This is a genomic window from Streptomyces sp. RK9 (assembly GCF_045070545.1).
In the GTDB taxonomy this organism is placed as follows: Bacteria; Actinomycetota; Actinomycetes; order Streptomycetales; family Streptomycetaceae; genus Streptomyces; species Streptomyces alboflavus.
In genome coordinates this window covers 3,704,169-3,761,178 of the sequence record NZ_CP173704.1, presented here as the reverse complement: position 1 = coordinate 3,761,178, position 57,010 = coordinate 3,704,169, and the positions used below count along the sequence as shown (strand labels likewise).

At 72.2% G+C, this 57,010-nt stretch carries 50 protein-coding genes; 20 read left to right on the top strand and 30 right to left on the bottom strand.

From position 1 onward, the window contains the following. Positions 1-162 precede the first annotated feature (162 nt). Entirely contained in the window at positions 163-978 is an 816-nt protein-coding gene (locus AB6L24_RS36460; RefSeq protein ID WP_405663585.1) for a chitosanase, read from the top strand. A 56-nt stretch (positions 979-1,034) separates the two neighbouring features. Here AB6L24_RS36460 and AB6L24_RS36455 read toward each other — a convergent pair whose 3' ends face one another. From AB6L24_RS36455 to AB6L24_RS36420, 8 genes are all read right to left on the bottom strand, one after another. Next, positions 1,035-2,402 carry a nucleobase:cation symporter-2 family protein gene (locus AB6L24_RS36455; RefSeq protein ID WP_405663582.1) on the bottom strand — a complete coding sequence of 456 codons (1,368 nt, stop codon included), beginning with the start codon at positions 2,400-2,402 and terminating at the stop codon, positions 1,035-1,037. A 359-nt stretch (positions 2,403-2,761) separates the two neighbouring features. Beyond that, on the bottom strand, positions 2,762-4,162 hold the full coding sequence (locus AB6L24_RS36450) for an 8-oxoguanine deaminase (RefSeq protein WP_405662684.1): 1,401 nt from the start codon (positions 4,160-4,162) through the stop codon (positions 2,762-2,764). A gap of 42 nt (positions 4,163-4,204) precedes the next feature. Next, positions 4,205-5,596 (bottom strand): nucleobase:cation symporter-2 family protein, encoded by a 1,392-nt coding sequence (locus tag AB6L24_RS36445; RefSeq protein ID WP_405662682.1) that lies wholly within the window; start codon positions 5,594-5,596, stop codon positions 4,205-4,207. A 62-nt stretch (positions 5,597-5,658) separates the two neighbouring features. Continuing rightward, on the bottom strand, positions 5,659-6,615 hold the full coding sequence (gene pucL, locus AB6L24_RS36440) for a factor-independent urate hydroxylase (RefSeq protein WP_405662680.1): 957 nt from the start codon (positions 6,613-6,615) through the stop codon (positions 5,659-5,661). Positions 6,616-6,620: 5 nt separating this feature from the next. After that, on the bottom strand, positions 6,621-7,028 hold the full coding sequence (uraH, locus tag AB6L24_RS36435) for a hydroxyisourate hydrolase (protein WP_405662677.1): 408 nt from the start codon (positions 7,026-7,028) through the stop codon (positions 6,621-6,623). Beyond that, entirely contained in the window at positions 7,025-7,537 is a 513-nt protein-coding gene (uraD, locus tag AB6L24_RS36430; protein ID WP_405662674.1) for a 2-oxo-4-hydroxy-4-carboxy-5-ureidoimidazoline decarboxylase, read from the bottom strand. Before uraD ends, uraH begins: the two co-directional genes overlap by 4 nt. Before the next feature lie 181 nt (positions 7,538-7,718). Then, the gene (locus AB6L24_RS36425) at positions 7,719-8,096 is read right to left on the bottom strand and encodes a helix-turn-helix domain-containing protein (RefSeq protein WP_380856272.1); all 378 of its coding nucleotides are present in this window, start codon (positions 8,094-8,096) and stop codon (positions 7,719-7,721) included. Next, positions 8,093-8,371, bottom strand: coding sequence for a hypothetical protein (locus tag AB6L24_RS36420; protein WP_405662672.1), 279 nt, complete (start codon positions 8,369-8,371; stop codon positions 8,093-8,095). Before AB6L24_RS36420 ends, AB6L24_RS36425 begins: the two co-directional genes overlap by 4 nt. A gap of 169 nt (positions 8,372-8,540) precedes the next feature. On the opposite strand from AB6L24_RS36420, the gene AB6L24_RS36415 reads away from it, so the two are divergent. The 3 genes from AB6L24_RS36415 to AB6L24_RS36405 all read left to right on the top strand — a co-directional run bounded on the left by AB6L24_RS36415 (position 8,541) and on the right by AB6L24_RS36405 (position 11,974). Next, positions 8,541-9,374 carry a TIM barrel protein gene (locus AB6L24_RS36415; protein ID WP_405662670.1) on the top strand — a complete coding sequence of 278 codons (834 nt, stop codon included), beginning with the start codon at positions 8,541-8,543 and terminating at the stop codon, positions 9,372-9,374. A gap of 44 nt (positions 9,375-9,418) precedes the next feature. Beyond that, positions 9,419-10,309 carry a 2-hydroxy-3-oxopropionate reductase gene (locus AB6L24_RS36410; RefSeq protein WP_405662668.1) on the top strand — a complete coding sequence of 297 codons (891 nt, stop codon included), beginning with the start codon at positions 9,419-9,421 and terminating at the stop codon, positions 10,307-10,309. Between the two features lie 201 nt (positions 10,310-10,510). Then, a complete protein-coding gene (locus AB6L24_RS36405) occupies positions 10,511-11,974 on the top strand; it encodes a catalase (protein ID WP_405662666.1) in 1,464 nt (487 codons plus the stop codon). Between the two features lie 438 nt (positions 11,975-12,412). Here AB6L24_RS36405 and AB6L24_RS36400 read toward each other — a convergent pair whose 3' ends face one another. Beyond that, positions 12,413-12,991: a YdeI family protein gene (locus tag AB6L24_RS36400; RefSeq protein ID WP_405662663.1), complete on the bottom strand. Its 579-nt coding sequence runs from the start codon at positions 12,989-12,991 to the stop codon at positions 12,413-12,415. A gap of 128 nt (positions 12,992-13,119) precedes the next feature. On the opposite strand from AB6L24_RS36400, the gene AB6L24_RS36395 reads away from it, so the two are divergent. Next, complete coding sequence (locus AB6L24_RS36395) at positions 13,120-13,767, top strand: hypothetical protein (RefSeq protein WP_405662660.1); 648 nt, start codon at positions 13,120-13,122, stop codon at positions 13,765-13,767. Here the strand turns inward: AB6L24_RS36395 and AB6L24_RS36390 are convergent. Then, positions 13,671-14,390, bottom strand: a complete 720-nt coding sequence (locus tag AB6L24_RS36390; protein ID WP_405662658.1) for a TetR/AcrR family transcriptional regulator — start codon at positions 14,388-14,390, stop codon at positions 13,671-13,673. The genes AB6L24_RS36395 and AB6L24_RS36390 overlap by 97 nt on opposite strands. A gap of 116 nt (positions 14,391-14,506) precedes the next feature. On the opposite strand from AB6L24_RS36390, the gene AB6L24_RS36385 reads away from it, so the two are divergent. After that, a complete protein-coding gene (locus tag AB6L24_RS36385; RefSeq protein ID WP_405662656.1) occupies positions 14,507-15,853 on the top strand; it encodes an MFS transporter in 1,347 nt (448 codons plus the stop codon). Positions 15,854-15,898: 45 nt separating this feature from the next. On the opposite strand, the gene gcl is transcribed toward AB6L24_RS36385, so the two are convergent. Beyond that, entirely contained in the window at positions 15,899-17,677 is a 1,779-nt protein-coding gene (gene gcl, locus AB6L24_RS36380; RefSeq protein WP_405663579.1) for a glyoxylate carboligase, read from the bottom strand. Positions 17,678-18,008: 331 nt separating this feature from the next. Here gcl and AB6L24_RS36375 point away from each other — a divergent pair, with 331 nt between their 5' ends. Beyond that, positions 18,009-18,800, top strand: coding sequence for a hypothetical protein (locus AB6L24_RS36375; RefSeq protein WP_405662654.1), 792 nt, complete (start codon positions 18,009-18,011; stop codon positions 18,798-18,800). A gap of 51 nt (positions 18,801-18,851) precedes the next feature. Here the strand turns inward: AB6L24_RS36375 and AB6L24_RS36370 are convergent, their stop codons facing one another. After that, positions 18,852-20,486, bottom strand: coding sequence for an AMP-binding protein (locus AB6L24_RS36370; protein ID WP_405662652.1), 1,635 nt, complete (start codon positions 20,484-20,486; stop codon positions 18,852-18,854). Beyond that, entirely contained in the window at positions 20,483-22,189 is a 1,707-nt protein-coding gene (locus tag AB6L24_RS36365) for an AMP-binding protein (RefSeq protein WP_405662650.1), read from the bottom strand. Before AB6L24_RS36365 ends, AB6L24_RS36370 begins: the two co-directional genes overlap by 4 nt. 181 nt (positions 22,190-22,370) lie before the next feature. On the opposite strand from AB6L24_RS36365, the gene AB6L24_RS36360 reads away from it, so the two are divergent. Together AB6L24_RS36360 and AB6L24_RS36355 are read left to right on the top strand one after the other, a co-directional pair. Beyond that, complete coding sequence (locus AB6L24_RS36360; RefSeq protein WP_405662647.1) at positions 22,371-23,249, top strand: LuxR C-terminal-related transcriptional regulator; 879 nt, start codon at positions 22,371-22,373, stop codon at positions 23,247-23,249. Between the two features lie 239 nt (positions 23,250-23,488). After that, entirely contained in the window at positions 23,489-24,142 is a 654-nt protein-coding gene (locus AB6L24_RS36355) for a LysE family translocator (protein WP_405662645.1), read from the top strand. Between the two features lie 47 nt (positions 24,143-24,189). Here AB6L24_RS36355 and AB6L24_RS36350 read toward each other — a convergent pair whose 3' ends face one another. Next, the gene (locus tag AB6L24_RS36350) at positions 24,190-25,314 is read right to left on the bottom strand and encodes a winged helix DNA-binding domain-containing protein (protein ID WP_405662642.1); all 1,125 of its coding nucleotides are present in this window, start codon (positions 25,312-25,314) and stop codon (positions 24,190-24,192) included. Between the two features lie 174 nt (positions 25,315-25,488). Here AB6L24_RS36350 and AB6L24_RS36345 point away from each other — a divergent pair, with 174 nt between their 5' ends. Further along, positions 25,489-26,661, top strand: a complete 1,173-nt coding sequence (locus tag AB6L24_RS36345; protein ID WP_405662639.1) for a magnesium and cobalt transport protein CorA — start codon at positions 25,489-25,491, stop codon at positions 26,659-26,661. Positions 26,662-26,767: 106 nt separating this feature from the next. Here AB6L24_RS36345 and AB6L24_RS36340 read toward each other — a convergent pair whose 3' ends face one another. Continuing rightward, positions 26,768-28,297 carry a glycosyltransferase family 39 protein gene (locus AB6L24_RS36340; protein ID WP_405662637.1) on the bottom strand — a complete coding sequence of 510 codons (1,530 nt, stop codon included), beginning with the start codon at positions 28,295-28,297 and terminating at the stop codon, positions 26,768-26,770. A 128-nt stretch (positions 28,298-28,425) separates the two neighbouring features. Here AB6L24_RS36340 and AB6L24_RS36335 point away from each other — a divergent pair, with 128 nt between their 5' ends. Further along, positions 28,426-29,106 (top strand): response regulator transcription factor, encoded by a 681-nt coding sequence (locus AB6L24_RS36335; RefSeq protein WP_405662635.1) that lies wholly within the window; start codon positions 28,426-28,428, stop codon positions 29,104-29,106. Further along, complete coding sequence (locus tag AB6L24_RS36330) at positions 29,093-30,553, top strand: sensor histidine kinase (protein WP_405662632.1); 1,461 nt, start codon at positions 29,093-29,095, stop codon at positions 30,551-30,553. Before AB6L24_RS36335 ends, AB6L24_RS36330 begins: the two co-directional genes overlap by 14 nt. A gap of 134 nt (positions 30,554-30,687) precedes the next feature. On the opposite strand, the gene AB6L24_RS36325 is transcribed toward AB6L24_RS36330, so the two are convergent. The 5 genes from AB6L24_RS36325 to AB6L24_RS36305 all read right to left on the bottom strand — a co-directional run bounded on the left by AB6L24_RS36325 (position 30,688) and on the right by AB6L24_RS36305 (position 37,811). Further along, a complete protein-coding gene (locus AB6L24_RS36325; RefSeq protein WP_405662630.1) occupies positions 30,688-31,506 on the bottom strand; it encodes an MBL fold metallo-hydrolase in 819 nt (272 codons plus the stop codon). Further along, the gene (locus AB6L24_RS36320; RefSeq protein WP_405662627.1) at positions 31,499-32,371 is read right to left on the bottom strand and encodes an NAD-dependent epimerase/dehydratase family protein; all 873 of its coding nucleotides are present in this window, start codon (positions 32,369-32,371) and stop codon (positions 31,499-31,501) included. Before AB6L24_RS36320 ends, AB6L24_RS36325 begins: the two co-directional genes overlap by 8 nt. 140 nt (positions 32,372-32,511) lie before the next feature. Beyond that, on the bottom strand, positions 32,512-35,343 hold the full coding sequence (locus AB6L24_RS36315; protein ID WP_405662625.1) for an AAA family ATPase: 2,832 nt from the start codon (positions 35,341-35,343) through the stop codon (positions 32,512-32,514). Positions 35,344-35,723: 380 nt separating this feature from the next. Then, entirely contained in the window at positions 35,724-36,875 is a 1,152-nt protein-coding gene (locus tag AB6L24_RS36310; RefSeq protein ID WP_405662623.1) for a barstar family protein, read from the bottom strand. Between the two features lie 150 nt (positions 36,876-37,025). Further along, the gene (locus tag AB6L24_RS36305; RefSeq protein ID WP_405663576.1) at positions 37,026-37,811 is read right to left on the bottom strand and encodes an alpha/beta fold hydrolase; all 786 of its coding nucleotides are present in this window, start codon (positions 37,809-37,811) and stop codon (positions 37,026-37,028) included. Positions 37,812-37,950: 139 nt separating this feature from the next. Between AB6L24_RS36305 and AB6L24_RS36300 the strand changes: the two genes are divergently transcribed. Then, positions 37,951-38,466 (top strand): MarR family winged helix-turn-helix transcriptional regulator, encoded by a 516-nt coding sequence (locus AB6L24_RS36300; RefSeq protein ID WP_405662620.1) that lies wholly within the window; start codon positions 37,951-37,953, stop codon positions 38,464-38,466. Between the two features lie 33 nt (positions 38,467-38,499). Here AB6L24_RS36300 and AB6L24_RS36295 read toward each other — a convergent pair whose 3' ends face one another. Beyond that, positions 38,500-38,988, bottom strand: a complete 489-nt coding sequence (locus AB6L24_RS36295) for a hypothetical protein (RefSeq protein ID WP_405662618.1) — start codon at positions 38,986-38,988, stop codon at positions 38,500-38,502. A 183-nt stretch (positions 38,989-39,171) separates the two neighbouring features. On the opposite strand from AB6L24_RS36295, the gene AB6L24_RS36290 reads away from it, so the two are divergent. The 3 genes from AB6L24_RS36290 to AB6L24_RS36280 all read left to right on the top strand — a co-directional run bounded on the left by AB6L24_RS36290 (position 39,172) and on the right by AB6L24_RS36280 (position 41,523). Next, the gene (locus tag AB6L24_RS36290) at positions 39,172-39,915 is read left to right on the top strand and encodes a VOC family protein (RefSeq protein ID WP_405662616.1); all 744 of its coding nucleotides are present in this window, start codon (positions 39,172-39,174) and stop codon (positions 39,913-39,915) included. A 21-nt stretch (positions 39,916-39,936) separates the two neighbouring features. Beyond that, the gene (locus AB6L24_RS36285) at positions 39,937-40,806 is read left to right on the top strand and encodes a helix-turn-helix domain-containing protein (RefSeq protein WP_405662614.1); all 870 of its coding nucleotides are present in this window, start codon (positions 39,937-39,939) and stop codon (positions 40,804-40,806) included. Positions 40,807-40,896: 90 nt separating this feature from the next. Next, entirely contained in the window at positions 40,897-41,523 is a 627-nt protein-coding gene (locus tag AB6L24_RS36280) for a hypothetical protein (protein WP_405662612.1), read from the top strand. A 100-nt stretch (positions 41,524-41,623) separates the two neighbouring features. Here AB6L24_RS36280 and AB6L24_RS36275 read toward each other — a convergent pair whose 3' ends face one another. The 7 genes from AB6L24_RS36275 to AB6L24_RS36245 all read right to left on the bottom strand — a co-directional run bounded on the left by AB6L24_RS36275 (position 41,624) and on the right by AB6L24_RS36245 (position 47,179). Then, positions 41,624-41,857, bottom strand: coding sequence for a helix-turn-helix transcriptional regulator (locus AB6L24_RS36275; protein WP_030360097.1), 234 nt, complete (start codon positions 41,855-41,857; stop codon positions 41,624-41,626). Then, positions 41,857-42,444, bottom strand: coding sequence for a DUF2975 domain-containing protein (locus tag AB6L24_RS36270; RefSeq protein ID WP_405662609.1), 588 nt, complete (start codon positions 42,442-42,444; stop codon positions 41,857-41,859). The genes AB6L24_RS36275 and AB6L24_RS36270 overlap by 1 nt, the downstream gene beginning before the upstream one ends. Positions 42,445-42,531: 87 nt before the next feature. Then, positions 42,532-43,536, bottom strand: a complete 1,005-nt coding sequence (locus AB6L24_RS36265) for a hypothetical protein (RefSeq protein WP_405662606.1) — start codon at positions 43,534-43,536, stop codon at positions 42,532-42,534. 88 nt (positions 43,537-43,624) lie between these two features. Next, entirely contained in the window at positions 43,625-45,007 is a 1,383-nt protein-coding gene (locus AB6L24_RS36260) for an NAD(P)/FAD-dependent oxidoreductase (RefSeq protein WP_405662603.1), read from the bottom strand. 188 nt (positions 45,008-45,195) lie between these two features. Then, positions 45,196-45,627, bottom strand: a complete 432-nt coding sequence (locus tag AB6L24_RS36255) for a hypothetical protein (protein WP_405662600.1) — start codon at positions 45,625-45,627, stop codon at positions 45,196-45,198. Positions 45,628-45,737: 110 nt separating this feature from the next. Then, positions 45,738-46,631, bottom strand: a complete 894-nt coding sequence (locus tag AB6L24_RS36250) for a hypothetical protein (protein WP_405662598.1) — start codon at positions 46,629-46,631, stop codon at positions 45,738-45,740. 62 nt (positions 46,632-46,693) lie between these two features. Continuing rightward, on the bottom strand, positions 46,694-47,179 hold the full coding sequence (locus AB6L24_RS36245) for a hypothetical protein (protein WP_405662596.1): 486 nt from the start codon (positions 47,177-47,179) through the stop codon (positions 46,694-46,696). Positions 47,180-47,445: 266 nt separating this feature from the next. Between AB6L24_RS36245 and AB6L24_RS36240 the strand changes: the two genes are divergently transcribed. From AB6L24_RS36240 to AB6L24_RS36230, 3 genes are all read left to right on the top strand, one after another. Further along, complete coding sequence (locus tag AB6L24_RS36240) at positions 47,446-49,089, top strand: helix-turn-helix domain-containing protein (protein WP_405662594.1); 1,644 nt, start codon at positions 47,446-47,448, stop codon at positions 49,087-49,089. A 212-nt stretch (positions 49,090-49,301) separates the two neighbouring features. After that, positions 49,302-49,997 carry a DUF4255 domain-containing protein gene (locus tag AB6L24_RS36235; protein ID WP_405662593.1) on the top strand — a complete coding sequence of 232 codons (696 nt, stop codon included), beginning with the start codon at positions 49,302-49,304 and terminating at the stop codon, positions 49,995-49,997. Further along, positions 49,994-52,078, top strand: a complete 2,085-nt coding sequence (locus tag AB6L24_RS36230; protein ID WP_405662590.1) for an ATP-binding protein — start codon at positions 49,994-49,996, stop codon at positions 52,076-52,078. Before AB6L24_RS36235 ends, AB6L24_RS36230 begins: the two co-directional genes overlap by 4 nt. Positions 52,079-52,216: 138 nt before the next feature. On the opposite strand, the gene AB6L24_RS36225 is transcribed toward AB6L24_RS36230, so the two are convergent. Further along, positions 52,217-53,632, bottom strand: coding sequence for a hydrolase (locus AB6L24_RS36225; RefSeq protein ID WP_405662588.1), 1,416 nt, complete (start codon positions 53,630-53,632; stop codon positions 52,217-52,219). 238 nt (positions 53,633-53,870) lie between these two features. Here AB6L24_RS36225 and AB6L24_RS36220 point away from each other — a divergent pair, with 238 nt between their 5' ends. After that, positions 53,871-56,306, top strand: a complete 2,436-nt coding sequence (locus tag AB6L24_RS36220; RefSeq protein WP_405662586.1) for a hypothetical protein — start codon at positions 53,871-53,873, stop codon at positions 56,304-56,306. A gap of 3 nt (positions 56,307-56,309) precedes the next feature. On the opposite strand, the gene AB6L24_RS36215 is transcribed toward AB6L24_RS36220, so the two are convergent. Next, complete coding sequence (locus tag AB6L24_RS36215) at positions 56,310-56,978, bottom strand: DUF4157 domain-containing protein (protein ID WP_405662584.1); 669 nt, start codon at positions 56,976-56,978, stop codon at positions 56,310-56,312. Positions 56,979-57,010 lie beyond the last annotated feature (32 nt).

Sequence of the window (57,010 nt, the reverse complement as noted above, 5' to 3'; positions counted from 1 at the left end):
AGCAGTACACATCCGACGACTCTTGCTTGACGGGTATACGTCACCTCCAAACTCTGGTAGGAAACCTTCCTAACAGAACAGCGGAACGCTGAACTCCCCCACCTGGAGGACCCGTTGCACGCTCACCGCTCCCCCCACGGGCGCACCCCGCGACGTGCCGTGATCGGCCTGGTCGGCGCCACCCTGGTCGCCGGTTCCCTGGCCCTGACGCAGACCGCGGGCGCCGCCCCGGCCCCCGCGAGCGCCGCCCCCTCCGTCTCCGCCGCCGCCGGGCTCGACGACCCGGCGAAGAAGGAGATCGCGATGAAGCTGGTCTCCAGCGCGGAGAACTCCTCGCTCGACTGGAAGGCGCAGTACAGCTACATCGAGGACATCGACGACGGCCGCGGCTACACGGCGGGCATCATCGGCTTCTGTTCCGGCACCGGCGACATGCTCGACCTCGTCGAGCTGTACACCCAGCGCAAGCCCGGCAACGTCCTCGCGAAGTACCTGCCCGCGCTGCGCGAGGTCGACGGCAGCGACTCGCACGAGGGCCTGGACCCGAACTTCACCAAGGACTGGAAGAAGGCCGCGCGGGACTCGGCGTTCCAGAAGGCCCAGAACGACGAGCGCGACCGCGTCTACTTCAACCCGGCGGTCAAGCAGGGCAAGGCCGACGGCATCGGCACCCTCGGGCAGTTCGCCTACTACGACGCGATCGTCATGCACGGCGACGGCGGCGACAACACCAGCTTCAGCAACATACGCAAGCGCGCCCTCACCAAGGCCAAGCCCCCGGCGCAGGGCGGCGACGAGGTCACGTACCTGCACGCCTTCCTCGACGCCCGCGTCTGGGCGATGAAGCAGGAGGCGGCCCACGAGGACACCAGCCGCGTGGACACCGCGCAGCGCGTGTTCCTCAACAAGAAGAACCTGAACCTGAACCCGCCGCTCGACTGGAAGGTCTACGGCGACTCCTTCCACATCGGCGGGTAGCCGCCACCGGGCGCGGTGGCGGGGCACCGGTGGGGTGCCCGGCCACCGCGGCCGCCTCAGTGCACCCCGGCTGCGGAAGACCCCGCGGGTGAGGAAGGTGTGCGCTGTTCGGCGATCTCTCCGCCGGGCTCCATCGGGGCCGTGACCTCGTCGTCGTCGCCGCCCCTGCCGGTGTGGTTGAACAGCAGGTTCAGGACGACCGCGGCGACGCAGCCGGTGGAGATGCCGGAGTCCAGGATGATCTTCGCGGTCTCCGGGAACGCGTGGTAGAACTCCGGCGCGGAGATGGGGATCAGGCCCACCGCGAGGGAGACGGCGACGATCAGGACGTTGTTGTCCTTCTCCAGGCCCGCCTTCACGAGGGTCTGGATGCCGCTCGCGGCGACCGAGCCGAAGAGCACCACGCCCGCGCCGCCGAGCACGGGCCGCGGCACGACCGCGATGAGCGAGGCGGCCATCGGGCACAGGCCCATCAGGACCAGGAAGCCGCCGCCGGTCGCGACGACGTACCGGCTGCGGATCTTCGTCATCGCGACGAGGCCGATGTTCTGAGCGAAGGCGCTGCACATGAAGCCGTTGAAGAGCGGGCTGACGGCGGAGCCGAGGGTGTCGGCGCGCAGGCCCGCGGCGATGGTCTTCTCGTCGGCGGGGCGGTCCACGATCTCACCGAGGGCGAGCATGTCGGCCGTCGACTCGGTCATGGAGACGACCATGACGACACAGAGGGAGACGATCGCGGCGGCGGCGAACTGCGGGGCGCCGAAGTGGAACGGCGTCGGGAAGCCGACCACGTCCGCGTCGGCGACCGGGCCGAAGTCCGTGACGTCGAAGGGGATCGCGACGAGCGTGCCGATCACGAGGCCGAGCAGCACCGCGATCTGCTTCACGAAGCCGCGCGTGAAGCGGCGCAGGAGCAGCACGATCACGAGCGTGACGCCCGCGAGCGACAGGAACTTGGTCGAACCGTAGTCGTCGGCCGCCGGGTTCGGGCCCTGCATCCAGCCGAAGGCCACCGGCATCAGCGAGATGCCGATGAGGGTGATGACCGTGCCGGTCACCACGGGCGGGAAGAAGCGGACCATCTTGGAGAAGAACGGCGCCGCGACGAATCCGAGCAGGCCCGCGACGATCACCGCCCCGAAGATGATCGGCAGCGCGTCGTCCTTGTCCTTGGTGGAGTCGACGACGGCGAGCATGGGCGCGACACCGGCGAAGGTGACGCCGTTGACGAAGGGCAGCCGGGCACCGATGTTCCAGATGCCGAGCGTCTGCAGGAAGGTCGCGAGACCGGCGGTGAACAGACAGGCGCCGGTGAGGAAGGTGAGTTCCTTCGCCGACAGGCCGACGGCGGCGCCCACGATCAGGGGCGGCGCGACGACGCCCGCGTACATGGCGGCGACGTGCTGAAGGCCGGTGGTGGCCATCTTCAGGGCGGGGAGCTTCTCGTCGACGGGGTGCGGTCGCCCCTCCGTCGATGGTGTGCCGTCGGGGTGTGGGGGCCCTTCGGGCTGTGGGGTGGTGCCTTGCTTGGTGAACCTGGGCTTGGACGCCACTGCGGCTCCTCCGGTTGTTTTCCTGTGCCGGCTGCGGACCGGCACGCGCTTCTGGGAGGTGGTGCGTGATGCAAGGACTTGCTCGATATGCGGTTGTTGAAGCGCCCAGGTAGTGCTGACCGCCCCGGCGACGTGAAGCTTTGGGCCACGTTCCGGGGCGGCACTCGAGCAGCCCGCTCGGCTGCTCGAGTCCGGTCGGGGGCCGTCCCCCCCGACCGGAGATCCAGGGGTCAGCTCCCCGCGGCGATGCGCGCGAGTCGCTGCGCCTCGTCCCGCGCGGTGCGGGCGATGGCGTCCTCGTCGACGTGCAGCAGTCGTCCGTTCTCCACGACCGGCTCGCCGTTGACAAGGGAGAGGGTCACCGGCGCGGCCGCGCCGAAGACGATGGCGGTGACCGGGTCGGCGATCGAGGAGTGCCCGATGCCGTCGATCTTCCAGAGGACCAGGTCGGCGAGCTTGCCCGCCTCCAGGGAGCCGATCTGGCTCGCCCGGCCGAGGACCTGGGCACCGCCGTACGTCCCGAGGCGCAGGGCCTGACGGGCGTTCAGGGCGGCTTCCTTGTGGGCGCCCAGGCGGTTGATGAGGAGCGCGTTGCGCAGCTCGGTGTGCAGCTCGCCGGACTCGTTGGACGCGGTGCCGTCCACGCCGAGGCCGACGGGGACGCCCGCGGCGAGCATGTCGGGTACGCGGGCGATGCCGGCGGCGAGGCGGGCGTTGGAGGACGGGCAGTGGGCGACGCCGGTGCCGGTGCGCGCGAACGCCTCGATGTCGGAGTCGTTCATGTGGACGCAGTGCGCCATCCACACGTCCTCACCGAGCCAGCCGGTGGACGCGAAGTAGTCGGTCGGGCCGAGGCCGAACAGCTCGTGGCAGAACTTCTCCTCCTCGACGGTCTCGCTGCCGTGGGTGTGCAGCCGTACGCCGAGGCGGCGCGCCAACTCCGCGCCCTGCTTCATGAGTTCGGTGGATACGGAGAAGGGCGAGCAGGGGGCGACGGCCACCTGCGTCATGGCGCCGAAGGAGGCGTCGTGGTGCTTCTTGACGGTCTCCTCGGTGGCGGCGAGCGCGCCTTCGAGGGTCTCGACGGCGAAGTCCGGCGGCAGGCCGCCGTCCTTCTCGCTGCGGTCCATGGAGCCGCGCGCCAGGGTGAAGCGCACGCCCATCTCGCGGGCCGCCCCGATGATGGCGCCGGACAGGTCGCCGGAGCCCTTGGGGTAGACGTAGTGGTGGTCCATGGCGGTGGTGACGCCGCCGCGGGCCATCATGCCGAGGGAGCCCTGCGCGGCGGCGCGGACCATGTCCTCGTCGATGCGCGCCCACGTCGGGTACAGCGCCACCAGCCAGTTGAAGAGGTTGTGGTCGGTGGCGAGGCCCCGGGTGATCCACTGGTAGAAGTGGTGGTGCGTGTTCACCAGGCCGGGCGTGGCCAGGTGGCCGGTGCCGTCGACGCGGCGTACGACGTTCTCCAGGCCCTCGGGGGCCTTCCCGGCGCCGATCGACTCGATCGTGTTGCCCGCGACGACCACGTACCCCGAGGCGTACTCGGTGTCGTCGGCGTCCACCGTCGCGATGGCGCAGTTCTCGATGACGATGCGCGCTGCGGCGCCTTCGGGGGTTGCCGATGCTGCCATGGTGCTTCCTTCGGTGAGTGGCGATGTGGGCACGGCATGACCCTAGGAAGATTTGAGTGCCGCGGCGGTGCTGCCACGGGTGCCGAGGTGGTGGAAGAACAGGTTGAGCGAGACCGCGACGAGCGCGCCCGCGCTGATGCCGGAGCCGAGCACGGTCTGCGCCCAGGCGGGGAAGTCGGCGTAGAAGGTGGGCGCGGCGAGCGGGATGATGCCCGCCCCGAGCGACACGGCCACCAGGATGATGTTGGAGCTGTCGTCCAGGCCCGCCTCGGAGAGCGTACGGATGCCGCTGACCGCGATGGAGCCGAAGAGGACGATGCCCGCGCCGCCGAGCACCGGCATCGGTACGAGGCTGACGACCGCGCCGAGCGCGGGGAAGGCACCGAGCACGATGAGCGCTCCGCCCGCGACGGCGACGACGTAGCGGCTGCGGACCCGGGTCAGGGAGACGACGCCGACGTTCTGCGCGAAGGCGGAGGTCGGGAAACCGCCGAAGACGGGTCCCACGAGGGTGGCGATGCCGTCGGTGCGCAGGCCGCGCGTGATGGTCCTGCCGTCCGTCCTGCGTTCGCAGATCTCACCGAGGGCGAGCATGCCCGCGCTGGACTCGGTCATCAGGACGAGCATCACGATGCACAGGGACAGGATCGCGGCGGGCTGGAACTCGGGGGCGCCGAACGCGAACGGCTCGGGCACGGCGGCGACCGGCGCGGACCTCAGGGCGGCGAAGTCGGCCATCCCGAACGGGATCGCGGCGAGCGTGCCGATGAACAGGCCCATGAGCAGGGCGACTTGCTTGAGGAAGCCGCGGGCGAAGCGCTGGAAGAGCAGGATCACCACGAGCGTGAAGGCGGCGAGCGCGAGGAAGCGCATGTCGCCGAAGTCGGCGGCCTCCTTGTCGCCGCCCTGCGCCCAGGTGACGGGCACGGGCATCAGCGTCACGCCGATGAGCGTGATGACGACGCCGGTGACGAGCGGCGGGAAGAAGCGCAGGAGCCGGCCGAAGAAGGGTCCGACGGCCAGGCAGAAGACGCCCGCGACCATCACCGCGCCGTAGATCGCGGGGAGCTGGTGTCCCGTCGCGCTGTTCTCGGCGATGGCGAGGATGGGTGCGATGCCCGCCGAGGACGCGGCGTTCACGAACGGCAGGCGGTTGCCCACGACTCCTTTGACGCCGAGGGTCTGCAGGAGCGTGGCGAGGCCCGCGATGAGCAGGCTCGCCGCGATCAGCCGGGTCTGGGCGGCGGTGTCGAGACCGACGGCCTGGCCGATGATGAGCGGAGGGGTGACGACGCCCGCGTACATGGCGGCGATGTGCTGGAGCGCGGCGGGGACGAGCCGCGAGGGGTGGAGCTTCTCGTCCACGGGGTGGCACTCGTCCACCGTGGGACAGTGGGGAGTTGATTCCCCGTCAGGTATTGCGGGCTGTGCCATGGCTGTCGTTCCCTCCGGTGTGGCGCGCCCCGGCCGTCAGGTGCCGGGGCGCGCGTCCCGCGTCAGAGGTTGGTCATGTCGACCGGGATCCTCGCCTCGGTGCCTTCGCGCAGGATGGTGGCCTCGATGAGGCCGTAGGGGCGGTCGGCGGCGTAGTAGACCGCGCCGTCCTTGGCCTCGTTGTCCAGGCCGCAGAAGGACAGGTCCTGGCGGAAGTGGTGCTTGTTGGGCGCGGAGAAGCGGATCTCGTCGATCTCGCCGCGGTTGTTGAGGACCCGCGTGCCCATTTGGTACAGCGTCTGCTGGAGCGAGAGGGAGTAGGTCTCCACGAAGGCCTGCAGGATGTGCTTCTTGGCCTGCTCGTAGGACTTCTCCCAGTTCGGCATGCGCTGCTCGTCACTGGTCCAGTTGTGCCGCCACCACGTCGAGAGGGAGGTCGCCAGGATGCGGTCGTAGTCCTCCTTGAGCGTCGTGTACTTGTCCTTGATGTAGCCCCAGAACTCGGAGTTCGTGGAGTTCATCACGGTCAGGTCCTTCAGACCGCTCAGGACCTCGAACTCCGTGCCGTCGTAGGTGATCTGGGCGACCCGGATCTCCTGGCCCTTGCGCACGAAGGAGTGCTTGACCTCGTCGGCGCCGATGAACTGCGAGTTGGCGTCGGAGGCGGTGATGCGCTCCCAGGCGTACTCCTCGATGCGGATGCGCGCCCGGTGGATGGAGGGCTGGCTGTCCACGAAGTGCCGCGCGAGGTGGATGCCGTACTGCTCGGCGGACTCGATGCCGTATTCCTTGGCGAACGCGAAGCAGGTGTTCTTCGTCGTGTCCGTCGGCAGGCAGTTGGCGTTCGAGCCGCTGTAGTGCACGTCGTCCAGGTCGCCGGAGAGGGCGACGGAGACGTTGAGGTCCTTGATGTGGTGCGTGTCGCCGTCACGCGTGATCTTGACGACGCGGTTCTCGGCCTTGCCGTACTGGTTCTGCCCCAGGATCACCGGACGTGCCCGGCGGGAATCGTTGTTCATGTCTGCTAGCTCCCTCGGTAAACGGAGTAGCCGAACGGGTTGAGCAGCAGCGGTACGTGGTAGTGCTCGCCCGGCACGACGGCGAACGTGATCGCCACCTCGGGGAAGAACACACCGCTCGCACCGCTGTCCCGATTCGCGGGGGCGTCCTGCTGCGCCTCGGCCTTCTTGTCCTGCTTGCTCAGGAAGTACGGCTCGACGGCGAAGTCGAGACGTACGTGGGTGGTGCCCTCCGGCAGCGCCGGCAGGTCCTTGCAGCGCCCGTCCGCGTCGGTCGCCGAGCCGCCGAGCGCAGTCCAGTCGGTGCCGTCGCCGCCGCGGGCGGCGAGGGTGATGGCGACGCCCTCGGCGGGGCGGCCGACGCTGGTGTCCAGGATGTGCGTGGACACGGATGCGGTGGTGTCGGTGCTCATGCGCTCTCTTCTTCCAGGATGCGGGCCAGGCGGATGCGGTTGATCTTGCCGAGTTCGGTGCGGACGATCTCCCGCTCCTGCTCGGGCGAGTTGCCGATCCGGTCCCTGACCGCGTCCCGCATCTGCTCGCCGGTCCTGCCGGTGGCGCAGATGAGGAAGACGTGGCCGAACTTGTCCTGGTAGGCCAGGTTGAGGTCGAGCATCTCGGCCTTGAGCTCCGCGGACGCCCCGGCCATGCCCGCCTGCTCGCGGGACGAGGTCGGGTCTCCCGGCTTGGGGCGCCCGATGGGCGGGTGCCCCGCCATCGCCTCGGCCAGGTCGTCGGCGGTCAGCTCGGCCATGACGGCGTCGCTGGCCGCGTAGAGGGCGTCGGCGGTGGTGAAGGGGCGCTGGGCGAGCAGCTTGCTCCCCCAGGCCGAGGAGGCGCAGGCCTCGTGGAGCTCGGCGGTGGCCGCCGGCTCCGGCAGGGCGTTGAACCGGGCCAGGCCCGGTGTCGTACGGGAAGTCACGGGGTGCCTCCGTGGCCATGTGCTGGACGGGCTGCGGAACAGCTAAGACCTTCAACAACATCCCGTCAACAGTTTGTTGAAATCATTTGAACAAAGAAGCCGTCACCCCGCGATACGGGTGACGGCTCAGCTGCGCAGCGTGACGCCGCTCACACCCCGGCCGGGGGCGTGGCGCGCGGGGCTACTTGTCCTTCGCGGCGTTTTCCCTGTTCAGATAGTTGTAGACGGTGAAGCGGCTGACCCCGAGGGCGCCCGCCACGGTCTCCACGCCATGGCGCACGGAGAACGCGCCACGGGCCTCGAGTATCCGTACGACCTCCTGCTTGGCCTTGCGGTCGAGCTCCGCGAGGGGCTTGCCGCGCTTGCGCTCCAGGGCGAGCAGGATGTGGTCGAGGGAGTCGGCGAGCTGCGGCAGGCGCACCGCGAGCACGTCCTCGCCCTCCCAGGACAGGACCACGTCGTCCGGGCCCGCCTCGCCGGGCGGCAGCAGCACGCCGCCCATCGCGTCCACCAGCGGCTTGACGGCGGTCGCGAAGGGGTCGTCCCCGAAGGCGGTCACCGGGCGACCTCTCCCGGACGGGTCCGCTCGCCCGGCTCCGCGATCACATTGACCTGGAGCGAGACGCGGGTGGCGCCGGCGCCCAGAGACCGGCGCAGCATCGCGTCGACGGCTGTCAGGACCGCGTCGACGTCGCCCTCGGCGGTGTTGCCGAAGGGGCCGACGTCCACGGCGTCGAGGTCGGCGCCCTGGATGACGTCGCGGGCGGCCAGGGCATGGGGCGGCGCCTCGTCGAGGTCGAAGGGCTCGGTCGTGAACTCCACTCTCAATCGCACGGCGCCAACTTAACGCGGCGCCCCACCCGTCAGGCGGCTCCGTCCGACTTCTCGCGGGCGTCGAGCCCGGATTTACGGCGGAGCCTCTTGACAGCTTCCGCGAATCAGATGCAGTCTTCCATCAAGCAGAAATGAACTTCCGCAATACGGAAGGAGCGCGGAAAGCCCCATGGGATACTCCGACCAGCGCTTCAATGTGAACCTGTCGATCCTCTTCACCGAGCTCCCGCTCCTGGAGCGGCCCGCGGCGGCCGCGAAGGCCGGTTTCGGCGCGGTCGAGCTGTGGTGGCCCTGGGTCGACGCCCCCACCCCCGAGCGGTCCGAGCTCGACGCCCTGAAGAAGGCGATCGAGGACGCGGGCGTGCGCCTTGTGGGCCTGAACTTCTACGCCGGACAGCTGCCGGGCCCCGACCGCGGCGCCCTGTCGATCCCGGGCGAGGAGAGCGAGAAGTTCCGCGCGAACCTCGCGGTGGCGGCGGACTTCGCGCAGTCGCTCGGCTGCACGGCGCTGAACGCCCTGTACGGCAACCGCGTGGACGGCGTCGACCCGGCGGTCCAGGACGAACTCGCCCTGGAGAACCTGGTGTCGGCGGCCCGCGAGGCCGACCGCGTGGGCGCGATCCTGCTGATCGAGGCGCTCAACGCCCCCGAGTCGCCCAAGTGCCCCCTCGTGAGCGCGCCCAAGGCGATCGAGATCGTCGACAAGGTGAACGCCGCGACCGGCCTCGGCAACGCGAAGTTCCTCATGGACCTCTACCACCTGTCCATGAACGGCGAGGACCTGCCGTCGGTCATCGAGCAGTACGCCGACAGGACCGGGCACGTGCAGATCGCGGACAACCCCGGCCGCGGCGCCCCCGGCACCGGCTCGCTCCCGCTCGAAGGCCTCCTGGACCAGCTCAAGAAGGCCGGTTACGAGGGCTGGGTCGGCCTGGAGTACAAGGCCGCCGACGCCGCCGCTTCCTTCGAGTGGCTCCCCCGCGAGGCCCGCGCCGCGCGCTGAGCGCCACCTCACCGACGTAGAAAAGCTTTCAGAGAGGCACCCTCATGAGCACGCTTCCCAAGGTCGCCTGGATCGGTCTCGGCATCATGGGCTCCCCCATGTCCGAGAACCTGATCAAGGCGGGTTACTCCGTCACCGGCTTCACCCTGGAGCAGGACAAGCTGGACCGCCTCGCCGCGGCCGGCGGCACCGCCGCCGAGTCGATCGCCGAGGCCGTCGCGGACGCCGACGTCATCGTGACGATGGTGCCCGCGTCGCCGCAGGTCGAGGCCATCGCGTACGGCCCGGACGGCATCCTGGAGAACGCCAGGTCCGGCGCGCTGCTCGTCGACATGTCGTCGATCACGCCGCAGACCTCCGTCGACCTGGCCAAGGCCGCCAAGGACAAGGGCATCCGCGTCCTGGACGCCCCGGTGTCCGGTGGCGAGGCCGGTGCCATCGAGGCCGTGCTCTCCATCATGGTCGGCGGCGAGCAGGCCGACTTCGACGCCGCCAAGCCGCTCCTCGACGCGCTCGGCAAGACCATCGTGCTGTGCGGCCCGCACGGCTCCGGCCAGACGGTGAAGGCCGCGAACCAGCTGATCGTCGCCGTCAACATCCAGGCGTGCGCCGAGGCCGTGGTCTTCCTGGAGAAGTCGGGCGTGGACCTGTCCGCGGCCCTGGACGTGCTCAACGGCGGCCTCGCCGGTTCGACCGTCCTGACCCGCAAGAAGGACAACTTCCTGAACCGCGACTTCAAGCCGGGCTTCCGCATCGACCTGCACCACAAGGACATGGGCATCGTCACCGACGCCGCCCGCAACGTCGGCGCGGCCCTGCCCGTCGGCGCCGTGGTCGCCCAGCTCGTCGCCAGTCTGCGCGCGCAGGGCGACGGCGGCCTCGACCACTCCGCGCTGCTCCGCTCCGTCGAGCGCCTCTCCGGCGCCCGGCTCTGACCACGGGCCGAAGGCCGTAGAGCACCCCAGACTTCCGGGCCGCGGTGGCGTTGACACCTGTCCTGTCGCGCCCAGACGCCGCCGCGGCCCGGAACCCTCACCCTTCTCATCAACTTCAACAAACTGTTGACGCAGCAGCTCAGGGGTCCTTACGCTCCCCATCACGTCAGCAGCCACAGCACGGAAGGCCGACCCACCACCATGTCGCAGCGTGTGCTCACGACCGAGTCCGGCGCTCCTGTCGCCGACAACCAGAACTCCGCCTCCGCCGGTGTCGGCGGCCCGCTGCTCCTCCAGGACCAGCACCTGTTGGAGAAGCTCGCCCGCTTCAACCGCGAGCGGATCCCGGAGCGCGTCGTGCACGCCCGCGGCTCGGGCGCCTACGGCTACTTCGAGGTGACCGACGACGTCACCGCGTACACCTCCGCCGACTTCCTCGGCGCGGTGGGCAAGCGCACGGAGACCTTCCTGCGGTTCTCCACCGTGGCCGACAGCCTCGGCGGCGCGGACGCCGTCCGCGACCCGCGCGGCTTCGCGGTGAAGTTCTACACCGAGGAGGGCAACTACGACCTCGTCGGCAACAACACCCCGGTGTTCTTCATCAAGGACCCGATCAAGTTCCCCGACTTCATCCACTCGCAGAAGCGCGACCCGTTCACGGGCAAGCAGGAGCCGGACAACGTCTGGGACTTCTGGGCGCACGCCCCCGAGGCCACGCACCAGGTCACCTGGCTGATGGGCGACCGCGGCATCCCGGCGTCGTACCGCCACATGAACGGCTACGGCTCGCACACCTACCAGTGGACGAACGCCCAGGGCGAGGCCTTCTTCGTCAAGTACCACTTCAAGACGAACCAGGGCATCCGCTGCCTCTCCGCCGAGCAGGGCGCCGAGCTCGCCGGCAAGGACGCCAACTCCCACCAGACGGACCTGCTCCAGGCCATCGAGCGGGGCGTGAACCCGTCCTGGACCCTGCACGTGCAGATCATGCCCGCGGCCGACGCGGCGAACTACCGCTTCAACCCCTTCGACCTCACCAAGGTGTGGCCGCACAGCGACTACCCGCTGCAGCGCGTGGGCCGCCTGGTCCTCGACCGCAACCCCGACAACGTCTTCGCCGAGGTCGAGCAGTCCGCGTTCTCGCCGAACAACTTCGTGCCCGGCATCGGCCCCTCGCCCGACAAGATGCTCCAGGGCCGCCTGTTCGCGTACGCCGACGCGCACCGCTACCGCCTGGGCGTCAACCACACCCAGCTCGCCGTGAACGCCCCGAAGGCCGTCCCCGGGGGCGCCGACAACTACGGCCGCGACGGCCTCATGGCCACCAACGCCTACGGCCGCGACCGCAGGAACTACGAGCCGAACTCCTACGACGGCCCCACCGAGACCGGCAAGCCCCTGTCGGCCCCGCTCGCGGTCAACGGCCACACCGGCACGCACGAGGCCCCGGCCCACACCAAGGACGACGACTTCTACCAGGCGGGCGAGCTGTACCGGCTCATGTCGGCCGACGAGAAGTCCCGGCTCGTGGCGAACATCGCGGGCGGACTCTCGCAGGTCTCCCGCGACGACGTCGTCGAGAAGAACCTCGCCCACTTCCACGCCGCCGACGCCGACTACGGCAAGCGCGTCGAGGAGGCGGTCCGCGCCCTGCGCGACAGCTGAGGTTCGCGAACCCCAAGGCTGCGCGGGGGACTTGACGGGAGGTCGGTCCCCTGGCGCGGAGACCCGCACCGCCGTGGACCCGGATGAGGGGTGGTCCCACGGCGGGCGGGACGACGAGGACCGTGGCGGCTCGGTGCGAGCCAGTGCGGTGGTGAAGGTCTTCCGGCACGTCTTCGACCTGAGAAGGCGCCGCCCGGAGGCTGTCGCCCGCGCCGCCGCGGTCCCGGCACCTCACCCTTCTGCCTTGGCTTCCCCCCTGATTCCGCCCGGCGGCGCGTATGCATGTTCCGCCAGTCGCACGCCGTCGGGCGGCAGCAACTCCCGGAGCCCCGGGGCGCAGACGCGCTCCGGGGCTCCGGCGTGCGGAGCCGCCGGGGGCGGGGTCTGGGGTCGGTGGCCGGCCCGAGCCCTGAGCCCTCAGCCCTCAGCCCTCAGCCCTCAGCGCACCTTCTCCCCCGCCGCCAGCTTCGCGACCATCCGTTCCAGGCGCGCGGCCCGTCCGCGCTCCGTCCGCGCCGTCTGCAGTCGCAGGATCACCAGGAACCGGTCCGTCCTGCCGAGCCCTTCGTACGTCCGGGCGGCCCGGGGCTCGGCGGCCAGCGCGGCCGCGAGGTCGTCGGGCACGCTCGCCTCCGCCTGCGGGTCGTACGCGGCGTCCCAGCGGCCGTCCGCCTTCGCCGCCGCGATCTCGGCGAGGCCGCGCTCGCGCACCCGGCCCGCGGCGAGCAGCGCCTCCACGCGGTCGATGTTCCGCTTCGACCAGGTGCCGCGCGGGCGGCGCGGGGTGATCTTCTGCAGGAAGTACGTGTCGTCGTGGCGGCGGCGCTGGCCGTCGATCCACCCGAAGCACAGCTCCAGGTCGATCACCTCGTCCGTCGTCACGGAGGGCACGCCCGACGCCTTCTTGGCCAGCTTCAGCCAGATGCCGGGGCTGTCCTCGTGATGCGCCTCCAGCCACTCCTCCAGCGCGCCCGGGTCGGCGAACGTGCGCACCGGGAGCCCGTCGAACGTCTCCATGGCAGGACTCCCTCGATCCGTACGTATGTACCTCCCGCCACGGTATACGGCGCCCTCCCCCGTGCGGCGGAGACGGTCCGGCGTCCGGGCTGACGATCTCCTTGGGCGGGGGCGGAAGAGTAACTGTCATGACGACGACAGCAGTTCACGAGGCCGACATCCGCACCGGCGCGGGCAGCGACACGGGATGGGGCGTCGCCTCGGACACGGGCACCGAGCGTCCCGTCCCCCGGTGGGCCGAGCGCGTCGCCCACGCCATCCCGCTCGTGCTGCTCGCCCAGTGCGTGTGGCGGCTTCCCTTCGCCTTCGGGTTCGACATGGGTACCGGCACCGGGTCCATCGGCAGCCTGTGGATCTCGGTGCCGTACATCCTCACGCTGAGTCTGCTCACGGAGGCCCTCGCGCTGCTGAGCTTCGGGCTCGTGCGGGGCTGGGGCGAGGTCGTGCCCGCCTGGGTCCCGCGGCTCGGCGGGCGGCGGCTCAACCGCTGGGTCGCGGTGGTGCCCGCGACGCTCGGCGGCCTCGGCGCGACGGCCCTGTTCGGGCCCTTCACGCTGGGCGCACTCGGCCTCGGCGTCTCCTTCGGTGAGTACGACAGCGGCTTCTGGGAGTTCCTGTTCCGCGCCTGCGTCCTGCCGGTCGGCCTGTGGGGCCCGCTGGTCCTCGCCCTGACCGTCCACTACTTCGTACGACGCGGCCCGTCCGCCGCGCGGGCCGCGATCCCCGCCGTGAACACGTCCACGGAGAACGCGAACCGCGTGTCGGCGTCGTCCTGAGCCAGCTCCGCGAGCCGCGCGAGGTGCGGCAGCCCGTCGGCGTCGGCCGTACGCAGCCACGGCGGCGGGTGGGCCTGGAGGTCGGCCGGGTCGAGAGTGGCGTGCGGGCGGTCCCGGGGCCCGTCGTCGAACTCCACGAAGCCCACGACCAGGCGGATCGTCTCCATGCAGGCGCGGTAGGCGTCTGCCAGGGTGAGGCCGACCGCTTCGAAGAAGCCGATCAGGGCGTCCACGTTGCGGAGCATCACCGGGTGGGTCGCCAGGGTGATGTTCTCGCTCAGGGCCAGGGTGGCCATGCCGGGGTGGCGGCGGTAGTGGGCGCGCAGGTCGGCGCAGAAGGAGCGCAGGTCGGCCCGCCAGGCCTCCGAGGACGGGTCCAGGGCCGGTGGCCGCCAGGCCGCCTGGAACACCTCGGCGGCGACCGTGATCAGGTCGCGGCGGTCGTCGACGTAGTTGTACAAAGCGCGCGAGGAGACGCCCAGTTCGGCGGCGAGCGACCGCATCGTGAGGGCGGCGGGGCCGTGCCGCCCCAGGAACGCGAGAGCCGCCTCGCCGACGCCCTGCCGGGTCAGGGTCGCCCGGCCCTTGCGATGGGTGGGCCGCTGCCGTGTGGTGCCGCTCATCCCCCGAGGCTAACCGTCCACCCCCGCACCCTTGAACTTCACACACGTTGACTTTAAGGATCGGGCAGGCCAAGGTGGCCCGGGTAAGGCTTGCCTCACTCGACTTGGAGCCGTCGATGCCCCGTCTCTCCGGGCTCGCCATGGACCTCGGCCCGCTGCGCGAAAGCCGCGACTTCCGGCTGCTGTACGCGGGCTTCCTCGGCGCCCTGATCGGCACCCTGATGACCGGGGTCGCGGTGGCGGTGCAGGTGTACGACCTCACCGGCTCGTCCCTGCACATCGGGCTCGTCAGCCTCGCCCGCGCGCTGCCCATGGTCGTGGGCGTCCTCGTCGGGGGCGTCCTGGCCGACCGGATGGACCGCCGCGCCCTGATGATCGTCACACGCCTTCCGCTGGCCCTCGTCGCGGGCGCGCTCGCCGCCAACGCCCTCGCCCCGGAGCCCCAGTTGTGGCTGATCTACACGGCCACCGCCACGACGGGCCTGCTGGCGGGCCTCGGTGGGCCCGCCATGCTGGCCGCGATCCCGGCCCTCGCGGGCACCGGCCGACTCGCCGCCGCGGGCGCGCTGCTCTCCGGCTCCACCCAACTCGCCGCGCTCATCGGCCCCGCGGTGGGCGGCGCCCTGATCGCGGGCCCCGGACTCGCCGCGTGCTACGCCGTCGACGCGGCGGGCTTCCTGGTGTTCACGGCGGCGCTGTTCTTCGTCCGGCCGCTGCCGGCGCCCGCGGGCGGCGGCGCCTCCGGCAAGGGGATGCGGCAGGCGTTCGGCTCGCTCGCGGACGGGTTCCGCTTCGTCCGGCGGCACCGGCTCGTCCTCGGGCTGCTCCTGATCGACGCGGCGGCGATGGTCTTCACGATGCCGCAGGCGCTCTACCCGGCCCTGGCCGACGAGCGGTTCGGGGGCGGCGCGGCCGTCGTCGGCCTGCTCTACGCGGCGCCCGCGTGCGGAGCCCTGGTGGGCGCGGCGACCAGCGGCTGGACGGCCCGCGCGGGCGGGCACGCGCTGGTCGGCGCGGTCCTGCTGTGGGGCGCCGCCCTCGCCGGCTTCGGCGCCGGCTCCTGGCTGCCGCTCGCGCTGCTGCTCCTGGCCCTCGCGGGCTTCGGCGACCTGATCTCCGAGACGCTGCGCTCGGCCCTGCTCCAGCACGGCACCCCGGACGAACTGCGGGGCCGTGTCAGCGGGTTGTGGATGGCCCAGGCGACGGTGTCGCCCGCGCTCGGCAACGCGGCGGTCGGCTTCCTGGCCGAACTGACCAGCGCGGGCACGGCGGTGACGATCGGCGGCCTCGTCTGCGTCGGTGCCACGGTGACGGTGGCGGTGGCGTTCCCGTCGCTGCGGCGGGCGCGGCTCGGCTGCGACCCGGCGGACGGCGACGTACACGAGGACACCCGGGCGGACGGCGGGGGACGCGAGAAGGCCCCCGCGCCGGAGCCGAACTCCGGTGCGGGGGCCTCCTCTTGAGCGACCGGCACACCTCCGACCAGGTGACCGGTGCGCCGCGCCGTACTACGCCTTGAGCGTCTTGATGGAACTCGGCGCATGCCACGGCTCCGTGGCGATCTCCTCGAACTCGGTGACATCACTGATGTCCGCCGTCCGGCTCATGGAGATGTTGGTGATCCGCTCAAGGATCGCCTCGACGACGACCGGCACCCGGAACTCCTGCGCCAGCTTCTTGGCCTGCTCGAAGGCGGCACCGAGCTCAGCCGGATCGGTGACACGGATGGCCTTGCAGCCAAGCCCCTCGGCGACCTTGACGTGGTCGACGCCGTACACGCCGAGCTCCGGGGAGTTGAGGTTCTCGAACTCCAGGTTGACCTGGAAGTTGATGTCCAGGCCGATCTGGGCCTGCCGGATCAGGCCGAGGTAGGAGTTGTTGACGAGGACGTGGACGTAGGGGATGCGGTGCTGGGCGCCGACGGCCAGTTCCTCGATCATGAACTGGAAGTCGTAGTCGCCGGAGAGGGCGACGACCTGCGCGTCCGGGTCGGCCGTGGCGACACCGAGCGCGGCCGGAATGGTCCACCCGAGCGGCCCTGCCTGGCCGCAGTTGATCCAGTGCCGCGGCTTGTAGACGTGCAGCATCTGGGCGCCGGCGATCTGGGAGAGCCCGATGGTGGAGACGTACCGCGTCTCCGGACCGAAGGCCTTGTTCATCTCCTCGTACACGCGCTGCGGCTTGATCGGGATGTCGTCGAAGTGCGTGCGGCGCAGGAGCGTGGACTTGTGCTCCTGGCCCCGTGCGATCCAGGCGCCCCGGTCGGGCAGCTCACCCTCGGCCTTCAGCTCGCGCGCGACCTCGACGAAGAGCTCCAGGGCGGCCTTGGCGTCGGACGCGATGCCGTAGTCCGGCGCGAAGATCTTGCCGATCTGGGTCGGCTCGATGTCGACGTGCACGAACGTGCGGCCCTCGCGGTACACGTCCAGCTTGTAGCCGGTGTGCCGGTTGGCCCAGCGGTTGCCGATGCCGAGGACGAAGTCGGACTCCAGGAAGGTCGCGTTGCCGTAGCGGTGCGAGGTCTGCAGGCCGACCATGCCGGCGTTCAGCTCGTGGTCGTCGGGGATGGTGCCCCAGCCCATCAGGGTGGGGATGACCGGAGTGCCCGTCAGTTCGGCGAACTCCACCAGGAGTTCGGAGGCGTCGGCGTTGATGATGCCGCCGCCCGCGACGATCAGCGGCCGCTCGGAGTTCACGAGCATGCCGATGGCCTTCTCGATCTGGGCGCGGCTCGCGACCGGCTTGTAGACCGGCAGCGGCTGGTACGTCTCCGGGTCGAACTCGATCTCGGTGAGCTGGACGTCGATGGGCAGGTCGATGAGGACCGGTCCTGGACGGCCGGAGCGCATCAGGTGGAAGGCCTGCTGGAAGACGCCGGGGACCTGCGCGGCCTCCAGGACGGTGACAGCCATCTTCGTCACCGGCTTGGCGATGGAGGCGATGTCGACGGCCTGGAAGTCCTCTTTGTGGATCACGCTCGTGGGCGCCTGGCCCGTGATGCACAGGATCGGGATCGAGTCACCGATCGCGGAGTAGAGACCGGTGATCATGTCGGTGCCCGCGGGACCCGACGTACCGATGCAGACACCGATGTTGCCCGGGTGGGTGCGGGTGTACCCCTCGGCCATGTGCGAGGCGCCCTCGACGTGGCGGGCGAGCGTGTGATCGACGCCGCCGCCTTCCTTCAGCGCCTTGTAGAAGGGGTTGATCGCGGCCCCCGGCACACCGAACGCGTGGGTGACGCCCTCGCGCTTGAGGATCTCGACTGCCGCGCGGGCAGCGGTCATACGAGCCATTGAGTTCTCCTGCTTCGGCTGACGAAGCCACGGTCACCGTCGCGCCCCGCGATGAACCGTGCCTTCCGGTGCTGCTTCCGCGCCGTGGCCCGCCTCGCGACGTTTTCCACATTGCGGAAATTATGTTCTGCTATATGGAAGCAATGTAAGGGGGTGCGCCAGGGCCGTCAAGGGATTCCGGGGCAAGCGAGGCCCACGAGGGTGCGCCTGAAGCTCAAAATGGCGTATCGGCGCGGTCACCTTCCGTACGACGATGAGCTCCGTACGATGGGGAGCTTCGGCAGCGGACGGGCGGCGGAGCCAACGGGCGGCGGTGAGGGCCATGGCCAAGGACGATGTTCTGGTGCGGTGTCCGGTGTGCCGCCACGAACAGGCCTACGCTCCCCCGGCCTTCCCCTGTGTCTGCGGCAGGCCCGTCGTGCCCCCCGTCCGGCACGGCCCGGCCGTCCCGCTCACGCATCGCACCGGCGCGACCGCCTGGGTGACGGTGCGGTGCGCGGCCTGCGGGCGCACGGCGGACTGGCCCCGGCCGGAGCTGGGGTGCGCGTGCGGGACGGTGCTGCGGGTGGCGGTGGAGCCACACGAGTCACACGAGGCGCACGAGGCGCACGAGGCGCACGAGGGCGCCGCCGTGACCGAGGACCACAAGAGCGCCGACGACGACGCGGGCCACCCCTCCCTCACCCCGTCCCACATCCCGCTGCCCCGGACCGCGCCCACACCCCGGCCCGCCTTCCGCCCCCTGCCCGTCCGCAGCGCCGGGGACGCGGTGACCACGGCGGCCCTGTATCTGCGCTGGCTCGGCTACGAGGACGTGCGCGAGACGGGCCCCGACGAGGAGCGCCCGCCCTCGGGCACGCGGCTCGCGGCGCTCGGCGTGCTCGCACAGGTCGAGCCCGCCGTGCGGGAGACGTCGCTGAGGGACGTCGAGTGCGCCTGGCTGACCGCCATGGCGCACTCGGCGACATGTGTGTGCTTCGCGCTGTGCGACTTCACGCCCGCCGCCCGCGACCGCGCGGACGAGCTGGACGTGGCCCTGTTCCGCATCGACCTGTCGGGCACGCCGGAGCCCCTGAACGGCGCGGCGGACGAACTGGCGGCGACCGGCGCCTGACGCCTCGTACCGGAACGTGTCCGGCACGGACGCCCACGCGCCCCGGCGGACTCAGCCGAACCGCTCCCGCAGCTCGACCTTGCGCACCTTCCCCGACACCGTCATCGGGAAGCTCTCCAGGATCCGCAGCCCCGCCGGGACCTTGTAGTGGGCGAGCCTGCCCGCGCAGAAGCCCCGCAGCTCCTCCAGCGTCAGTGTCTCCTCGGGGTCGCGCAGGATGACGCAGGCCAGCGGCACCTCTCCGTACCGCTCGTCCGGCACCCCGACCACCTGTACGTCCGCGATCTTCGGGTGGGCGTACAGGAACTCCTCGATCTCGCGCGGGTAGACGTTCTCGCCGCCACGGATGATCATGTCCTTGATGCGGCCGACGATCTGGACGTACCCGTCCTCGCGCATCACCGCGAGGTCGCCCGTGTGCATCCAGCGCCCGGAGTCGATGACCTCGGCGGTGCGCTCCGGCTCCTGCCAGTAGCCGAGCATGACGCTGTACCCGCGCGTGCACAGCTCGCCGGACTCGCCGCGCGGCAGCGTCACCCCGCTCACCGGGTCGACGACCTTCACCTCGATGTGCGGCAGGACGCGGCCCACCGTGCCGGTGCGGCGCTCCAGGTCGTCGTCCATGCGGGTCTGGAGGGAGACGGGCGAGGTCTCGGTCATGCCGTAGCAGATGGACACCTCCGCCATGTGCATCTCGGCGACGACCCGCTTCATGACCTCGACGGGGCACGGCGACCCGGCCATGATGCCGGTGCGCAGCGACGACAGGTCGTACGTGGCGAAGTCGGCGAGGTTGAGTTCGGCGATGAACATCGTCGGCACGCCGTACAGCGAGGTGCAGCGCTCGCGCTCGACGGCGTGCAGGGTGGCCACGGGGTCGAACGCCGGCGCCGGGATCACGACGCAGGCGCCGTGCGAGGTGGCGCCGAGGTTTCCCATGACCATGCCGAAGCAGTGGTAGAAGGGCACGGGCAGGCACACCCGGTCCTGCTCGCCGTAGCCGATGGTGCGCCCCACCCAGTAGCCGTTGTTGAGGATGTTGTGGTGGGAGAGTGTGGCGCCCTTCGGGAAGCCGGTGGTGCCCGAGGTGTACTGGATGTTGACCGGGTCGTCGCAGCTCAACTCGGCCTCGCGGGCGGTGAGTTCGGCCGCATCGACGGACCGGCCCGCGACCAGGAGCGCGTCCCACGACGGGTCGGCGATGTAGTGCGCGGCCCGCAGGTCCGGACACGCGCCCCTGACCTCCTCGACCATCGCCCGGTAGTCGCTGGTCTTGTGCTCCTTGCTGGCGACGAGCAGTGAGACGCCCGACTGCTTGAGCACGTAGGCGAGTTCGTGCGCGCGGTACGCCGGGTTGATGGTCACCATGATCGCGCCTACGCGCGCGGTGGCGTACTGCACGAGCACCCACTCGGCGCAGCTGACCGCCCAGATGCCGACCCGGTCGCCCTTGCCGACGCCGGAGCCGATCAGGCCGAGCGCCAACTCCTCGACGGCGGCGCCGAATTCGGCGTACGTCCAGCGGGCACCTGCCGCGACGTCGACGAGCGCGTCCCGGTCCGGCCAGGCGGCGACGGCGCGGGCGAGGTTCTGCCCGATGGTGTCGCCGAGGAGGGGGGTCTTGCTGGTGCCGTGCGCGTACGAAAGCCCCGTGGCGCCGCCCGCGTCACCCGTCGTCGTGCTCACCGGAAGTCCTCCTCGCGGTACTCGGCGCCGGACCCCTTGGCCGTCGCCTCCCGCAGCTCGATGCGGCGGATCTTGCCCGACACGGTCTTGGGCAGCGCGCCGAACTCAAGGCGCCGCACCCGCTTGTACGGGGCGAGCACCGACCGGGAGTGCTCGAACAGCAACTTGGCTGTGTCCGGCCCCGGTTGATACCCCTCGGCGAGCACCACGTACGCCTTCGGCACGGCCAGGCGCACCGGGTCCGGGGCGGGCACGACCGCCGCCTCGGCCACCGCCTCGTGCTCCAGGAGCGCGCTCTCCAGCTCGAACGGCGAGATCTTGTAGTCGGACGCCTTGAAGACGTCGTCGGACCTGCCGACGTAGGTCAGATAGCCGTCGGCGCCGCGCGCGCCGATGTCGCCGGTGCGGTAGTAGCCGTCCGCCATGGCCTCGGCGGTGCGCTCCGGGTCGCCGTGGTAGCCCGTCATCAGGCCGACCGGACGCGCCGACAGGTCGAGCGCGATCTCGCCCTCGTCGGCGCCCGGCGCCCCGGTGACCGGGTCGAGCAGTTCGACGGCGAAGCCGGGCGTGGGGCGCCCCATCGAGCCGGGGCGCAGCTCCTGGCCGGGCGTGTTGGCGACCTGCACGGCGGTCTCGGTCTGCCCGAAGCCGTCCCGGATGGTGACCCCCCAGTCGCGCCGCACCTGCTCGATGACCTCGGGGTTCAGCGGCTCCCCCGCCGCGACGACCTCGCGCGGCGGCGTCCGCAGCTGGGTGAGGTCGGCCTGGATGAGCATCCGCCACACGGTGGGCGGCGCGCAGAAGCTGGTGACCCCCGCCCGGTCCATCTCCCGCATGAGGCGGCCCGCGTCGAAGCGCGTGTAGTGGTGGATGAAGACGGTCGCCTCCGCGTTCCACGGCGCGAACAGGTTCGACCAGGCGTGCTTGGCCCAGCCGGGCGAGGAGATGTTCAGATGCACGTCGCCGGGCTTGAGTCCGATCCAGTACATCGTCGCCAAGTGGCCCACGGGGTAGGACACATGGGTGTGCTCGACGAGCTTGGGCCGGGCCGTCGTGCCGGAGGTGAAGTACAGCATCAGGGGGTCGTCGGCGCGGGTGACGCCGTCGGGGGTGAAGTCGGCGGAGGCGGTGTCGACGCCGTCGTAGGGGATCCAGCCGTCGGCGGCCTGGCTGCCCTGCGCTTCCCGGGCCCCGACCACGATCCGGGTGTACTCCCCCGGCACGTCCGCGAACTTCGCGACGTCCTCGGCCCGCACCACCACGTGCCGGGCCCGGCCGCGCTCGATGCGGTCGCCGAGGTCGGCGGCGCCGAGCAGCGGCGTCGCCGGGATCACCACGGCCCGCAGCTTCATCGCGGCGAGCGCGACCTCCCACAGCTCGGCCTGGTTGCCCAGCATCACGACGATGCGGTCCCCGGCGCGGACGCCGAGCCCGCGCAGCCAGTTGGCGGCCCGCGCGGAGCGCCGCGCGAGCTCCGCGAACGAAAGCCGCGTCTCGTCACCGTCCTCCTCGACGATGTGCAGCGCCGTGCGGTCGTTGCCGTCGGCGATGACGTCGAACCAGTCGATCGCCCAGTTGAAGTGCGCGGGCCGGGGCCAGACGAAGCCCTCGTACGCGGCCCGGTAGTCCTCCCGGTGACGCAGCAGGAAGTCCCGCGCCGCACGGAACTCCTCCGTGCCGCCACCCGCTCCGGTCGCCGTCATCCGCACCCCTCGCATTCCGCTCGCATTCCACTTACTGCCGCTCGTCCGTACCATCGTGTAATTCGTGATGCAGGTCTCACTACCCCCGAACGGGGGTGGTGTCCCGCGGGGGCGGCGGACATCGCGATGCACATCAGGAGTCATCAGGGGCACGGGGGCCGGAAGCCGAGGGAGCGGGCGCGTGGGTGCTGCGGACGGCGGCGAGGCGGCGGACGTACGGGCCGCGCTGCTGCGACTGCGTCGCGGGACGGGCCTTCCTGTGGCCTTCGGCGGCCTCGTGACCGGCGCGGACGGCACCGCGCGGGTACGGATCGCCGAACTCAGCGGCACCGCCACACACTCCCTGAACGGCCTCGCGATCCATGTGGGCACCGGCCTCGGCGGCAAGGCGGTCGCCCTGGCCCGCCCCTGCGCCGTCTCGGACTACGGCGCGTCCCGGCAGATCAGCCACGAGTACGACACCGCCGTCGCCCTGGAGGGCCTGCGGGCGGTGCTCGCCGTGCCGCTGGTGGTACGCCGCCGGGTCCGCGGCCTGCTGTACGGCGCCCTGCGCACCGCGCAGCCCCTCGGCGACCGGGCGCTCGCGGCGGCCGTGGCGGCGGCCCGGGACCTCGAACAGGCCCTCGTCGTACGGGACGAGGCGGCCGCGATGCTGGCGGCGGCCCGGGAGGCGGCCGCGGAGATGCCCGCGCGGGGGTACGGCGCCGGGGACGCGGCGTGGGAGCGGGTGCGGGAGGCGCACGGGGCGCTGCGCGCACTGGCCGCGCGCATCGGTGATCCCGCGCTGCGGGCGGAACTGCTCGCGGTGTGCGGGACGCTGACGGACGCGGCCGCCGGCTCCCCCGCGCCGGACCCCGGCCCCGGCGTGCGGCTCGCCCCGCGCGAAGTGGACGTGCTGGCCTGCGTGGCCGGAGGCGTCACCAACGCGGCGGCCGCCGAACGTCTGGGCCTGCGCCCGGAGACGGTGAAGGGCTATCTGCGGTCGGCGATGCGCAAGCTCGGCGCGCACACGCGGTGGGAGGCGGTGGTGGCGGCGCGGCGGGCGGGGGTGCTGCCGTAGCGGCCGGGGCGGGTGCCACCGCAGGGCAAGGTGCTGTCGTGGCGGCCCGAGGGGACCCCGCGAGCCTTGGCCGATCGGCGTCCTCTGTGCCGATTCCGCCCCCGAACCCGGGCGACGCGGGGTTCAATGACGCGTACACGACCGTGCAGGACCGGCACGGTCCGCCGCGGGCCGCCCGGCGTGGACGACCACAGGGCACCCGCGTGCCGGAAGGCGCACAGCAGGGGGATGAGGCCCGCATGGTGTCCACCGACAGGTTCCTGGCGTTCACCGCGATGTCGGCGCTGGTGATCGTGATCCCGGGGCCGAGCGTCCTGTTCGTGGTGGGCCGCGCCCTGGCGCACGGCCGCCGCACCGCCGTGGCGACGGTCCTCGGCAACGTCGCGGGCTCGTACCTCATGATCGTGGCGGTCTCCTTCGGCCTCGGCTCGGTCCTGGAGCGCTCGGCCGCGGTGTTCCTGGCGGTGAAGCTCGCGGGCGCGGCGTACCTCGTGTTCCTCGGCGTCCAGGCGTTCCGGCACCGCAAGCAGATGAAGGCGGCGGCGATCGGCGCGGCGGGTGCGGGCGGGCGGCCCGCGCGCGGGGACGTGCGCACCGTCCTCGACGGCGTCCTCGTGGGCCTGACCAACCCGAAGGGCATCGTGTTCGCGGCGGCGGTGCTGCCCCAGTTCGTCGACCACGCGGCGGGCCACGTGCCCGCGCAGATGCTGCTGCTCGGCCTGGTCCCGATCGGCATCGGCCTGGTCACGGACACCCTGTGGGGCCTGACGGCGTCGGCGGCGCGCACCTGGTTCGCCCGGTCGGACCGCAGGCTGGCGATGATCGGTGGGGCGGGCGGCTGCACGATGATCGGCCTCGGGGTGACGGTGGCCCTGACGGGCAGAGCGGACTGAGCCAGCTGCTCCCCTCCCGCCCCTCCCGCCCCTCCCGCCCCTCCCGCTCACTTCGGGGCGACGACCCCGAACCCGATGTCGTACGAAGGCGCGTCCGCCGCGAGGAGCCGTGCCGTCAGCTCCCCCTCCGCCGCGACCTCCCCGCGCTGCGCCTGGGTGAGCTTCCCGAACGGCTCGACGGTGACCGTCACGGCACCGTCCTTGGCCTCCTCCAGACGCCACAGCCCGGCGAGGTACCCGTCCACCAGGAAGGTGCAGTGGGCCTGATTGCCCGTCCAGGTGCGGTCCTTGTGCGCGAGCGCCACGACGCGGGTGCGGTCGGCGTGGGACAGCAGGAGGTTGTCGTACTCGGGCAGGAAACGGGGCGGGGCCGGGGTCTCGGGGTCGGGTCGTGGCGCGTCGGGCAGGTCGAACAGCTCGACGCCGTGCTCGTCGCGGAACGTGCGGAGGCCGGGGCGCAGCCGCTCGAAGGCGTCGCGGAGCCGGGTGAGCCCGGCCCAGGTCTGCATGTCCTTGACGGAGGCGGGCCCGAAGGCGGCGAGGTAGCGCAGGACGGTGTCGTCGGGCGCGGGCGCCTCGGCGAGGGGGCGGCCGAGCCAGTGCTCGGCGGTGGTGAGGGCGACCTGCCCGCTGCGGCGCCACAGGCCGCGCGGGGTGACCTGGACGAGGGGAAGGCGGGCGCGGGCGGCGATGCCGAGGGACTGCGGGTCGGCGTCCGGCCAGTGGCGCAGCAGCTCGGCGCGGATCCGGGCGAGGGTGCGGGGCTCCTCCTCGACGTACGCCCGCGCGAGGGCGGCCAGCCGGTCCAGGTCCACGCCGTCCAGACCGCCCCGGAACATCCGCAGCTCACGGTCGATGGCGGCCTGGGTGAGCGGCCGCAGGGTGAGGAGGTCGTCGGCGGTGAGGGTGTGCACGGTGGACCGCATGGTGACGGCACGGACCGCGGCGCGCTCCGCCATCAGCCCGGAGAGCTCCATCGGGTCGAACTCCGCGAGACGGGCGGCGAGCGCGTAGTACGGCGGCTTCACGTTCTGCGCCTGCAGTCCGACGAGGTGGGCCAGGGCCGCGCCGGCGCCCATCGGGGCCCGCTCCAGGAGGAGCTGCCGGGCGAGGGTGGCGCGGTTGAGGGCCTGGCGGGTGAGGACGGGGGCGGCGGCCGGGGTCTTCGTCATGGTCCGCACGCTAGCGGGGCCCGCGGACAGACACGGTCCGCAAGAGGTGGGCCGCCGCCCCGCCGACATCCGTCGCACCCGCGCCATCTGCCGCATATATCCTGCTCCGGGCATGTCCGGAACAGATTCCACGCGTGCCGGGCCGAAGTCGGACGACCACGGGAAGGGCCGCCGGTGACTCCGGAGCGACGACCACACCGCCCGCAGCAGCCACGCAAGCACGCGTGGCGGCGGGCGTCCTCCCAGTCCGCGCAGGGCACACCGCCGCCCGCCGACACCACGAACCACCACCCGGAACGGGCCCCCGCGCCGGCGGCCCCTGCCGACCCGAGCGTCGTGGAGGCGGCGCTGTACCGCGACGGCGTCCGCGTCTCCTCCCCCGGCTCCCTCGCCGACACCTTCCGCGAGCTGCGCGCACAGCCCGACGGCATGGCGTGGATCGGCCTGGCCCGCCCCACGGAGCAGGAACTCCTCTCCCTGGCGGCCGAGTTCGACCTGCACGAGCTGGCGGTCGAGGACGCGATGGAGGCCCACCAGCGCCCCAAGCTGGAGCGGTACGGCGAGACGCTGTTCGTGGTCCTGCGCGCGGCCCGCTACCTGGACGCCCCCGAGGAGGTCGACTTCGGCGAGCTGCACGTGTTCGTCGGCGCGGACTTCGTCATCACGGTCCGGCACGGCGCGGCCCCCGACCTGTCGGCCGTACGCCGCCGCATGGAGAAGACCCCGGAACTCCTTCGCCTCGGCCCGGAGGCGGTCCTCTACGCCATCCTGGACGCGGTCGTCGACGGCTACGCCCCCGTCGTGTCCGGCGTCCAGAACGACATCGACGAGATCGAGACGGAGGTCTTCGGCGGCGACCCGACGGTCTCCCGCCGCATCTACGAACTCTCCCGCGAAGTGGTCGAGTTCCAGCGTGCGACCCGCCCCCTGGTGAGCATGCTGCACGCCCTCATGGCGGGCTTCGCGAAGTACGGCACGGACGAGGAACTCCAGCGCTACCTCCGCGACGTGGCCGACCACGTCACCCACACCAGCGAACGCGTCGACGGCTTCCGCCAGGCCCTCACCGACATCCTCACTGTCAACACCACGCTGGTCACACAGCAACAGAACGCGGAGATGCGGGCGCTGGCGGAGGCGGGCTTCGAACAGAACGAGGAGATCAAGAAGATCTCGTCGTGGGCGGCCATCCTCTTCGCCCCCACGCTGGTGGGAACGATCTACGGCATGAACTTCGAGACGATGCCGGAACTACGCTGGGCGATCGGCTATCCCTTCGCCATCGCCCTGATGGGCTGCGTATGCACAGGTCTGTACTTCATCTTCAAGCGTCGCGGATGGCTCTGAGAAATCAGTCCGCCGGAGGCAGGGGCGCCCCTGTGGTGGGCTCGCATCCCTTCCCCGCGGAACAACGTGACCGTCGGCGATCTCTTCCGTCCATGACCGACCGCGGTCACCTCATCACCCCACCGCTCGCTCCCTCGCGGTCGGATCCGGGGCTGCCCTTCGAGACGGGGGCGTGGTCTCGGACATAGACGGTGACGCGCGCCCCGTTGACCCGGGTTGTTCCGTGCGCGCGGAAGTGGCGCCGCAGGGTGCTCCTTTTCGCTTCCTCCTGCGGGTTGGCCCACGCGTGCGCACCCGCCGCGCGGACCACGACGATCCGGTCGAACTCCAGCATGCGTGCCGCTATTTCCTGGGCGGGAAGCTCGACACCTGCAAGTGTGTCCGTCGAAACGGGGTCCTGTGCCAGGGCGAGATCTGTCAGGAAACGGGTGTCCTCGGGGTTGGCCGCGGTCAAGATCCGGTGCTGACCGGCGAGATAGAGCAGCCCGTCGCCGGGACGGCCTTCCTTGCGTACGGTGGCGCCGATGGCGGTGGCGTCGTTGCTCCGGCTCTGGGGCGTCCTCAGCGAAAGGCTCGGCGGGACGAGCGCGGCCAGTACGGCAACCGCCGCGATCCACGCGATGCGGGAAGACCGCTGCCGCCGGTGGAACGAGTCCATCCAGGCACCCAGCAGCAACGCACCCCCGATGCTGCTGAAGAGCACGTACCGATCGACGAAGATGGGCTTGACCAGTGAGGCGATCAACAGCAGGAAGGTCGGAAGCACAAGAATCGGCACAGCCAGCGCGGCAAGCCGCACGGGCCCCCTCGCCCCCAGGGACGCTCGGGCACATGCCACGCCCAGGACCACCACGACCAGGACACCACGAAGCCGCACCGGTTCACCGATCCAGGACACCTGCCCCGACTGCCCCGCACTGTGGATCGCCAGCGGCAACAGCCCGGCCACGACGCCCGCGGCAGCCGCACTCCACGCCCTCAGCACCGCTCCTGGAACACGGGAGACGACCAGGGTGACGCCGTGTGCGACCAGGGCGAGGACCGCGAACTCATGGAACAGACAGGCCAGCAGCATGGTGGAGCCATAGACCACCCACCGCCACCGGGCGCGACGCTGGACGCTGACCACGAGCGCATAGGTGGCCCAGGCGACCAGGGCACAGACCATGGCGTACGAGCGGCCTTCCTGCGCGTACTTCTGCACCTGGGGAAGAAGCGCGAACACAAGTCCGGCCAGCAGCCCGGCACGGGGCCCCGCCAGGCGCAGCCCCAGCAGCCCGACTCCGCTCGCCGCCACGGACATGGCCAGCACCGACGGCAGCCGCAACGTCAGCAGCCCGCCGCCGAAGAGACCGAAGATCTCATGCATCACGGCGTAGTAGAGGGCATGGACCAGATCGGCGTGCTGGGCGGTGTGCCAGATCTGCGAAAGGTCGCGGTGCGCGAGCTGATACGTGACGGACTCGTCCCCCCACATGGTGTTCCGCCTGCGGATACCCCAGAGGCCCAGAGCGATGGTCAGCACCAGGGGCGCGACGACGACAACGGCTTTTGCCGGGCTCGCTGATGGTCGACGGGCGGGTACGGGAAGGGAAACCGTCCTGGCCACGGTGGGGACACGTTCATCAAGGGACATCGGCGACAGGGCCTTTCAGCAGCGGAGAAGACACCGCGCCAGCGTGCCGGGACCTCGTTGACCGGTTGCTGATCCAACCTGACCGGCCGATCAGGAAAGCGGCCCCGCGCTGTGCGACGCTGCACCCCATGCGCATCCTGGTGGTCGAAGACGAGGTGGACCTTGCCCATACCCTGCACACCGGTCTGACCGCCGAGGGCTACAGCGTCGACCTCGCCCATGACGGCCGACAGGGACTGTGGATGGCCCGGACCGGCGAATACGCCCTTGTCGTACTGGACTTGATGCTGCCCGGACTCAACGGCTACAAGGTCTGCGCCCAGCTGCGCCAGGAGGGCAACGCGACCCCCATCCTCGTACTCACCGCCAAGGACGGGGACTGGGACCAGGCAGAGGCCCTGGACACGGGGGCCGATGACTACCTGGCCAAACCCTTCTCCTACCTGGTGCTCGTCGCACGGCTGCGGGCCCTGGTCAGACGAGCCGCCACGGTCGCCCCGCCCGTCCTCGCGGTGGGCGACCTCTCGCTGGACGTCGCCGGCCGGGTCTGCCGCCGGGCCGGGGCCCGGGTGGACCTCACACCCCGCGAGTTCGCCGTGCTTGAGCTGCTGGCGCGCCGGGCGGGCCAGGCGGTCTCCAAAGCGGATCTGCTCTATCACGCGTGGCCCGACGAAGCATGGGACCCCAACCTGGTGGAGGCGCGCGTCAGCGCACTGCGCAAGAAGGTGGACGCCGCGTTCCACCGGCAGTCCTTGCAGACCGTACGGGGTACCGGCTACCGCCTTGTGGACGACCGTGAACGCGACTGAGCCGCGACGCCGCTGGTGGCCGCGTTCGGTACGGGCCCGCGCGGCCCTGGCCGCCGCGTCGACCGCCGCCGTCATCCTGGTCGGAATCGCTTGGTGGGTACACCGCGACGTCCAACGCCAGGGCACGCAGATCGCGCAGTTGCAGGCCGTGCAGCAGCTCAACACCGTCGTCGACCAGCTGAACGCGGGTGTGGTCCCCGTACGCAGAAGCATCGTGCCGTACGAGGTCGTCGCGACCGGCCGACGCACCGCTGTCGCCTACGGCGGAGGCATGGAGGACTTCGATCCCGGCACCCGCCATGTGCTGCCCGCCCCGACCGGGCAAGGGTCGCCCAATGTCGTCCGCCTGCCTGCGAACCGCGGCTACAACCCTGGGATCGCGAACAGTATGGCCGGCGGGACGTACCAGGCCATCTCTGCCGATATCAGCGCCGATGAACTGAGCAGCGACAAACTCTCCGCTCTGCGCGTCGCCGCCGACGCCAAGCTGCGGGTCTATGTGGTGGTGCTCCCGCACACAGCCGAGGCGATCACCAAGACCACCGACCGCCTGCTGCTGCGGGCCGGTCTCGTCAGCCTCGTACTGATCGCCGCCGTCACCTACTTCGCCGTCCGCATCGGGCTGCGGCCGGTCGAGACCATCCGCGTCCTCACCGCCTCGGTCACCGCGAGCAACCCCCGCGAACGCGTCACCGTCCCCGCCACGGGACACGAGATCACCGCCCTGGCCACCACCATCAACACCACCCTCCAACGCCTCGACAACGCCGCCGCCCAGCAACGCCGTTTCGTCGCGGACGCCGCGCACGAACTGCGCAGCCCCCTCACCACACTGCTGGCCAGCCTGGAGATCGCGCTCGCCTACCCGGAACGCACCGACTGGCCCGCCGCGGCCGCCACCGCCGCACGACAGACCCGCCGCCTCCAGGCCCTCGCCGAAGACCTGCTGCTCCTGGCCCGCCTCGACACCCGCGCCCCCACAGCCGACCCCGAAACCGTCGACCTGACAGCCCTCACCGCTCGGCTGACCGAGCAATACTCCCTCACCGCACGGCCGTTGACGCTCACCTGCGACAGCACCGCCCCCGCACACGCGCACGGAAACCCCGCCGCATACGAACGGCTGCTGCGCAACCTCATCGACAACGCCGCCCGCCACGCCGCACACCGCATCCAGATCACCGTCCGGAACCAGGACGACTGGGTCGTCCTCACGGTGCACGACGACGGACCGGGCGTGCCCGCCGAGGACGCCGAGCGCATCTTCGAACGCTTCGTCCGGCTCGACGACTCCCGCTCCCGCGACCACGGCGGCACCGGCCTGGGCCTCGCCATCGCACGCGACCTGGCCCACCGTCACCGAGGCACCCTCACCCTCACCCCCCGGACCCTCGGAGCATGCTTCCAGCTGCGCCTTCCCCGGGCCTCCGACCCGGTCGAGGATTGACGCGGCTCCTTGTGGTGAAGAGCCAGGCCTGCCGGTGCACGCGGCACATCCGGTGTCGCCTCGACGAACCAGTCCGCGTAGTGCGTGCCGTTCACGAACCCAGGCGGGAGTCGCAGGGCCTGGTCAGCTTCCCGTCACCGGGAAGTCCCGGCTTCGAAGCGAAGGTAGCGTTCGACGGACCGGGCGAGGACCTCGTTGCCCTGGGACGTGACGACCCGGTGCCACCAGGCGCCGTAGATGCGCTCGAAGCGGTAGCCGGCGAGGAGGTCGGCTGCCGCGCGGACCGCGTGCGGGCGCTCCGGGATGTGGTTGGCGTAGCTGTACATGAGGGTCACCCAGCGGTTGTCCGGGCAGACGTTGACCACGTCGCCCGTGAAGAGGGCCCCGTCGCCCGCGCTCCAGTGCAGGACCGCGCTGCCCGGGAAGTGCACGCCCGGGTTGATCAGGGTCACCTCGTCGGTGAGCTGGAGCGTGCGGCCGCTCCAGAACCGCACCGCCGGGTCCGGGCGGCCCACCCACTGCCGGTCGGCCTCGTGCAGGTGGACCGGGGCGTCGAAGGCGTGGGCCCACTCCACCATCGAGGAGTAGAAGTGGGGGTGGCTGATCGCGATGTGGTCGATGCCGCCGACCTCCTCGACGGCCCGCACCATCGCGTCGTCCAGGTACGGCACGCAGTCCCACAGCACGTTCCCGGCGGCGGTGCGCAGGAGCAGGGCGCGCTGGCCGATGGCGAACTGCGGGGTGACGCCGATGCCGAGGACGTCGGGCCCCTGCTCCTCGAAGAGGCCGCTGTGGCCCTCCTCGCGCAACCCGGCCAGATTCGTCCACTGCTGGCCGCCCCGGCCCACGTACTGCCGTTCGTCCAGGCAGACCGGGCAGTCCGGGCGCGCGGCGGCGTACTGGGTGCCGCAGGTGCGGCAGATGGGGGGTGCGGGGGTGGTGGTGTCAGTCACGGCTGCCTCCGGCGAGTTCGGTCAGGACGTACGGGCGGCTCGGGCGCCAGCCCAGTTCCTCGACGGCGCGCCGCCCCGACACCACCTGGTCGAGCGCGAGCGCCTCGGCGAACGGCTCCCCCAGCGCCTCGGCGGCCTCGGCCTGCGGCCACGGCTCGGCCCGGCCGGTGCCGCCCGCGGCGATGTCGGCGGCCGCCGCGAGCGCGACCGCGGGGACGGACTCCCAGGCCACGCCGTGCAGCAGGGCACCCGCGTGCGCCTTGGTCAGCGCGAGGGCGTACAGCTCGGCGAGGTCGTCGACGTGGACCATCGGCCAGCGGGTCGTGACCGGACCGACGTAGCGGCCCGCGCCGTGCTCCCGGGCCCAGCCGGTCATCAGGGCGGGGATGCCGCCGCCCCGGCCGTACGCGATGCCCGGGCGTATCACCACGGCCCGCACGTCGTCCGCGGCGGTGGCGAGCACCCGCTGCTCGATCCGCGGCCGGTAGCCGACGATCGCGATCGGGTCGGTGGCGGCGTCCTCGGCCAGCGGGGTGTCCCCGGTGGCGCCGAGCACCCACACGCCGCTGGTGTAGACGTACGCGCGGCCCGTGCCGCGCAGCGGCGCGACCAGCGCCTCCAGGGCGGCGGTGTCCACCGCCTCGTCGCCGGTCGGCGTGGCCAGGTTCACCACCGCGTCCACGTCGTCCGTCACCGCCGCGCGCAGCGACGACGGGTCGGCCAGATCGCCGACCCGCACCGGCGTGCCCGGCTGCGGCCCGGCCCCGTTCTTGACCAGGGGCACCACGTCGTGCCCCTCCCGCGTGAGTCGCGCCACCACCGCGGAACCGATGTATCCGGTGGCACCGAGGACCAGAACCTTCATCAAATCTCCCTAGTGGACGTGCTCGAACGGCAAGGCGGCTCGAACGGGAAGACAGTAGGAACCGCGTCCGGACCTGCGGATCCGTCGAATGACCTGGGTGTCGTACCGGCGTTCGTACGGGGCGGGGCAGGGGGTGGGCCTCAGCCCAGGTCGAGCGCTCCCAGTGCGGCCCGCGAGGCCACACCGAGCTTCGGGTAGGCGTTGGACAGGTGGTAGCCGACCGTGCGCGGGCTCAGGAACAGGCGCGCGCCGATGTCCCGGTTGCTCAGGCCCGTCGCCGCGAGCCGGACCACCCGCAGCTCCTGTGCGGTCAGCCGGCCGACGAGGTCCGTGCCCGTCGCCGGCGCGGCGGGGCCGGCTCCGGCGGCGCGCAGCTCCGTGCGGGCCCGGTCCGCCCAGGCGGCCGCCGGCATCCGCTCGAACGACGCGAGCGCCGTGGCCAGTTCCTCCCTGGCGGCGGCCCTGCGCTTCGCCCGGCGCAACCACTCCCCGTACAGGAGCCGGGTGCGTGCCTCCTCGAACGGGCGGCCGTCCCCCTCGTGGGCGGCGAGCGCCCGCTCGTAGAACTCCTCGGCCCCCGCGCCGTCGGCGGCGAGCAGGGCGCGGCAGCGCAGCTCCACCGCGCCCGCCCACGCGGTCCCGGTGGCCCCGGCCCAGTGCGTGAACCGGTCGGCGGCGCGCCGGGCTTCGGCGGTCCGGTCGGTGCGGACGGCGGCCTCCACCTGGTCGGGCAGGCTGTGCACGGAGACCATGAGGTGCCGCTGCGGGCCGCCGGTGAGGCCGGCGAAACGTTGCAGCGCCCGGTCGTAGCGGCCGAGCCCGAGGTCGAGCAGGCCGTGCGCCCTCGCCAGCCAGATCGGGATCGGGGCGACACCGAGGTACGGGTCCCGCCCCCCGGGCCCCCGCCCGCCGCCCGGCCGGTCCCCGCCCTCCGGTCCGTCGGCACCTGCCAGCCCCTCCGGACCACCGGGCTCCTCCCCTTGGAGCGCGGCAAGCACCACCAGGACACCGCTGAGCATCGTGGCGAGATGGCGCTGACCGGTGTCGCAGGCGATCTCCAGACCCTCGACCGCCGTCGTGTACGCGTCGCGGTGCCGCCCCAGGAACAGCCGCAGCCGCGCCAGGCGCAGCAGCACCCGCGGCAGCACCCCGACGGCGCCCTCCGCACGGCACTCCCGCTCCAGGGCGACGGCCTCGTCGTGCACGGTGCGGTACTCGCCGAGCAGCATGTCCCAGCCGTGCAGCCGCACCTGTTCGGCCAGGCTGCGCTCCTTCCGGGTCGCGACGACGTACGCGGCGAACTCCCGTACCGCCGCCGCCCCGCCCGCCGCATCACCCACCAGCGTGTCGAGCACCCCGGCCGCGCCCCGGTGCACGGGGTCCCCGCCGAAGTCCAGACCGGCCGTGCGCGCCCGGGTGTCCCTGGCCGCCGCGGCCGGGTCCGGGGCGTCCCAGGCCATGACGGCCGACTCGAACAGCAGCCACGCCCCCGTTGCCGGACTGCGCGCCGTCACCTCGGACGCCGCGTCGACGAGCAGCAGCCGCGCCGACTCCGCGCGGCCCTGCCCGTGTTCGAGCGCCGCCCGGACGCTGGCGAGCCTTGCGCGGGTCGGCGGGCTGCTCACCTGCCCCACCTCGTCGGCGAGCGCCCCCGCGAGCTCCACCTGTCCGGCCTCGGCCGCGGCGGCCGACGCGGCGGCGAGGCGCAGCGACCGGGCCTCCTGGTCCTCGGTGAGCCGTGCGGCCCGCCGGTAGGCGGCGGCGACCGCCGCCCGGCCGCCCCGTGCGCGGAACTGCTCGGCGCTGCGCTCCAGTTCGGCGGCGACCTCCTCGTCGTAGCCGACGGTCGCCGCCGCCAGGTGCCAGGCCCGGCGGCCCATGTCCCCGGCGGCGGGCGCCGCTTCGGCGAGCGCCCGGTGCGCGGCCGCGCGCTCGACGAGGACCGCTCCCTGGTAGGCGGCGGCCCGCGCCAGCGGATGCCGGAAGGCGATGCGGCGCCCGGACACCCGCACCAGGTCCGCCGCCTCCGCCGGGCCGAGGTCCCCGGCGGCCGCGCCCACCCGCTCTCCCGCCGCCAGCACGAGCGCCACGTCACCGGTGTCGTCCGCGGCGGCGACCGTCAGGAGCAGACGGGTCGGCGCGGGCAGCGCCCGGATCCGCTCGTCGAAGATCCGCCGCACCCGCCACGAGGCCGGAAGCACGGCGATCTCCCGCGCGTCCAGCGGCTCGCTCCCGTCCCGCTGGGCCCCCGTCAGCGCCCCCGCCAGCTCCACCAGGGCGAGCGGATTGCCCTGCGCGAGCCCGAGGATCCGGCTGCTCACGTCGGCGCGCAGGTCGGGCGCCCGGTCGACGAGGAGCGCCGCGCCCTCCGCGTCGGTCAGCGGCCCGAGGTGCAGCACCGGCAGGCCCGGCGCGGCGTCGAACACCACCGCGTCCTCGTGCGCGGCGAACACCATGGCCACCCGCCCCCGGCCGAGCCGACGGGCCGCGAAAAGCAGCGCGTCCACGGTCTCCAGGTCCAGCCACTGCGCGTCGTCGACCAGGACGACGACCGGACGTTCCCCGGACAGCTCGTCGAGCAGGCCGAGCGTCGCGGCCCCGACCAGGAAGCGGTCCCCCGCGGGCACGTCGTCCAGGGCGACCGCCCCGCGCAGTGCCCGCAACTGACGCTCCGGCAGGCTCCCGGCCCGGTCCACGGCGCCCCGCAGGAGCAGGTGCAGACCGGCGTACGGCAGCGCCGCCTCCGACTGGACACCCGTGCACCGCAGCAGCCGGGCTCCGTCCGCCGCCGCGGCGCACCGGTCGAGCAGCGCCGTCTTGCCCGACCCCGCCTCGCCGATGAGCACCACGGCGCCGCCCCTGCTCGCCCGGGCTCCCGCCAAGAGCCCGTCGAGGACCTGCTGTTCGTGGTCCCGGCCGCTGAGGCCGACGGGCACCCGGTCGACGGCGCCTGCCCGGTCCGCGTCGGTCATCGGTGCTCTCCCGTTCTTCGGCAGGCCGCCGGGCCCGACTCGTCCGGAGCCCCTTGTCGTGCGACCGGCTGAACCGGTTCCCGACCGGCGCCGAGCCTTCTGCGCATGCGATGTCCCCCCGTCATGCACCGCCCCCTCCTGACCGGTGCCTGCGGCTCCATGATCTCCCTGCGCGGAGGCATCGCCAACGTCGGGCGGCCCCTCCAGAACAGCCGGAGACCTCGCTGACGTGGGCGTCTTCAAGCGGACGGACCGGCTCCGACGGCCTCGCGCGGGGTGGGACGCAGGCAACTTCCCCTGTACGTCCGGTCAGTTGGGCGCCTGCACGCCGGAAGCGGTCGGGCGTCTGCACGTCCGGGCCGTTGGGCGTGACGCCCACGTCACCGGAGCACGACCGTGACCCCATGGGATTCGAGGAGTCGGACGATCTCCTCGAAGTACGTGAGCCCCTGCTCGGTGTCCCAGATGTCGTCCGCGAGAGCGTGGCGGGCGACGTCGGCGTCGTACCAGGTCAGGGTGAAGGGCGCGGCCACGCCGAAGCCGCCGTGCAGGCAGTCCTTGAAGGCGTTCCACTCCCGGCCGTAGTAGCCGCCGGGCCCCGCAAGGGCCTCGGCCAGGGCGCAGTGCAGGCCGGGGACGTCCGTCGCGTGCCTGCCGTCGAGGTGGTGGACGCCGCCCCTGCGGTCCGGGCCCTGTCCGCTCATGCCGGTGGCGGTCAGGTCGAGCCACGCGGATCGGCCCTCTGCATCGAGCGGTGCCCATTGGTTGCGGGTGGCCGGGGCGCCCTCGTACCAGGTCTCCCAGATCGGGCGGGCCGACCGGGGAGGCCGGTCGTCGCCGCCGTCGGTCAGCTCGATGTCGAGGAGGGTGCCGCCGAGCACCGACGGCCGGGCGGACTCCACGCCCAGGTACACGTGGTGGCGGTGCATCACCCGGCCGGTGCGGTCCAGGGCCCACAGCCCCACCCAGTCCCGCTCCCGCCCGCGCGGGCGGCGCAGGACGGCGAGCAAGGGTTCGGCGGGCTCGCAGCCGACGAGCGTCATCGGCGTGGGCGCGGGGTCGTCCCGCTCCACGAACAGCCCGTCCACGGCCAGGCAGTGACCGGCCGGCCCGAGCGTCCTCGCGGGCCCCGCGAACAACTTGAAGCGCGGTGCCGCAGGGAGGGTGTCCGACCAGGCGTGCTCCTCGTCCACGCCCGCTCCGACCACGACGTCCACCAGGGCCGGATCGTCACGGTTCGGTCGAGAGGTGAGGACGACGCAGTCGAGCAGCGACCACCACTGCCACGGCCGCTCCTCGTCCCACACCTCGACGCACACGTCGCCCAGCGAGGCGGTCGGCTTCCCGCCCGGCGCCAGCGCGTCGCGCAACGGCCCCTCGGGCGCGCATCCCCGCAGCGTCAGGACCTCGCGCGGCGGCGGCACCTCGTCCACGAACATGCCCTCGGCACCCGCGCACCGCCCCCAGAGCTCTTGCCGGTCCCCCTGGCCCTCCGCGGCCCCCTCGCTCTCGTGGACCAGGAGGTACTTCACCGGGAAGCCCCGCCCCCAAGCGGCATGATCCTCGCCCCGCACGCAACCCCCGAACACCTGAACGCCCTTCGGCGCCCACGATACGGCGCCGGTCGCGGGCCGCTTCGCGGCCCCTTCGGCCGGTCGCACCGCCCCCGAGCCCCCGGTACGTCAGTCCGCGTCGAGGAAGTCGCGGGTCAGCTCGACGAGCCCGGTGGGGTCGGCGAACCAGTCCATGTGGCCTTCGCCGCCGAGCTCCACGAGGCGGGCGCCGGGGATCGCGGCGGCCAGTTGCCGTGAACCTTCCATGGGGATCATGTTGTCGCCGCCGAGGCCCACGACCAGGGTGGGCGCCGTGATGCGGGGCAGGAGGTCGCGGATGTCCACGCGCGCGCCGAGGTCGATCTGGCGGCCGATGCCGGGCGGCGGCCACGCGTCCGCCAGCGACTGGGCGAGCCCTTCGTGGCCGAACCGGTCGAGGGCGGCGGCGCTGAAGCCGGTGAGCGCGGAGAACCTCTTGAACAACTCGCGGTCGGTGTCGAGGAGTTGGCGCCAGGTCTCGAAGTAGAAGCCGTCCCGCGGCCCGGTCGAGTGCGCCCAGCCGCCGACCAGCACGAGGCGCCGCACGAGCCCGGGCTCGGTCGCGGCCGCCGCCGCTGCGGCGACCGCCCCCAGGGAGAAGCCGAGCAGGTCGACCGGGCCCGGGACCGCGTCCCGCGTCGCCGCGACGACCTGGTCGGCGATCAGCTCGACGGTCAGGTCCGAGCCGTCGTCGGCGGTCTCTCCGCTGCCGCTGAAGTTGGGGCGCACGACCGTACGGTCCCGGCTGAAGTCCCCCACCACGTTGCCGAAGACCTTCTCGGCGTCGCCGCCGGTGCCGTGGACCAGGACGAGGCCGGGTCCCTGGCCGTCGACTTCGTAGTGGACCTGGGTGCTGCGGGTCGCGACGTAAGGCATGAAGATCACCACTCATATGGTCAGCGCTCGTTGAATGAGCACTAAGATAATGAGCGCTTGCCTGAACGTCAATTAAGTCAGCGCTCAGGTAAAGTGCGGGGAACGTCCCACGGGACGGTCGGTCGGCTCGGAGGTGCCCATGACGGACGCGGTGGACGCGGTGATCGAGCAGTGGGGCAGGGAGCGCCCCGACATCGACTTCTGGCCCGTCGGCATCGTCGGCAGACTCCTGCGCATCTCCCGCATGTGGGACAAGGAGATCAAGGACTTCCTCGCGGGCCACGACCTCGAACCCGGGGAGTTCGACGTGCTGTCCACCCTCCGACGCTCGGGCGCCCCCTACGAGCTGACCGCCGGCGCCTTCCTGAAGACGTCCCTCGTCACCACCGGTGCCATCACGCTGCGCGTCGACCGCATGCAGGGCAAGGGGCTCGTCGTCCGGACCCGCGCCGAGGGCGACCGGCGCTCCGTGAAGATCCGCCTCACCGACCACGGCCTCGACGTCATCGACCGCGTCCTGCCCCTGCACATCGCCAACGAGGCCCGCCTGCTCCAGGCCCTGGACCCCGAAGAGCGTGAGCGGTTCGCGGCCACGATGAGCACCGTCCTGGAGTCGTACGGGGACCTCCCGGCCTCCCCAGGGGCGGGCAAGTAGGACTGCCCCCTGCAGGGGAGCGGCCCGGCCCCCTCAGCGGGAAGCGGCCGGATCCCCCGTCGCCCGCCGCCGCCCGGGCCACATGTCGTCGTACGCCGCGTCCATGAACCGCGCCTGCGGCCCGCGCAGCGCGGCGGAGTCCGTCACCTCGCCCCGAGCCGCCTCGGTCAGACGGGACGCGTAGCGGAAGGCGGCCCCCCGCAAGGGCTCGCTCCCGGCCGCCAGATCGATCTCCGCCTGGGCGAGCCACAGGTCGTCGACGAGGCGGTCGAGCGCCGCGCCGTCGACCGTGCCGCCGCCGTCCGGGCGGGCGAGCGCCGCCTTCTCCAGCCGCGACGCGATCCCGAGGAACTTGAGGACCACGCCCTTCAACTCCGCGCGGTGCGCCGCCGATTCCTGCACTTCCACTTGGCGGTCGCTCGCCCGCGACACCAGGTACTGGCCGACGATCGTGCCGCCCGCGCCGAGCGCGACACCGGCCAGGGACAGCAGCGCCGGCCCCAAGGTTCCCCAAGATCCCATGGCGCGAGTCTCTCAACCCGGCCGCGACGGCCGTTCACGCATGCGGTACGCACGGGGCCGGGCCCGCGCCGCCCGTGCGTCCGCCGACCGGGCCGCCCCGTGGGCGCGCACCCTCACCTGAGCCGCCCGACGACCGTGCCCCTCACGGCCCGGTGCACGGCGCGTCGGCATAGGCTCCTCGGCATGGCACTGCGACCCGTGCAGGTGAACTTCAAGGCGCTCGACGACTCGGCGGTCGGGCGGTTCTGGGCCGAGGCGCTCGGCTGGGGTGTCTCCAGCGAGGCGCCGGGGGTGACCGATGTCGCGCCCGGCGGGGACTTCGTGTGGCCGGACGCGACCGCCGTCCGCGTCGACGTGGTGACCGTGCCGGAGGCGAAGACGGCGACGAAGAACCGGCTGCACATCGATCTGGCCAGCACCTCGGCGGCCCATCAGGAGGAGCTGGTAGCGCGCCTGGAGGCGCTCGGCGCGACGCCCGTCGACGTGGGCCAGGGCGAGGTGCCGTGGACGGTCCTCGCCGACCCGGAGGGCAATGAGTTCTGCGTCCTGGAACCCCGGGAGATCTACCGGGGCACCGGGCCGATCGCCGCGATCGTGGTCGACTGCGCGGACCCGCGGTCCATGGCCCGGTTCTGGGGCGAGGCGATCGACTGGACCGTGCACGAGGTCACCGACGAGCACGCCTCGCTGCGCTCCGCCCAGGGCGTCGGCCCGTATCTGGAGTTCCTGCGCTCCACCGACGGACGCACCGTGCCGGACCGTCTCCGCCTCGACCTGCTGCCGTACTCCGGCGACGACCAGGAGGCGGAGGCGGCCCGGCTGCGAGCCCTCGGCGCGACCGACATCGACCCCGGCCAGGGCGACGTCCCGTGGCGGTGCATGGCCGACCCGGACGGCCACGAGTTCCGCGTCCTCGGGACCCGCTGACCGTCACGGGAGGAGCGCGGCATGCGAGGAAGCGTGATCGCCGGGGGCCGGAACGTCGGCATGACCCGGGTGGGCGGCGGCAGGTGGCGCGTGACCCGGCCCTGGCCGCCCGCGCTGCGCCCCTTCCTGCACAGCTACGCCGGGTACTGGGAGGCGACGGTCTCGCCCTTCCGGGTCCGGCTCGTCCCCACGGGCCGCGCCGTCCTGGTGATCAGCCTGGGGGCGCCCTTCGCCCAGGTCCGCCGCCTGGACCAGGCGGGCCCCGCCGAGCACGTGGTGGGCTCGCTGATAGCGGGGCTGGAGGACGGGCCCCGGGTCCTCGACCACCCCGGCGGCCAGGAGGCGATCCGGATCGAGCTGACGCCGCTCGGCGCCTACCGTCTTTTCGCCATGCCGATGCGGGAGTTGACCAACCAGGTGGTCGAGCTCCCCCACGTCCTCGGCCCTCGGTCCGCAGAGCTGGTGGAGCGCCTCGCGGCGACCGGCGACTGGGGAGCCAGGTTCGACCTCCTCGACGCCGCGTTACTGGCCCGCCTCGATCGCGGCCCGGACCCCGCGCCCGAGGTGAGCCACGCCTGGCGCCTCCTCTCCCGCTCGGGCGGGGCCATGCCGATCGCCCGGATCACCGCCGAAGTGGGCTGGAGCCACAGCTACTTGGTCCGCCGCTTCACCCAGCAGATCGGCCTGACACCGAAGATGTCCGCCCGCGTCCTGCGCTTCCACCGCGCCGCGGGGCTGCTCGCCCGCGCGCAGGGCGACCTCGACGACGTGGCCGCCACCTGCGGTTTCTACGACCAGGCCCATCTGAACCGGGAGTTCCGCGCCCTCGCCGACGTCACCCCCGGCGCGATGGCCGCCGCGCGCCCGGCGGAGGGCGCGGTCCCGCTCTAGCGCCTGCGTCGCGCAGGTCATGGGCGCCTGTGCCGCGCAGGTCATATTTGTCCAAGCCAGCGCGCCCGTACGTCACTAAGGTCCCCGACTGTGATCTTCAGGCCACCGGCCTGGGTCAAGCACCGCGCGTACATCGAGCACGTCGCGTACGCCGACGCACCGCGCCATCACTTCAGGGGGACACCGATGTCGAATCCGAACCAGCCCGCGCGCCGCGGGCGCTGGGAGCGCTACAAGGTCACGGGCCCGTTCTCACCCCAGGACCTGGCAGGCCTGTGGGGAGCGATCGCAGGTGTCGTGCTCCTCGCCGTGCTCCTCGGCTGGGCGCTCGACATGAAGGGCGGTGTGGTGATCGTCGCCGCGATCCCGTTCATCTCCTCCTGGTTCGACTCCAAGCGCATCCTGTTCCAGTTCGACGCCGCCGGAGTGCGGGTCGGTCATGTGCTGCTGCCCTGGAACGACGTCACCCAGTTCGTCGTGGCCACGCCCCCGAACAGCGAGCACGCCCTGATCGGCGCCCGGCTGCGCGAGGGCGCGCGGCTGCCCGCCGGGGCCGAGGTCCCGCCGGCGCACCCGGCCATGCCGGCGCCGATGTACGTGGCCGTCCAGCGGCAGAAGCTCGACCTGGCCAAGATGGTCGCCAAGTCCCGCAAGTACGCCCCGGGCCACATCCAGATCGTGGTCGCCGAGCCGTCGGGGGAACGGGTCGCCTCCTGAAGCCGAGTCGCCTCCTGAAGCCAAGTCGCTTCCTGGAGCCGAGCACCACGGCTTCCCGCACACCATTTCCGGTACGGGGTCCCCGCCCGGACGAGCCGACTTAGGGCGGCTCGTCCGGGTCGTGGGTGATCAGGTCCCCCGGCTGGCACCGCAGGACCTCGCAGATCCGCGACAGGGTCGAGAAGCGGATGGCCTTGGCCCGGCCGTTCTTGAGCACGGACAGGTTGACGACGGTGATGCCGACCTGTGCGGACAACTCGGTCAGGGTCATGCCGCGCTCGGCGAGGATCCGGTCCAGGTGGATGCGGATCGCGTGGAGTTCCTCCTCGGGCATCAGATGGTCCCTTCGAGGTCCTCTCGCATCCGTACACCTTCCCGCATGATCTTGCCCATCACGACCGCGGCGAGACCTGCGAGGACCAGTTCGAGGGTCCCGGACATCTCGAGGCCCGAACCCGCGACCGGCGCCATGCTCCCGACGAGCCAGGAGCGCGACGAGCCGACCACGAGGCTGGCCAGCGGGGCGCCCGCGGTGACGACCCAGCCGAGCGTGGAGAGCCGTCGCGCGACCGTCTCGGTGAACGGCCCCTTGTCCACGACGGCGCCGAGGAGCCGGGAGAAGAGCAGCAGCACGACGGAGCCGAAGAGCAGCCAGGGCAATTCGCCCCCGAGGTCGGCGGCGCGCTGGCCCACGGAGGGGTCGTCCTGGCAGAGCCGGGTGCCGCTGCCGGTCGCCTCGACGCCCTTCTCGATCGGGAGGGAGTCCGGCGCCACCTCGGTGTTCGCCCAGAAGCCCGTCTCCACGCAGACCGCCCCGTCGTCGGCCATGTGTGTGATCCCCTTGCCGATGAAGGCGAGCCCACTCAGCACCGCGAGCAGAAGGGTCACCGAGGCCAGGGTCTTCGTGAGTCGCGTGTTCATCGCATCCCTCCCTATCGATTTTCGATATGGCCACGGTAGCGGGCCATATCGATAATCGACAAGTCGCGGCTGCGCGCCGCCCGCGGTCTAGCTCCCGGACCGGGCTCCGGCGGGGCTGTTCGCCGGGGCGAGGTGGTCGTCCGTGAAGCGCGGCACCTCGTCGTTCTCGTCCCGGTCGCCGTTCTTCTCGTGGATCCACTTGCCTGCGAGGGCCGGTATCCACGCCGAGTACTCGCTCTGGGTGAGGTCCTTGACCACCTGAGCGCCGCGCCGGTTGAGGTCGCCGGCGGGGAGGGGGAGGGTCGGGTCGATGCGCTCGGCCGGGGCGTCGGCCATCGTGGCGTCCCACACCTGGAGGGCGAAGGTCGTGCAGTTGCGGGCGGGGGTGCCGGCCCAGCCGCCGGTCAGGAGGTACTTCCAGCTCGGCAGGAGCGTGTACTTCTCGTCGACCTGCTTGCGCCGCGCGATCTCCCGGTCGAACGCGGCCTGCTGGGTGGCGCTGAGCGTCTTGCAGCGGGCGGCCCGGGGCGCGTACGCGCCGTCGCGGTCCTGCTTGCGGCTGGGCCGGTCCCACTCGACGAGGGGCTTGCCGGGCGCGTTGATGTCGTAGCCGGTGTAGTTGACGGACATGCCGTCCACCGGGCTGCCGTCGCCGTTGCGGCCGTCGGGGTCCTCGGGCTGGAAGGAGTACGTGTCGTAGCGGGCCGTGCCGCCCCCGGCGAGCTGACGCCGGAACGCGCCGTCGGAGTTGAAGTGCACCAGCCAGCTGTGGCCGAAGACGTGCTGGCTCACGTTGAGTTCGTACAGGAGCTTGTTCGTCTGCTCGCCGTAGGAGAGCTGTCCGTATTTGCTCTGGAAGTCGTCGGACTTCCAGAGCGCGTGGGCGCGGGTGCCCACGTCCCAGACGTAGCCGCCGGTGGTCTTGTCGGTGATCTCTGTGCTGTAGACGCAGAGCGTGTTCTCGGCGGGGGCGGCGCCGCGGTCGGCCGCGCGGGGCGCCGACGCCTCCGCGGCGGCGGCCGGGGAGGCGCAGAGCGCCGCGGCGAGAGCGGTCGCGGCGCAGTTCAGGGGAAGGAAATTACGCAAAGTCATGGCAAAGGTATACATCTGACGAGCCGTTCATGATCATCTCATGATCGATTTCGAGCCAGTGCCGAGGCCGCTCCCCCGCGCCGTGGGTTCAGCTCGCGCGGCGGGTGAGCGCGCGGCGCACCACCTTGGTGAGGACGGCCGGGTGGAACAGCAGCGTGGGCGGCGCCGACATGTTCAGTACGCGGACGAACCTGGCCCATACGTCCGGATCGGCCACGGCGAGCGCGAAGACGTGCTCGTTGTACCAGTGGGCGAAGCGGGCGGGAAGTGGCTGGTTGCCGGGGGCCCACATCAGGTCGGAGCTGCTGGCCATGGTCCACGGGACCTTGATGAGGCGCGCCGCGCCGCGCTGGTAGGCGCGGCTGAGTCCGTCGAGGCCGGAGGGGCCGCCCCGGCGGCGGCGCAGCAGGCGGCCGAGCAGTTCGGCTTCGAGCGCGCCGACGGTGAGGCCCTGTCCGTACACGGGGTTGAACACGCAGACCGCGTCGCCGAGCGCGATCAGGCGCTCGGGCCAGCGGGGGTTCTTGTGGTGCAGGCGCCACTCGTTGCCGGGGTTGGTGTAGCGGTGGATCTCGCCGCGCCGGGTGCCGCGCTTGATCTGTTCGGCGAGGCGCGGGTTGTCGAGGCTCTGCGCGAAGTCGAGGTAGCCCTCGTCGTCGGTGGGCGGCACGTGCTGGTCGAAGCCGAACAGGGAGCACATCCAGCGGTGGTGCTCCACGGCGAGGACCACCCCGCCGCGCGGGACGCCGGGCGCGAAGGCCATCTGGTACGCGACGTCGAAGTCCGGGCCTTCCCTGCGGTCCTGCGGCGGGCGTTCGTAGCACGCGGACGTGTAGGTGATCTTCGCCTTGATGACGGTCCTGGCGGACACCGGCAGCTTCGCGTCGGTGAGCCAGCGGTCGACGGAGGTGGCACGGCCCGACGCGTCCACGACCAGGTCGGCGGTGACCTCGACGGAGTCGTCGGTGCCCGCCGTGCGGTAGCGCACCCGGTCCAGGCGGCCGGGGACGCTCCCCGTCACCGTCTCGCAGTGCGTGGCCCCGAGCAGACGCACCGGCGTGAGCGCCGACACCCGCCGGCGCAGGCGCCGTTCGAGCTCGTCGCGGGTGAAGGTCTGGATGGACACCCCGACGGGGTCGCGCGGCGCGAAGCCGGTCGGGAGCAGGAAGCTGATCCGCTCGCCGTAGTCGAAGACGGGTGCGCCGAGGTCCGCGAGTTCGGCCCGCAGCCCGGGGAAGAGGCCCTCGAGGACCTCGCCGCCCTTCGCGAGCATCGCGTGCGCGTGGTAGCCCTGCGGGATGTGCGGGTGCACGCCCGTGTCCGGCCGCACCGGGTCGCGCTCCAGGACGAGCACGTCGGCGAAGTGGTCGGCGAGGACGCGCGCGGCGACGAGCCCGGCGTACCCACCACCGACGACGACGGCCCGCTCCCAGCGGGGTCCTGCCTGAGGGCTGCGCTTGTTCGTGGCCATGACCCGTCCCGTTCCTCTCGGCGCTCGGCTCAGATCTGGTGCCACTCCACCCTGCGCCACGGGGGCGATCAAGACCGACCGGGGAGCGCACGGAAGCACACGACGTCGCTTCGCCGTCCAACTCAGCGAACAGCAGAGGCTGTTCGGTGCGATGGACGGCGACTTCACGCGGCCGCTGGTGCGGTTGCTCAGGTCACGAGCCAGTGGCAGCTGGACACCCACCGGTGGGAGCTGATGGTGTTGTTGATGCGCACGCCGTTGGTGTAGACGTCCGTGGACTGGTCCAGGTCGTCGGCGTACTTCTCGCCGCGGGTGAGGCAGGCGTAGCCGCCGTTGTAGTGGGAGTGCTCGTAGAAGGCGACGATGTCGTAGGTGTCGGGGAAGCCGTTGTTCATGACCGAGCCGGCGCGGTCGTTGGCGTTGTAGACGTCGCCGCCCTCGTCCCAGTTCACGTCGTTGTCGGTGTCTTCCGCGATCATGCCGCCGTAGCAGTCCTTGGCGTCGAAGGCGCGGACGTTGCCGTCCGTCGGGTTGTCCAGGTAGATGCCGTTGCAGTTCGGGCCCGCGTGGGCGGTGGTCGTCGGGATCATGACGGCCAGGGCCGCGACTCCCAGTGTCACGGCGGCTGTTCGGGTTCCGGTTCGGCGCATGGCAGTTCGGCGCATGACGGTTCTGCTCCTTTGTGGTGTGGGTTTCTTGTGGTGTGCGGGTGGCGTCCGGGGGGGTGTGGTCACGTGGTGCCGACGATGTCCCGGGCGCGGGCCAGGGCCGCTCGTTGCAGGCGGCTGTGGGTGTGGATCTCGCGCTGGATCTTCGGTGGGAGCGCGGCGCGCAAGGCGTCCTCGGTCTGTAGGGCGACTTGGCGCAGGCGGGACTCGCGGGCGCAGCGGGCCTCCGTCACCGCGAGTCGGACCTCGGCGGTGAAGCGCGCGTCGGCGGGCAGCTTCGGGATGCGAGTGCGCAGCCGTTCGCGTGCCGCCGCCGGGGAGGCGAGGGTGTAGCCGTGGGTGCGGGCGCAGCGCGACCAAGAGGCGAGCGCGGCTCGGTAGGCGGGGGCCCGGGTGAGCTTCGCCGCGTACAGGGGCGTCAGGTTGGAGGCGGTCTTCTCGGCCGCGAACCACGTCCGGCGATCGCCGTAGAGACGTTTCTCGGCGCGCGCCGAACAGCCCCCCAGCTTGCTGGTGATCGTGGCGCCGGTCGGCAGGGTCACCTTCATCTCGGGCGCGTCCGCACCGCCGGTCAAGGCGTCGAGATAGGCGGTGCGGCGCGCGCCCGTCAGGGACTTGAGGTGAGCGAGGTTGGGATTCTCCCGCTTGGCCTCGGTGGCCTTCGCCTCGATCCTGCTGCCGTAGCCGTGCTCGCGCGCCCAGCGCGGATCGTCGAGCACCGGCCCGACGGGGCGGCTCTCCGCCACCGACAGGGGCAGCCACACCCGGTAGGGCAGGCCGCGCCCGGCCATGCAGTCCGCGATGAGGACCTGCTCCGCGTGGGCCAGGCGGTACCGCTCGGTGTCGCTCAGGCGGCGCGGCGCGTCGTCGCGGCCGCCCGTCGCGGCGGGCCCGTCGGCCCGGGATCCGCACGCGGCGAGCGATACGACGAGGAGTACGGCGGTGGCGAGGCCCACCGGGACACGTGGCGGACGGAACGAGGGCCCCCGGCGGCCCCGCGGCGCCGGGGACCCCGCCGTCAGCCGATCGTGACGAGGCACGCCGGCTTGCTCCCGGTTCCCGAGCAGGAGGCGTCGTCGAAGTCCGTGATCTTGGTCCAGACGCCCTTCTTCTTCGTCCCCTTGGACACGATCACCGGCGGAATCGTGGGCAGCGGAAGCATCATGTGCAGCGAGTACGAGTTCCGCTCGAACGTGAAGCCGTCGACGTCACCGCCGTCACCCGGGCCCCCGGCGTCCTGGCCGGGATCCAGCGGCTGCTGCTTGCACTTGAGGTTCTCGAAGTTCGCGCGGCGCGCGTCGGCCGTGTTGTTCCAGACGTCGCACCGATGCACGCGTCCCCTGCCGCTGAACGACGCGAACTCCATTTGCTTGTTGGTGCGGTTCACGACCTCGCCGTACGTCGCCGCCGGCGAGACCTCGCCCGGCGCCGACGACGCGCTGCCCGGCGTCAGCATCGCCGCGCTCGTCGCGAGCAGCAGCGGCAGTACGACGCCGGTGACCACTCGGCCCCTTGCCCTTGAAGTCTTTGGAGTCTTTGAAGTCCTTGAAGGCACAGCTGTATCCCCCGAATCCGTGAGTGACCGCCACCGGCCTTCCCGGCGACGACGGGACCGACTGTGCCGCCGGCCGGCACCGACCGGCCAGCGAGCGGGCGTCCCCACTCGGCCGGGGACGCCTCCCACCCACTTGACCTGCCGAGTCGGCCTCGTTCGGGGACGGGCGTGGGATGCTGTGCCCGAGCCGGAAGGCCGTCACGGGGGTGGGGGACTTGGCAGAGGTACGGGATGTCCGCGAGCTGGCCGGTGCGCTGACGGGGCTGAAACAGCGCAGCGGGCTCAGCTACCAGGAGTTGGGGCGGCGGGTCTTCACCAGCAGCTCCGCCCTGCACCGGTACTGCAGCGGCAAGGCGGTGCCGCGCGACTACGGACTCCTCGTGCGCATCGCCACCGAATGCGGCGCCGGTCCGGACGAGTTGAACGAACTGCTGCGGTACTGGCGGACCGCGACGGGCGAGGCACCGGCGACCGAGTCCGGCGCGGACCCCGCCCCAGGAACCCGCCCGCCTCCGCACCCGCCCACCCGCGTCCCGGAAGTCCGGCCCCCGCGCCGCCGCCCACCCGCACGGCACCTGGCACTCGCCCTCCTCCTGGCGATCGTCATCCTGGGCACCGCCGTCGCCAGCACCCCGGACGCGGGCGGCCCCCCGGACGTGCCGGTGCCCGCCGGGGCGACGAGCTGGTCCCAGGCGCCGCTCCCCGTCGATCCGGCGCTGTTCGGCGTGACCATGAACAGCTTCAGCGGGGCCATGCCCGCGTTCCGGGTGGGCGCGGTGCGGCTGTGGGACAGCGAGACACGCTGGGCCCAACTGGAGCCCCGGCGCGGCGAGTTCGACTGGTCCACGCTCGACCGGCTGCTCGGCGGCGCCGAACGCGCGGGCCTGCCCGCCCTGTTCGTCTTCGGCGCCACCCCGGCCTGGGCCGCCCCGGACGCCCGCAAGGCCGCGTACGGCGACGGCTCCCGCGCGGCACCGCCCGACGACCTCGACGACTGGGACGCCTTCGTACGGGCGCTGGTGCGGCACGCGGGCGGCCGTATCGACGCGTACGAACTGTGGGTCATGGGCAACCACGAGCACCACTACAACGGCAGCGTCCGGACGCTCGTGGAGATGACCCGCCGCGCGAGCCGCGTCATCCGGGAGCACGACAGGGACGCGACCGTCGTCTGCCCCTCCGTCACCGAGCTGTGGACGGCGTCGGCGCACCGCTTCCTGCTGCGGTTCGCCGAGCTCGGCGGCTATCAGTACTGCGACGCGGCCGGGGTCAAGCTCTACCAGCACCGGGTCACGGATCCGCCGGAGACCATGCTGGAGGCGGTGCGGAGCGTCGAGCGGACCTTCCAACGGGCGGGCTACCACCTGCCGTTGTGGAACACCGGCAGCACCCAGACCCTGCCCCTGAACGATCCGCTGCCCGAGGACCGGGCGGCCGAGCACGCGGTCCGCTTCTATCTGACGGGCCTGTACGCGCGCCAGGTGCGGCGCATGTACTTCTACGCCTGGGGCAACAGCAAGATCCCCGTCGTCCTCCAGGCCGAGGGCCAGCCGCCCGCGAAGGCCGGGCTGTACGTGGGCCGCCTCCAGCAGTGGCTGGCCCACGCCCGTGTCCGCGCCTGCGGGCACGGCGTGCAGATAGCCCTGCCCGAGAACGTCTGGCAGTGCGAGTTCCTGATCCCCGACGAGCACGGCACGCCGCGGCGGGCCCGCGTGCGCTGGACGCTGACGGGCACGGCGGACGTGCCGGTGGGCGGCGGGGCGACGTCCGTGCGGTACCTGGACGGGCGGGTCCGCGAGGTCGACGGCAGGGACAGCGAGCGGATCACGGAGCGGCCCCTGCTCATCGAGTACGGGTGAGGGCACGGGCCGTCCGGTACGGGTGCGGGCCGGGGACATCCCGTACGGGTGCGGGCGCGGACCCGCCGGACGCCCGGGGTGGGACTTTGAGGCACGCGACTCTGCCCCGCCGTCGTCCCCGGCGCGCGTGCGGCCCGCGCCGGGCGGGGAGCACGATCGGTCGCGGGACGGCGCGGGGCCGGCCCCGGCGGGCGGCAGCGGGGAGCACGAGCGTGATTCATGAGGTGGACGAGGTCCTCAGGGGCCTGCTGCGCGGCGGGGCGCTGGCCGGTTCCGGCATCGACGTGTCCTTCGACGTCCCCACCCGTGACTGGGCGGCCCGGCGCAACGCCCCGGTGATCAACGCCTACTTGTACGACATCCGCGAGGACTCCTCGCGACGGCAGCGCGGCCACTCCCCCGTGCGCGACGAGCGGGACGTCGTGGTGCGGCGCCGTCGCCCGCCGCGCTGGTTCCGGCTCTCGTACCTGGTGACGGCGTGGACGAAGACCCCGCAGGACGAGCACAGGCTGCTGTCCGCCGCCCTCGCGACGCTGCTGCCCCACGAGCTGCTGTCCCCCCGCGAACTCCCGGGCGCGCTCGGCCGCCTCGGCCTGACGGTGCCGGTGACGGTGGGCGGCACGCAGTCGGAGTCCCGCTCCCTCGCCGACATCTGGTCGGCGCTCGGCGGCGAGCTGAAGCCCTCCCTGGACGTCGTGGTGACGGCGCCCGTCCCTTCGGTCCCCGACTACGACGCCGGTCCCCCGGTCACCGAGGGCGCGGCGATCCGGATACGCGGCGTGGACGGCGGCCCGCCCCGGTCGGCCGAACGCGCCCACCGGCCCCACCAGGTGGCGGCGGGCCGTGCCGCGCAGGAGCAGGCGGTGGAAGGCGAGCGGGCGGGCGCCCGGCGTACGGAGGGGTCATGAGCGCCTCATTCGTGGAGGACCCCTCGTCCCTGGATTCCTCGTCCCCGGAGGCCCCTTCGTCCCTGGATCCCTCGTCCCCGGAGGACCCTGCACACGCCCTCCTCGCCCGCCTCGCCGACCTGCGCCGCACGGTGGCCGCCCTGGTCGAGCACCGCTCCACGGACGACCCCACCGCGCACGACCCGTTGCGCGGCCTGTACGTACCCGATGAGGCCGTGAGCCACCTCCTGAGCACCTGGCAGGAGGCCACGGACGACACAGACGACACGGACGGCACAGACGCCCCGCCAAGCGCCCTGGACCGGTGGCCGCACGGCGTCGACGACCGGCTCGCCCGGACGGCCGCCCGGACGCGGCTGACCGACCTGGACACGGCCGTCCTGCTCATCGCCGTCGCCCCCGACCTCGACCGCGCCTTCGAGCCGCTCTACGGCTACCTCAACGACGACGTGAGCCGCCGCCGCGCCACCGTGGGCCTCGCGCTCGACCTGTGCGGGGTGCCCGCGCACCTCGCGGCGGCCCGCGCCCGCTTCCATCCCTCGGCGCCGCTGCGCGCCCACGGCCTGCTGACCGTCGAGGACGCCGACCGGCCGCTGCTGTCCCGGGCGTTGCGCGTGCCCGACCGCCTGACCGCCCATCTCCTCGGCGACGACGCCCCGGACGCCGCGCTCCTCGGCGACCTGACCCCGATGCCGAAGCCGCCGCCCGCCGCCGGGCACGACGAGGCCTTCGCCGACCGGCTCGCCGCCCGGCTCGGCGAAGGACCGCTCACCGTCTACCTGCGGGAGCACCGCGAGGGCGACGCCCTGGCGACCCTCGCGGCGGCCCTGCCCGCGGCGGGCCTCGACGCGCTGCGCTGGTCCGGCGCCGCCGAGCACGTGCCCGAGCTGCTGCGCGAGGCACGGCTGAGCGGCCGGGCGGTCGTGGTGTGCGGCCTCCCCGACCGGCCGGGCCCGATGGTCGCGGAGTTGACCGCGGCCACCGACGTGACCGTGCTGCTCGCCGACCCCCGCCCGTACGACCCGCAGTGGTCCGCGCACGACCCGCTGGTGCTCCAGGCGCCCCGGCTCCCCGCGGGCGGAACGGCCGTGTGGCGCGCCGCGCTCGGGCCCGGCGCCGACGCCTTCGACCTGGCAGGGACCGTGGCGCCGTACCACCTCGGCGGCGACCGCGTGGGCCGGGCCGCCCGGGCCGCGGCGGCGCTCGCCGCCTTCGACGGGACGCCGCTCGGCGCCGCCCACGTCCGGCTCGCCGCCCGTCGGCAGTCGGCGTCGGGGCTCGAACAGCACGCACGCCGCATCGAGCCCGCGGTGGACTGGCGAGACCTGGTCCTGCCGGCCGGGCCACTCGCCCAGCTGCGGGAGCTCGCCCTGCGCGCCCGGCACCGCGACCGGGTCCTCGGCGACTGGCGCCTCAGCGCGGGCGGCGGTCGCGGGCGCGGTGTCCTCGGCCTGTTCGCGGGCGAGTCCGGGACCGGCAAGACGCTGTCCGCGGAGGTGATCGCCGCCGATCTGGGCGTCGACCTCTATGTGGTCCAGCTGTCCTCGATCGTGGACAAGTACGTCGGCGAGACCGAGAAGAACCTCGAACGGATCTTCACGGAGGCCGACCGCACGGACGCCGTCCTCCTCTTCGACGAGGCCGACGCCGTCTTCGGCAAGCGCTCGGAGGTCAAGGACTCCCACGACCGGTACGCCAACCTGGAGAGCGCCTACCTGTTGCAGCGCCTGGAGTCCTTCGACGGCATCGCCCTGCTCACCACCAACCTGCGGGCCAACATCGACGACGCGTTCACCCGCCGCCTCGACCTGGTGGTCGACTTCCCCTTCCCGGACGCCGAGCAGCGGCTCGCCCTGTGGCGGCACGGCCTCGCGCACGTGCCGCGTGTGGACGGCCTCGACACCGGGCCGCTCGCCCGGGACTTCGAGCTGTCCGGCGGGGCGATCCGCGGCGCGGTGGTCACCGCCGCGTACCTCGCGGCGGGCCGGGACGAGCCGGTGGGCGCGGACGATCTCCTTGAGGGCGCGCGCCGCGAGTACCGCAAGGCGGGGCGGCTCGTCCCGGGTGAGGCGAACTGGTGAGGGAGGGTCCGGCGGCGATCCAGGGAGGGTCCGGCGGCTCACCGGTGCCGGGGCGCACAGCGAAGGGCGCACAGCCAAGAGGGGCCGGTGACCCGGTCAACGGTCACCGACCCCTCGTCCCCTGTCACGCCCCATCCGTCACACGGTGAAGCGGACCGCCTCCAGCTGAAGGTTCAGCTCCATGGGGCTGCCGCCGTACGTCCACTTCCCGGGCTCGGTGCAGGACTGCCCCATCCACTGCTTGTCCTTCACGTACGCGTCGTGGCACACGGAGCCGTCGAAGACCTGCATGGTGTACCCCTGCATCGGGTTGATGTCCCCGTCGGTGCTGCCGAGGTACATGTTCTTCCCGTCGTCCGCCTTCTCCCACTCGTCGCCCTTGCGCCAGCCGTCGATGACATAGGCGCTGGCTCCGGTGACGCCGTTGGTCCTCGACACCGCGACGTTGAGGGCCTTGACGGCCTTGCCCGCGCCCACCGAGCCCGCCTCGGCGCCGTCGCACTCGGGCTTCTGCCAGCCGCCGTCCTCGACGTAGACGCGGTAGCAGATGTGGCGGCCCTCCTCGCGCTCGGCGAGCTTGCGCACGGCGGTGGCCGCGGTCACCTTGCGCGGCTTCTTCTCCTTCTCCGGCTCCTCTTCCCCGCCGCCCCCGCCGCCTCCGCCGCCCTTCTTCTCCTCCTCGTCGCCCCCGCCGGACTTCTCGGGCTTCTCGTCCGCCTTGTCGTCGGGCTTCGGGGGCGGGGTCTTGATCGGGGCGGAGGGCTTCGGCTCGGCGATGGCGCCCGCCTTCTCGGGCTTCTCCAGGGCCGCGCTCTTGACCTGCGGCTTGTACGTCAGCCAGATCATCAGGAACGCGATGGACAGCGCGAGGAGCAGCCCGAGCGTGGTGGCGAGCCAGCCCGGCAGGAACCCGCGCTGCACATAGGTGCCGTCGACCTCCATCGGCTCGGTCCCGGAGCGCCGCACGGTCAGCGCGTACGGCTGTTCCTGCTTGGAGCCGAACCAGATGATCTGCTTGGGCCGCAGCGTCGCCTTCACGAACGCGGCCCGGCCCGGCTCGATCTGGACGTTGCCCGGCTGCAGGTCGTACGACAGCTTGTCGCCGGTGTCGGAGCCGCTGAGCGAGGCGGTGACCTTGGTGTTGCCGAGGTTGTCCACGGCGAAGCGGGGCCGCCCGCGGAACCGGCCCTTCACGGTGGGCGGGACCAGTTCGGCGCGCACCTCGGTGAAGGGGGTGATGGTGAGGTTGCCCTCGGGGACGGTGACGGCGTCCGGGTGTTCCGTCGGGGAGATCCGCACCGCGTACGGGTTCGGCCCGGCGGTCGCGTCCGGGGTGCGCGGCGGGGCGAACGTCAGCTCCACCGTGCCGGTCGTCCCCGGGTAGAGCCGCAGCGACCGTGGCTCCACCGTGGTCCAGGGCGCGAGGGCGCCGACCGGTTCGAAGTGGTACTCGTCGACGATGTCACCGGTGTTGCGCACCCGCAGCCGCACCGTGGTGCTGCTGCCGGGGTCGACGGTCGCGGACGCTGGTTCCAGGGAGGTCCAAAGGCTCACGCCCACGACGCTAGGAGCGGCCGCGGATCATGTCACGAGGCAGCCGGGCAGACCCCGTTGCCCCGACGGGCGATCGCTCCGGCAGGCCGGGCAGTGCCGGGCGGGCCACCCTCGGGGGCAACCGGGTCTGCCCCCGGGGCCACCCCCGCGACCCTGTGCCGTACGCCGCGGCCCCGGCACCATGACGGCGACTCTCGCCGACGCCGGACGGCGACCCCCGTCGATGTTGGAGGCGCTGATGCGGCAGCGGCAGACCGACCACCGCGGTCACGAGCGACGGCAAGGACACGCCGACCGGCAGCACCGGTCGGCGGCGCGCTCCCCCTCGCCGCTGCCGCGCACCGCCGAGGGGATGACGCCCGCCGGTGTGCGCGCCATGAACGACGCGGCGGGCAACGGGGCCGTGAGCCGGGTCCTTTCCGTGCAGCGTGCGGGTGAGGGCAGCGGGTCGGGGAGGCGCTCCGGAAGGGGCGCGGCCTCGCGGCGGAACGCCGATGACGTCATGAAGGACATCAAGGCCGAGGTGGACGGGCCGCCGCTGGTGAGCTACGCCGCGCGGCGGCAGGGCCGGGCGCACGAGGAGTTCTGGATGCGTTTCCCTCGCTTCAAGAACGGCGAGGAGGCCGAGGAGACCCTGCACGAGACCAGTGCCCTGCTGTTCGACAGCATGAAGGGCGCCCAGGAGCGGGCCAGGCAGGACGATCCGGACCGCGACGCGGAGGACGCCAACAACCGCGAGGTCCAGGGCATGCTGATCAACGACAGGCTGCTGTTCGCCTCGAACTTCAACTCGTCGATCGACACCCTCGTGGGCCAGGGGCGGCAGGTGTACGGACACGAACCCTCCCTGCAGGAACTGCTCGCGTTCCAGCAGAGCCAGGAAGGGCGCAGCCACGGACTGCACGCCTACGAGGCGGCGAACCTCGAGACGAAGCTCGCGAGCTACCGCCGCAAGAACGCGGCGATCGTCACCGGGCAGCGTGGCGCGGGCGAGCAGGGGCGAGGACCGGACCCCACCGCCAAGGTGCTTCAGGCGCAGCTCGACGCCCCCGTCATCCTCGTGGACGTCGGGGACAGGAACCTGCACACCATGCTCACCAGTGACAAGTACGCGGGCCGGGTGTTCCTGCTCCGGTTCGCGGAGCTCGACCCCCGGCCGAAGATGATGGGCAAGAACAAGGGGCAGCCGAAGCAGGAGGAGTCGGTGCACGCGGAGCAGAAACTGCTCATCGCCCTGAGCCGCGCCGGCGTCGACCCCGGCCAGGCGGCATCGAAGCCCCTCGCCGTCATGGGGAAGTACCGGCCCTGCATGGGCTGCGCCGCGGCGTTGATGTACCACCGGAACCAGATGGGGTTCCGCAATCTGAGCTTCGACGAGAACTACGGGCACTACTTCCAGGGCTCCGTGAAATCCCTCAAGACGCACCTCACGCACATCATGGACGACGACTATCTCGCGTACATCAAGCAGATGGTGCACCGCGACGTCACGAGCACCCCGGCGATGGCGCACGAGGCGGCTCCGGCGGGAGCCGTACACCGCAACGGCGGCCCCTCGCTGAGGGTCCCCGGGCGGCTCGCGGCCCGCCAGGCCGACGTCACCCCGTCCGCCAGCGACGCCGAGTTCGAGGAGGACGGGACCTACACCCGCGTCTCGCGCCCGCTGCAGGACACCTGGACGGTGGACACCGCTCCCGGAGGCATCGGCAAGGGCACGGCGACGCACAAGGTCCCGCGCCGCAGGACCGACAAGCTCACCGAGGCCCAGGCGGACCAGCTCCACGGCCTCTGGAACGGCGCGGCCGGCGCCGACGCCACCAACGAGAGCCGCCGACAGGCGATCGAGCTGCTGTTCAACTACCACCGGTCCACCACGATGTCCCTCAAGCACCTCGGGGAGGCCGTCGACCTGTCCGAGAACAGGCTCGGGAGCTATCTCACCCGCTATGACCAGGAGGGCCACTGGACGCACACGCCGCAGCGGTCCAACAAGCCCGCGCGGGGTGCGGCGAGCACCACGACCGCCCGGAGCAGGAAGAAGGGCGCGGTCGAGAAGCAGTTCACCAAGGGGGTGCCGCTCGACAGGGCGGGCAAGGACACGATCAAGGCGGCCATTCGCGGCCTGTCGGGCTACGACTGGTGCCACGACTGGGAGCGGCGCCACGCGGGCAGGTCCAGCGGCGACCTGAACCCCACCAAGGCTCCCCTCGACCTCCTCGCCACGCTCGCCCGGCTGCGCCGCGACGGCAACTACAGCGTCTCGGACATGTCCGCGTACCTGCACACGGGCTCGAACGGGGACAATCTGCGGAAGGCCCTCAACCGCAAGGGCAAGGAGCGGCTCGCGCAGATCGAGGGCGACTCGGCCGCGGCCTCCTCGTCGCAGGCGGAGCAGTACGCCGCGCCTGCCCCCGCGCAGGCGGACTACACGGACCACTACGCAGCGGGCCCCTCCTCGCACACGGGCCACTACGGCGGCGAGAGCAGCGCGACAGGCGCGGGATACCCGTCCCAGGCGCCCGAAGTCCCGGGCTTCACCCTGCATATCGACCCGTTCGGGCAGGCGATCTACATCGAGGACGACACCGGCCACCACTACATCCGCGTCGGCGGCAGGATGGTCCGGTTCCAGACGAGCGTCGACGACGGGGACGTCCGGATGAGCAACTTCTGAGCGTCAGCCCTCGTCGTCCGTGTCGTGCCCGGCCGGCGCCGGACGGCCGGGCAGCGACAGGTCGGGCATCTCGCCCCGGGCGACCTTCTTGCCGTTCGACTCGGCCTGGAGCTCGAAGGGGTCGCCGGGGCTCGAAACCCTGACGCCGGTGCCGTCGTCGGTTCCCGCCACGGGCCCCAGCGCGTTCTGGAAGCGGTGGCCCAGCTCGTGGAACATCACCTCGTCGGGCAGGTTCGGCTCGGCGGCGACGATGTCGTTGCCGACGGTGTAGGCGAGGGCGCCGAACTCCCGGGCGGACTGCTGCGCTTCGGGGCCGTCGTGCTTGCGCATGTCACCGAAGTTCATGCCGTACGCCTGCTCCGCCCGGTCCCGGACGCGCGGCTCCAGCGGGGACCAGGGCGAGGCGAGGGCGGCGCCCAGGCCGACCTGCCGCTGCAGGAACGGCTGTTCGCCGGACGGCTCGGCCTGGCCGTGGCCGCAGCCGGGGCCGTGGGCGTGCCGCTCCTCCTCGACGGCCCGCGCCACGGCGGCGTTGCCCGCGAGGCGCTGGAGGCTCAGGATCCGCCCGGCCGTCGTGGCGGGGCCGGGCGCGCGGTGCGGCTTGGCCGGACCGGGGCGGTGAGCCCTGCCCTGGTCCCCGCCCTCCTTGGCCTGCGTTCCGTGTGCGTGCATGACGCTCCCTTCGGCGCGGGACAGAGCTGACC

Coding starts and splice junctions, on each gene's coding strand:
- AB6L24_RS36455 (WP_405663582.1), bottom strand. CDS start 2,402: ATGGCCACCACCGGCCTTCAGCACGTCGCCGCCATGTACGCGGGCGTC.
- AB6L24_RS36450 (WP_405662684.1), bottom strand. CDS start 4,162: ATGGCAGCATCGGCAACCCCCGAAGGCGCCGCAGCGCGCATCGTCATC.
- AB6L24_RS36445 (WP_405662682.1), bottom strand. CDS start 5,596: ATGGCACAGCCCGCAATACCTGACGGGGAATCAACTCCCCACTGTCCC.
- pucL (WP_405662680.1), bottom strand. CDS start 6,615: ATGAACAACGATTCCCGCCGGGCACGTCCGGTGATCCTGGGGCAGAAC.
- uraH (WP_405662677.1), bottom strand. CDS start 7,028: ATGAGCACCGACACCACCGCATCCGTGTCCACGCACATCCTGGACACC.
- AB6L24_RS36415 (WP_405662670.1), top strand. CDS start 8,541: ATGGGATACTCCGACCAGCGCTTCAATGTGAACCTGTCGATCCTCTTC.
- AB6L24_RS36410 (WP_405662668.1), top strand. CDS start 9,419: ATGAGCACGCTTCCCAAGGTCGCCTGGATCGGTCTCGGCATCATGGGC.
- AB6L24_RS36405 (WP_405662666.1), top strand. CDS start 10,511: ATGTCGCAGCGTGTGCTCACGACCGAGTCCGGCGCTCCTGTCGCCGAC.
- AB6L24_RS36400 (WP_405662663.1), bottom strand. CDS start 12,991: ATGGAGACGTTCGACGGGCTCCCGGTGCGCACGTTCGCCGACCCGGGC.
- AB6L24_RS36395 (WP_405662660.1), top strand. CDS start 13,120: ATGACGACGACAGCAGTTCACGAGGCCGACATCCGCACCGGCGCGGGC.
- AB6L24_RS36390 (WP_405662658.1), bottom strand. CDS start 14,390: ATGAGCGGCACCACACGGCAGCGGCCCACCCATCGCAAGGGCCGGGCG.
- AB6L24_RS36385 (WP_405662656.1), top strand. CDS start 14,507: ATGCCCCGTCTCTCCGGGCTCGCCATGGACCTCGGCCCGCTGCGCGAA.
- gcl (WP_405663579.1), bottom strand. CDS start 17,677: ATGACCGCTGCCCGCGCGGCAGTCGAGATCCTCAAGCGCGAGGGCGTC.
- AB6L24_RS36375 (WP_405662654.1), top strand. CDS start 18,009: ATGGCCAAGGACGATGTTCTGGTGCGGTGTCCGGTGTGCCGCCACGAA.
- AB6L24_RS36365 (WP_405662650.1), bottom strand. CDS start 22,189: ATGACGGCGACCGGAGCGGGTGGCGGCACGGAGGAGTTCCGTGCGGCG.
- AB6L24_RS36355 (WP_405662645.1), top strand. CDS start 23,489: ATGGTGTCCACCGACAGGTTCCTGGCGTTCACCGCGATGTCGGCGCTG.
- AB6L24_RS36350 (WP_405662642.1), bottom strand. CDS start 25,314: ATGACGAAGACCCCGGCCGCCGCCCCCGTCCTCACCCGCCAGGCCCTC.
- AB6L24_RS36340 (WP_405662637.1), bottom strand. CDS start 28,297: ATGTCCCTTGATGAACGTGTCCCCACCGTGGCCAGGACGGTTTCCCTT.
- AB6L24_RS36335 (WP_405662635.1), top strand. CDS start 28,426: ATGCGCATCCTGGTGGTCGAAGACGAGGTGGACCTTGCCCATACCCTG.
- AB6L24_RS36320 (WP_405662627.1), bottom strand. CDS start 32,371: ATGAAGGTTCTGGTCCTCGGTGCCACCGGATACATCGGTTCCGCGGTG.
- AB6L24_RS36315 (WP_405662625.1), bottom strand. CDS start 35,343: ATGACCGACGCGGACCGGGCAGGCGCCGTCGACCGGGTGCCCGTCGGC.
- AB6L24_RS36305 (WP_405663576.1), bottom strand. CDS start 37,811: ATGCCTTACGTCGCGACCCGCAGCACCCAGGTCCACTACGAAGTCGAC.
- AB6L24_RS36300 (WP_405662620.1), top strand. CDS start 37,951: ATGACGGACGCGGTGGACGCGGTGATCGAGCAGTGGGGCAGGGAGCGC.
- AB6L24_RS36295 (WP_405662618.1), bottom strand. CDS start 38,988: ATGGGATCTTGGGGAACCTTGGGGCCGGCGCTGCTGTCCCTGGCCGGT.
- AB6L24_RS36290 (WP_405662616.1), top strand. CDS start 39,172: ATGGCACTGCGACCCGTGCAGGTGAACTTCAAGGCGCTCGACGACTCG.
- AB6L24_RS36285 (WP_405662614.1), top strand. CDS start 39,937: ATGCGAGGAAGCGTGATCGCCGGGGGCCGGAACGTCGGCATGACCCGG.
- AB6L24_RS36275 (WP_030360097.1), bottom strand. CDS start 41,857: ATGCCCGAGGAGGAACTCCACGCGATCCGCATCCACCTGGACCGGATC.
- AB6L24_RS36270 (WP_405662609.1), bottom strand. CDS start 42,444: ATGAACACGCGACTCACGAAGACCCTGGCCTCGGTGACCCTTCTGCTC.
- AB6L24_RS36265 (WP_405662606.1), bottom strand. CDS start 43,536: ATGACTTTGCGTAATTTCCTTCCCCTGAACTGCGCCGCGACCGCTCTC.
- AB6L24_RS36260 (WP_405662603.1), bottom strand. CDS start 45,007: ATGGCCACGAACAAGCGCAGCCCTCAGGCAGGACCCCGCTGGGAGCGG.
- AB6L24_RS36230 (WP_405662590.1), top strand. CDS start 49,994: ATGAGCGCCTCATTCGTGGAGGACCCCTCGTCCCTGGATTCCTCGTCC.
- AB6L24_RS36220 (WP_405662586.1), top strand. CDS start 53,871: ATGCGGCAGCGGCAGACCGACCACCGCGGTCACGAGCGACGGCAAGGA.
- AB6L24_RS36215 (WP_405662584.1), bottom strand. CDS start 56,978: ATGCACGCACACGGAACGCAGGCCAAGGAGGGCGGGGACCAGGGCAGG.